General features: G+C 64.0%; 49 protein-coding genes (2 of these 49 running past the window's edge). 16 read left to right on the top strand and 33 right to left on the bottom strand.

What is annotated here, in order from left to right; genetic code table 11:
* A protein-coding gene (gene polA / locus ECTHA_RS0114895; RefSeq protein ID WP_203225290.1) for a DNA polymerase I crosses the window boundary here: on the bottom strand, positions 1–126 show its 5' portion. Its footprint begins 2,646 nt before the window's first position; 126 of the gene's 2,772 nt are visible here — the first part of the coding sequence; its start codon is at positions 124–126; its stop codon lies beyond the left edge, outside the window.
* Positions 127–221: 95 nt separating this feature from the next.
* Between polA and ECTHA_RS0114890 the strand changes: the two genes are divergently transcribed.
* On the top strand, positions 222–947 hold the full coding sequence (locus ECTHA_RS0114890; protein ID WP_025280238.1) for an LOG family protein: 726 nt from the start codon (positions 222–224) through the stop codon (positions 945–947).
* The gene (locus ECTHA_RS0114885) at positions 944–1,285 is read left to right on the top strand and encodes a DUF2782 domain-containing protein (protein ID WP_025280237.1); all 342 of its coding nucleotides are present in this window, start codon (positions 944–946) and stop codon (positions 1,283–1,285) included. The genes ECTHA_RS0114890 and ECTHA_RS0114885 overlap by 4 nt, the downstream gene beginning before the upstream one ends.
* 17 nt (positions 1,286–1,302) lie before the next feature.
* Here the strand turns inward: ECTHA_RS0114885 and ECTHA_RS0114880 are convergent, their stop codons facing one another.
* Together ECTHA_RS0114880 and uvrD are read right to left on the bottom strand one after the other, a co-directional pair.
* Positions 1,303–2,406: a TRAP transporter substrate-binding protein gene (locus ECTHA_RS0114880; RefSeq protein WP_025280236.1), complete on the bottom strand. Its 1,104-nt coding sequence runs from the start codon at positions 2,404–2,406 to the stop codon at positions 1,303–1,305.
* Positions 2,407–2,618: 212 nt separating this feature from the next.
* Complete coding sequence (gene uvrD / locus ECTHA_RS0114875; RefSeq protein WP_025280235.1) at positions 2,619–4,790, bottom strand: DNA helicase II; 2,172 nt, start codon at positions 4,788–4,790, stop codon at positions 2,619–2,621.
* A 163-nt stretch (positions 4,791–4,953) separates the two neighbouring features.
* Here uvrD and ECTHA_RS0114870 point away from each other — a divergent pair, with 163 nt between their 5' ends.
* The 3 genes from ECTHA_RS0114870 to lpdA all read left to right on the top strand — a co-directional run bounded on the left by ECTHA_RS0114870 (position 4,954) and on the right by lpdA (position 10,738).
* Positions 4,954–7,761, top strand: coding sequence for a 2-oxoglutarate dehydrogenase E1 component (locus ECTHA_RS0114870; protein WP_238984836.1), 2,808 nt, complete (start codon positions 4,954–4,956; stop codon positions 7,759–7,761).
* Between the two features lie 100 nt (positions 7,762–7,861).
* Positions 7,862–9,208: a 2-oxoglutarate dehydrogenase complex dihydrolipoyllysine-residue succinyltransferase gene (odhB, locus tag ECTHA_RS0114865; RefSeq protein WP_025280233.1), complete on the top strand. Its 1,347-nt coding sequence runs from the start codon at positions 7,862–7,864 to the stop codon at positions 9,206–9,208.
* Positions 9,209–9,289: 81 nt separating this feature from the next.
* Positions 9,290–10,738, top strand: coding sequence for a dihydrolipoyl dehydrogenase (gene lpdA, locus ECTHA_RS0114860; protein ID WP_025280232.1), 1,449 nt, complete (start codon positions 9,290–9,292; stop codon positions 10,736–10,738).
* A 187-nt stretch (positions 10,739–10,925) separates the two neighbouring features.
* On the opposite strand, the gene ubiB is transcribed toward lpdA, so the two are convergent.
* The 12 genes from ubiB to ECTHA_RS19135 form a co-directional block, all read right to left on the bottom strand.
* Positions 10,926–12,617, bottom strand: coding sequence for a ubiquinone biosynthesis regulatory protein kinase UbiB (ubiB, locus tag ECTHA_RS0114855; RefSeq protein ID WP_025280231.1), 1,692 nt, complete (start codon positions 12,615–12,617; stop codon positions 10,926–10,928).
* An 8-nt stretch (positions 12,618–12,625) separates the two neighbouring features.
* Positions 12,626–13,246, bottom strand: coding sequence for a ubiquinone biosynthesis accessory factor UbiJ (locus ECTHA_RS0114850; protein ID WP_025280230.1), 621 nt, complete (start codon positions 13,244–13,246; stop codon positions 12,626–12,628).
* A gap of 93 nt (positions 13,247–13,339) precedes the next feature.
* Entirely contained in the window at positions 13,340–14,089 is a 750-nt protein-coding gene (gene ubiE, locus ECTHA_RS0114845) for a bifunctional demethylmenaquinone methyltransferase/2-methoxy-6-polyprenyl-1,4-benzoquinol methylase UbiE (protein ID WP_025280229.1), read from the bottom strand.
* 14 nt (positions 14,090–14,103) lie between these two features.
* A complete protein-coding gene (locus tag ECTHA_RS0114840; protein WP_025280228.1) occupies positions 14,104–14,466 on the bottom strand; it encodes a gamma-butyrobetaine hydroxylase family protein in 363 nt (120 codons plus the stop codon).
* Between the two features lie 52 nt (positions 14,467–14,518).
* On the bottom strand, positions 14,519–15,862 hold the full coding sequence (gene hslU / locus ECTHA_RS0114835; RefSeq protein ID WP_025280227.1) for an ATP-dependent protease ATPase subunit HslU: 1,344 nt from the start codon (positions 15,860–15,862) through the stop codon (positions 14,519–14,521).
* A gap of 57 nt (positions 15,863–15,919) precedes the next feature.
* Positions 15,920–16,453, bottom strand: a complete 534-nt coding sequence (gene hslV, locus ECTHA_RS0114830) for an ATP-dependent protease subunit HslV (protein WP_025280226.1) — start codon at positions 16,451–16,453, stop codon at positions 15,920–15,922.
* 416 nt (positions 16,454–16,869) lie between these two features.
* Positions 16,870–17,787: a tyrosine recombinase XerC gene (xerC, locus tag ECTHA_RS0114825; RefSeq protein ID WP_025280225.1), complete on the bottom strand. Its 918-nt coding sequence runs from the start codon at positions 17,785–17,787 to the stop codon at positions 16,870–16,872.
* The gene (locus ECTHA_RS0114820) at positions 17,784–18,482 is read right to left on the bottom strand and encodes a DUF484 family protein (protein ID WP_025280224.1); all 699 of its coding nucleotides are present in this window, start codon (positions 18,480–18,482) and stop codon (positions 17,784–17,786) included. The genes xerC and ECTHA_RS0114820 overlap by 4 nt, the downstream gene beginning before the upstream one ends.
* Positions 18,479–19,315, bottom strand: a complete 837-nt coding sequence (dapF, locus tag ECTHA_RS0114815) for a diaminopimelate epimerase (RefSeq protein WP_025280223.1) — start codon at positions 19,313–19,315, stop codon at positions 18,479–18,481. Before dapF ends, ECTHA_RS0114820 begins: the two co-directional genes overlap by 4 nt.
* 273 nt (positions 19,316–19,588) lie before the next feature.
* Positions 19,589–19,891 carry a CopG family antitoxin gene (locus tag ECTHA_RS0114810; RefSeq protein ID WP_025280222.1) on the bottom strand — a complete coding sequence of 101 codons (303 nt, stop codon included), beginning with the start codon at positions 19,889–19,891 and terminating at the stop codon, positions 19,589–19,591.
* Between the two features lies 1 nt (position 19,892).
* Positions 19,893–20,165, bottom strand: coding sequence for a DUF4258 domain-containing protein (locus ECTHA_RS0114805; RefSeq protein ID WP_025280221.1), 273 nt, complete (start codon positions 20,163–20,165; stop codon positions 19,893–19,895).
* Between the two features lie 728 nt (positions 20,166–20,893).
* Positions 20,894–22,570, bottom strand: a complete 1,677-nt coding sequence (locus tag ECTHA_RS19135) for a diguanylate cyclase domain-containing protein (RefSeq protein WP_025280220.1) — start codon at positions 22,568–22,570, stop codon at positions 20,894–20,896.
* Positions 22,571–22,755: 185 nt separating this feature from the next.
* Between ECTHA_RS19135 and ECTHA_RS18555 the strand changes: the two genes are divergently transcribed.
* From ECTHA_RS18555 to ECTHA_RS0114765, 7 genes are all read left to right on the top strand, one after another.
* A complete protein-coding gene (locus ECTHA_RS18555; RefSeq protein ID WP_025280219.1) occupies positions 22,756–28,458 on the top strand; it encodes a PAS domain S-box protein in 5,703 nt (1,900 codons plus the stop codon).
* Between the two features lie 8 nt (positions 28,459–28,466).
* Positions 28,467–29,378, top strand: coding sequence for a diguanylate cyclase domain-containing protein (locus tag ECTHA_RS0114790; RefSeq protein ID WP_026623844.1), 912 nt, complete (start codon positions 28,467–28,469; stop codon positions 29,376–29,378).
* On the top strand, positions 29,375–30,373 hold the full coding sequence (locus ECTHA_RS18550; RefSeq protein ID WP_025280217.1) for an amidoligase family protein: 999 nt from the start codon (positions 29,375–29,377) through the stop codon (positions 30,371–30,373). The genes ECTHA_RS0114790 and ECTHA_RS18550 overlap by 4 nt, the downstream gene beginning before the upstream one ends.
* 3 nt (positions 30,374–30,376) lie before the next feature.
* Positions 30,377–31,171, top strand: a complete 795-nt coding sequence (locus ECTHA_RS0114780) for a gamma-glutamyl-gamma-aminobutyrate hydrolase family protein (RefSeq protein WP_026623843.1) — start codon at positions 30,377–30,379, stop codon at positions 31,169–31,171.
* A 75-nt stretch (positions 31,172–31,246) separates the two neighbouring features.
* The gene (locus ECTHA_RS0114775; protein WP_025280215.1) at positions 31,247–31,693 is read left to right on the top strand and encodes a hypothetical protein; all 447 of its coding nucleotides are present in this window, start codon (positions 31,247–31,249) and stop codon (positions 31,691–31,693) included.
* A gap of 15 nt (positions 31,694–31,708) precedes the next feature.
* Entirely contained in the window at positions 31,709–32,878 is a 1,170-nt protein-coding gene (locus tag ECTHA_RS0114770; protein WP_025280214.1) for a hypothetical protein, read from the top strand.
* Between the two features lie 117 nt (positions 32,879–32,995).
* Positions 32,996–34,096 carry a hypothetical protein gene (locus tag ECTHA_RS0114765; RefSeq protein ID WP_025280213.1) on the top strand — a complete coding sequence of 367 codons (1,101 nt, stop codon included), beginning with the start codon at positions 32,996–32,998 and terminating at the stop codon, positions 34,094–34,096.
* Here the strand turns inward: ECTHA_RS0114765 and msrA are convergent.
* The 6 genes from msrA to ECTHA_RS0114735 form a co-directional block, all read right to left on the bottom strand.
* The gene (msrA, locus tag ECTHA_RS0114760; protein WP_025280212.1) at positions 34,084–34,725 is read right to left on the bottom strand and encodes a peptide-methionine (S)-S-oxide reductase MsrA; all 642 of its coding nucleotides are present in this window, start codon (positions 34,723–34,725) and stop codon (positions 34,084–34,086) included. The genes ECTHA_RS0114765 and msrA overlap by 13 nt on opposite strands.
* A gap of 171 nt (positions 34,726–34,896) precedes the next feature.
* On the bottom strand, positions 34,897–35,475 hold the full coding sequence (locus ECTHA_RS18545; RefSeq protein WP_025280211.1) for a hypothetical protein: 579 nt from the start codon (positions 35,473–35,475) through the stop codon (positions 34,897–34,899).
* Between the two features lie 101 nt (positions 35,476–35,576).
* Complete coding sequence (locus tag ECTHA_RS0114750) at positions 35,577–37,760, bottom strand: TRAP transporter permease (RefSeq protein WP_025280210.1); 2,184 nt, start codon at positions 37,758–37,760, stop codon at positions 35,577–35,579.
* Between the two features lie 146 nt (positions 37,761–37,906).
* Positions 37,907–38,905 (bottom strand): TAXI family TRAP transporter solute-binding subunit, encoded by a 999-nt coding sequence (locus ECTHA_RS0114745; protein WP_025280209.1) that lies wholly within the window; start codon positions 38,903–38,905, stop codon positions 37,907–37,909.
* 234 nt (positions 38,906–39,139) lie between these two features.
* Entirely contained in the window at positions 39,140–40,129 is a 990-nt protein-coding gene (locus ECTHA_RS18540; RefSeq protein ID WP_025280208.1) for a CHAD domain-containing protein, read from the bottom strand.
* 156 nt (positions 40,130–40,285) lie between these two features.
* Entirely contained in the window at positions 40,286–40,738 is a 453-nt protein-coding gene (locus ECTHA_RS0114735; protein WP_025280207.1) for a DoxX family protein, read from the bottom strand.
* Positions 40,739–40,968: 230 nt separating this feature from the next.
* On the opposite strand from ECTHA_RS0114735, the gene ECTHA_RS0114730 reads away from it, so the two are divergent.
* A complete protein-coding gene (locus ECTHA_RS0114730; protein WP_026623841.1) occupies positions 40,969–41,634 on the top strand; it encodes a hypothetical protein in 666 nt (221 codons plus the stop codon).
* Positions 41,635–41,671: 37 nt separating this feature from the next.
* Here the strand turns inward: ECTHA_RS0114730 and recG are convergent, their stop codons facing one another.
* From recG to cobA, 7 genes are all read right to left on the bottom strand, one after another.
* Positions 41,672–43,732 carry an ATP-dependent DNA helicase RecG gene (recG, locus tag ECTHA_RS0114725; protein WP_025280205.1) on the bottom strand — a complete coding sequence of 687 codons (2,061 nt, stop codon included), beginning with the start codon at positions 43,730–43,732 and terminating at the stop codon, positions 41,672–41,674.
* 30 nt (positions 43,733–43,762) lie between these two features.
* Positions 43,763–44,146 carry a RidA family protein gene (locus ECTHA_RS0114720; RefSeq protein WP_025280204.1) on the bottom strand — a complete coding sequence of 128 codons (384 nt, stop codon included), beginning with the start codon at positions 44,144–44,146 and terminating at the stop codon, positions 43,763–43,765.
* Between the two features lie 43 nt (positions 44,147–44,189).
* On the bottom strand, positions 44,190–45,437 hold the full coding sequence (lysA, locus tag ECTHA_RS0114715) for a diaminopimelate decarboxylase (RefSeq protein WP_025280203.1): 1,248 nt from the start codon (positions 45,435–45,437) through the stop codon (positions 44,190–44,192).
* A gap of 66 nt (positions 45,438–45,503) precedes the next feature.
* On the bottom strand, positions 45,504–45,638 hold the full coding sequence (lptM, locus tag ECTHA_RS19655; protein WP_084307047.1) for an LPS translocon maturation chaperone LptM: 135 nt from the start codon (positions 45,636–45,638) through the stop codon (positions 45,504–45,506).
* Positions 45,639–45,648: 10 nt separating this feature from the next.
* Positions 45,649–46,167 carry a transcription elongation factor GreB gene (greB, locus tag ECTHA_RS0114705; RefSeq protein WP_025280202.1) on the bottom strand — a complete coding sequence of 173 codons (519 nt, stop codon included), beginning with the start codon at positions 46,165–46,167 and terminating at the stop codon, positions 45,649–45,651.
* A 46-nt stretch (positions 46,168–46,213) separates the two neighbouring features.
* Complete coding sequence (locus tag ECTHA_RS18535; RefSeq protein ID WP_128571822.1) at positions 46,214–46,555, bottom strand: hypothetical protein; 342 nt, start codon at positions 46,553–46,555, stop codon at positions 46,214–46,216.
* Between the two features lie 66 nt (positions 46,556–46,621).
* Positions 46,622–47,485, bottom strand: coding sequence for a uroporphyrinogen-III C-methyltransferase (gene cobA / locus ECTHA_RS18530; RefSeq protein ID WP_029762149.1), 864 nt, complete (start codon positions 47,483–47,485; stop codon positions 46,622–46,624).
* Between the two features lie 20 nt (positions 47,486–47,505).
* Here cobA and ECTHA_RS0114690 point away from each other — a divergent pair, with 20 nt between their 5' ends.
* On the top strand, positions 47,506–48,618 hold the full coding sequence (locus ECTHA_RS0114690) for a cobalt-precorrin-5B (C(1))-methyltransferase (protein WP_025280192.1): 1,113 nt from the start codon (positions 47,506–47,508) through the stop codon (positions 48,616–48,618).
* A gap of 29 nt (positions 48,619–48,647) precedes the next feature.
* Here ECTHA_RS0114690 and cobM read toward each other — a convergent pair whose 3' ends face one another.
* Positions 48,648–49,412, bottom strand: coding sequence for a precorrin-4 C(11)-methyltransferase (gene cobM, locus ECTHA_RS0114685; protein WP_025280193.1), 765 nt, complete (start codon positions 49,410–49,412; stop codon positions 48,648–48,650).
* A gap of 272 nt (positions 49,413–49,684) precedes the next feature.
* The gene (locus ECTHA_RS18525; protein WP_025280194.1) at positions 49,685–50,971 is read right to left on the bottom strand and encodes a bifunctional cobalt-precorrin-7 (C(5))-methyltransferase/cobalt-precorrin-6B (C(15))-methyltransferase; all 1,287 of its coding nucleotides are present in this window, start codon (positions 50,969–50,971) and stop codon (positions 49,685–49,687) included.
* A 163-nt stretch (positions 50,972–51,134) separates the two neighbouring features.
* On the opposite strand from ECTHA_RS18525, the gene ECTHA_RS0114675 reads away from it, so the two are divergent.
* On the top strand, positions 51,135–51,902 hold the full coding sequence (locus tag ECTHA_RS0114675; RefSeq protein ID WP_025280195.1) for a cobalt-precorrin-6A reductase: 768 nt from the start codon (positions 51,135–51,137) through the stop codon (positions 51,900–51,902).
* Positions 51,903–52,243: 341 nt separating this feature from the next.
* Here the strand turns inward: ECTHA_RS0114675 and cobJ are convergent, their stop codons facing one another.
* The 3 genes from cobJ to ECTHA_RS0114660 are packed head-to-tail and all read right to left on the bottom strand — an operon-like array spanning position 52,244 to position 54,362.
* Positions 52,244–53,002, bottom strand: coding sequence for a precorrin-3B C(17)-methyltransferase (gene cobJ, locus ECTHA_RS0114670; RefSeq protein ID WP_025280196.1), 759 nt, complete (start codon positions 53,000–53,002; stop codon positions 52,244–52,246).
* Entirely contained in the window at positions 52,999–53,733 is a 735-nt protein-coding gene (locus ECTHA_RS0114665) for a precorrin-2 C(20)-methyltransferase (protein ID WP_025280197.1), read from the bottom strand. Before ECTHA_RS0114665 ends, cobJ begins: the two co-directional genes overlap by 4 nt.
* Positions 53,730–54,362, bottom strand: coding sequence for a precorrin-8X methylmutase (locus ECTHA_RS0114660; RefSeq protein WP_025280198.1), 633 nt, complete (start codon positions 54,360–54,362; stop codon positions 53,730–53,732). The genes ECTHA_RS0114665 and ECTHA_RS0114660 overlap by 4 nt, the downstream gene beginning before the upstream one ends.
* A gap of 220 nt (positions 54,363–54,582) precedes the next feature.
* On the opposite strand from ECTHA_RS0114660, the gene ECTHA_RS20605 reads away from it, so the two are divergent.
* Positions 54,583–57,671 carry the 5' portion of a response regulator gene (locus tag ECTHA_RS20605; RefSeq protein WP_025280199.1) on the top strand. 166 nt of this gene lie beyond the right edge of the window, so the window shows 3,089 of its 3,255 coding nt (coding positions 1–3,089); it begins with the start codon at positions 54,583–54,585; its stop codon lies off the right edge, out of view.

Below are 57,671 nucleotides of genomic sequence, written 5' to 3'. Positions count from 1 at the left end.
GGCGTGAAAGGCGCGGTACAGATAGGATGAACCGTCCACCAGGACCAGGGGCTTGCTGTCAGTCACGGATTGATCTCTTGCTTTGGGTACGGGGTCGATGGCGCCGTTGCCGCCGGAGAGCTCCATTGTGGCCCGATGCGAAAAAATGACCAAACAATGCGGTTTGCCAGCGAGGGGGAACGCGATATGCTTCGGTGAAACAACGAAACATCGAGCACATCATGAAGCGTGACCAGCGAGCCTCCCATCCAGGCCTGCAACCCATGGATGACACCATGCTCACCCGGGAGAGCTGGAAGATATTCCAGATCATGGGCGAGTTCGTGGAGGGCTTCGAGCGTCTGGCCCGAATCAAGCCTTCGGTGAGCATCTTCGGCTCCGCCCGCATCCCGCCCGAGAGCCCTACATACCAGCTGGCCGAAAAGATCGCCCGGGAACTGTCCGATGCAGGTTTTGCCGTGGTCAGCGGTGGCGGCCCCGGCATCATGGAGGCGGCCAACAAGGGGGCGTTTGGTGGGAAATCTCCCAGTATCGGGCTGAACATCAATCTGCCCCATGAGCAGACCGCCAACGCCTACCAGGACGTCTCCCTGTACTTCCGCCACTTCTTCTCCCGCAAGGTGATGTTCGTCAAATACGCCTCGGCCTATGTGGTCCTGCCAGGCGGCTTCGGCACCCTGGACGAACTGGCGGAGATCCTCACCCTGGTACAAACCAACAAGACTCGCCGCATCCCCATCATCCTGGTGGGCTCGGCGTTCTGGAAGGGACTGCTGGAGTGGTTCGAGAACACCCTGGTCACGGATGGCACCATCAGCCCGGAAGACCTGGAACTTTACACCGTGGTGGATGATTCCAAATCCGTCGTCGACGCCATCTTCAACTTTTACGAATACGGCGGCCTGGAGCCCACCAGCGAAGAACGCGAGAGGCTCATGGACCTATGACCACACGCCGCGCACTCATCCCCCTGATGCTCACCGCCTGCCTGGCCACCCCCGTGTCGGCCCAGGATCAGGCCGCGCCACCACCCCCGCCCCTGCTGGACGACTCGGCCCAGGTCACCCGGGAGTTGATGGAGCCGCAAGTCACCATCATCGAGCGCGAAGGGGAACGCATTGAGGAATTCCGCCTCCAGGGCGAGCTGTACATGATCCGCGTGCAACCGGAAAACGCCCCGGCCTACTATCTGGTGGACATGGACGGCGACGGTCGCCTGGAAACCCGGATGCACGAACTGGACCCCAAGATCCTCATCCCGTCCTGGGTGATCTTCAGATTTTAGGAGACTGCACGCCGCCTTCAGCCTGACATGGGATCCAGGTCGGTGAACTCACGCCAGCGCACCATCCGCGACTGGAAGTCCTGATAGGAGCGGATCACCCGCCGGGCCGTGCTGTCCTCCTCGGCCATCTCCTCCAGCACCTCATCGGTCAACCGTCGCAGCGACGCCAGCACCGGTTCCGGGAAACGTTTTAACGGCACGCCATAATCCTGGATGAGCGAATCCAGTGCCTGCTGATTGCGAGCCGTGAACTCCATCAGCATATGGTCACTTGCCAACCGGCAGGCATGGGTCACCGCCTGTCGCAACGTGACGGGCAAGGCCTCATAGGCATCACGGTTGATCAGCGCCTCCACCAGCGCACTGGGCTGCTGCCAGCCCGGATAATGGTAATGCCATCCCCAGCGGTGCAACCCCAGCTCCTTGTCCCCATAGGGCCCCACCCACTCGGCCGCATCAACCCGTCCCGCCCGGATGGCATCGAGAATGTCATCACCAGCCAGGGACAGCACCCGGGCCCCGGACCGGCGCATCACCTCCCCACCCAGCCCGGACATGCGAATCGACAACCCTTCCAGATCCGCAGGCTCGTTGATCTCGCGCCTGAACCAGCCGCCCATCTGGGCACCTGTATTACCGCAAGGAAACGGAATCACATCGAAATGCCGATACAGATCCCGCCACAACTCCAGCCCACCGCCCTTGTAAAGCCAGGCATGTGTCTCCTGAGCATTCATGCCAAACGGTACCGACGTGAACAACTGCGCCGCGGGACCCACATCATCCCAATAATGGGCTGCCCCATGACCGATCTCCGCCGAACCGCGGGCCACCGCTTCAAAAACCTCCAGCGCAGGCACCAGATCATCCGCCCCGAACACCCGCACCGAGATCCGCCCGCTGGAAAGCTCATTGATGGCCCGGGCCAGAAAATCCGCCCCCGCCCCCAATCCCGGCGAACCATGAGGCCAGGCGGTCACCATGCGCCAGTGGAACCTGAGACCCGTATCCCGCATCCCGTCACTGGCGTTGCCCTCCGGCGAACCACAGCCGGCCAATGCCCCCGCCGAAGCCAGGGCCGCCAGACCACCCGCCTTACCCAGAAACTCCCTTCGCCGCATGAAAGACCTCACTGGATGTCTTCTCGATCAAACCTCTGAAGCCAAAACCACCGAAATGCAGGTCTCGGCAGGGGGGCATCCCTGAGAGCGGGCGTTCGCCGCATGGATGCGGCGGTCGAGCCTACACGGATGTATTCACGGCGTCCCGCGGCCAGGGATACCGCCCACCAGCGGCCGGCGCAGCACCTTGATGCCCGATGAACACCCCAACCTCACCCTACAGGCTCCAGCTTCGCATACCCCACCACCAACCACTTGACGCCCTCACCATCAAACCGCACCTGCACCCGCGCCGAAGAAGCCTGACCCTCACAATCCAGGATCACCCCCTCACCGAACTTCTTGTGCCGCACCCGCGCCCCCAGGGTCAAGCCCTCCGCCGGCGGTTCCTTGACCCGCCTGGTCCGCACCGGCTCCGCCACCGGTCGCCGCAGCGTCGCCCGCGGGCGCACATCCTCCAGCAGATCCTCCGGCAACTCCGCAATGAACCGCGAAGGCGCGTTATAACTCTCCCGACCATGCAGACGCCGACTCTCCGCATACGTCAGCACCAGCCGACGGCAGGCCCGCGTGATCCCCACATAGGCCAGACGCCGCTCCTCCTCCAGCCGACCCGGCTCCTCCAGCGACATCCGGTGCGGAAACAACCCCTCCTCCATGCCCACCAGAAACACCAGAGGAAACTCCAGACCCTTGGCCGAATGCAGCGTCATCAACTGCACACAATCCTCCCAGGCGTCCGCCTCACCCTCGCCCGCCTCCAGGGCCGCATGGGACAAGAACGCCGTCAGCGGACTCATGTCCTCATGCCGCTCCGGATCATGGACAAAACCGCGGGCAGCACTCACCAGCTCCTCCAGGTTATCCACCCGCGCCTGAGCCTTCTCCCCCTTCTCCGCCTCGTAATGATCCTTGAGACCCGAATGCGCGATCACATGCTCCACCTGCTCATGCAGATCCAGATTGGCACAGGCAGTGGCCATATCATCCAACAGCACCCTGAACCCCCGCAGCGCATTACCGGCCCGGGCCGCCAGGGCGCCCTGCTCCAGCAGCCTGCCAGCGGCATCCCACAGCGACACGCCCTGCGCCCGGGCCTGTTCACGGATCAACGCCACGGTGCGCTCCCCCAGGCCCCGCGTGGGTTGATTGATCACCCGTTCCAGGGCCGTGTCATCGTCACGCGACGCCACCAGGCGCATATAGCACAAGGCATCCTTGATCTCGGCCCGCTCGAAGAAGCGCAGGCCCCCGTAAACCCGGTAGGGGATGCCCGCCTGGATCAGGGTTTCCTCCAGCACCCGCGACTGGGCGTTGGAGCGATAGAGAATGGCCACGTCACGACAGGCTCCGCCCCCCTCCCGCCAGCCGCGGAGCTGATCAGCCACGAACCGGGCCTCATCGTATTCATTGAAGGCACCGTAGAGCGTGATCGGCTCCCCCTGCAACCCATCCGTCCACAACTCCTTGCCCAGGCGCGAGCCGTTCTGACGGATCAGGGTGTTGGCCGCCCCCAGGATGGTGGCGGTGGAGCGGTAATTCTGCTCCAGACGCACCGTCAGGGCGCCGGGGAAGTCCCGCGTGAACTTCTGGATGTGCTCGATGCGGGCACCACGCCAGCCGTAGATGGATTGGTCATCATCACCCACGGCGAATACCGGCGTCTTGTCCCCGGCCAGCAGACGCAGCCAGGCATACTGGATGTCGTTGGTATCCTGGAACTCATCCACCAGCAGGTGACGGAAGCGACTGCGGTAATGCTCCAGCAGCGTCGGGGTGTCGCGCAGCAACTCCAGGCTGCGCAGCATGAGCTCGGCAAAATCCACCACACCGGCACGCTGACAGGCCTGCTCATAGGCCGTGTAGAAGCGGATCATCTGCCGGTTCACCGGGTCGCCGGTATCCTGCATGTGCGCCGGGCGCACCCCCTCATCCTTGCGACCATTGACGAACCACTGCATCTTGCGCGGTGGCCAATGGGCCTCGTCCAGCTCCAGGGCCTTGAGCACGCGCTTCACCAAGCGGTACTGATCGTCCGAATCCAGGATCTGGAAGTTCTCCGGCAGCCTGGCTTCGCGCCAATGGGCCCGCAGCAGTCGGTGAGACAGGCCGTGGAAGGTGCCCACCCAAAGCCCCCGGGGCGGCATGCCCAGCAGACCCTCCAGCCGCCCACGCATCTCGCTGGCCGCCTTGTTGGTGAACGTGACCGCCAGAATGCTGTGGGGAGACAGGCCCTCCGCCTGAATCAACCAGGCGATGCGATGCACCAGCACGCGGGTCTTGCCACTGCCGGCGCCCGCCAGCACCAGAATCGGACCAGAGGGGCTGCCCACCGCCTGGCGCTGGGCCTCGTTCAGGGAATCAAACAAAGGGGAAACATCCATGGTCGAATCTTACCAAAACCCCGACCTCCCGGAACGCACCACTTGCCAGTTTGGCGTTTAGGGTCGAGACTTGATCCTGAGCAAAACGCAAGACAGGCATCCCACACTCCCACAGCGCCCAAAGACAGACACGCCCATGACCAAGCCCAGCCAAGCCCGCGACATGCAGTCCCATTGGGACTCCTCCTTCCTGGACGCGGGCAATGCCGCCTATCTGGAACAACTCTTCGAGGCCTACCAGCAGGACCCGGACCAGGTACCGGAGATCTGGCGACAGCACTTCGACGACATCACCCACGGCGGAAGGGACGACACCTCCGTGCTGCACAGCCAGGTGCGGGAAGAGTTTCGCGAGCTGGCCGAGGCGGGCCCGGGACGTGGCCTGCCCATGGGCAGTCTGGAACACGAGCGCAAACAGGTGCGGGTGCTGCAGTACATCAACGCCTTCCGTTTCCTGGGGCACCTGCAGGCCGATCTGGACCCCCTGGGTCTGTCCGAACCGGCGTCACTTCCCGAACTCACCCTGGAACATCATGACCTGTCCGAGCAGGATCTGGGCACGGTGTTCAACACCGGTTCGCTGGTGGGCCCCGACGAGGCACAGCTGAGGGAAATCACGCGCATCCTCAAGGGCACCTACTGCAAGACCATGGGCGCCGAATACATGCATATCACCGACACGGGTGAAAAGCGCTGGCTGCAGCAGAAACTGGAGTCGGTGCGCGGGGAGCCCCATTTCAGCGACGAACGCCGGCGCTACATCCTGGACCGCCTGACTGCCGCCGAAGGCCTGGAGCGCTACCTGCACAGTCGCTACGTGGGTCAAAAGCGCTTCTCGCTCGAGGGCGGAGAAAGCCTGATCCCGCTGCTGGACGAGGTCATCCACCGGGCTGGCGAGCGAGGCGTGAAGGAAACCGTCATGGGCCTGGCCCACCGCGGCCGCCTCAACGTGCTGGTGAACATCCTGGGCAAATCCCCGGCGGAACTCTTCCAGGAATTCGAGGGCACCGGACGTCGCCACCCGGGCACCGGCGACGTCAAATACCACATGGGTTTCTCTTCGAATCTGGAAACCCCCGGCGGGCCCATGCACCTGGCCCTGGCCTTCAACCCGTCCCACCTGGAAATCGTCGGCCCCGTGGTGGAAGGCTCGGTGCGGGCACGCCAGAACCGGCGCGGCGACAAGGACGGGGACCAGGTCTTGCCCCTGGTGATCCATGGTGACGCGGCCTTTGCCGGCCAGGGTGTGGTCATGGAAACCCTGAACATGTCCCAGACCCGCGGCTTTGCCACCAAGGGCACGCTGCACGTGGTGATCAACAACCAGATCGGATTCACCACCAGCACCCTCAGGGACGCCCGTTCCACCCCCTATTGCACCGACGTGGCCAAGATGGTGAACGCGCCCATCCTGCATGTGAACGGCGACGACCCGGAAATGGTGATGTTTGCCGCCCAGATCGCCCTGGACTACCGCATGACCTTCAAGAAGGACGTGGTCATCGACCTGATCTGCTACCGGCGACAGGGGCACAACGAGGCCGACGAGCCCGCAGTGACCCAACCAGCCATGTACCGGCGCATCAAGGAGAGCCCCACCACCCGGGCCCGCTATGCCCAGCGCCTGGAAAAGGCAGGGGTGATCGACGATGACGAGGCCCGCTCCATGGAGGCATCGCTGCGCACCCGCCTGGACACCGGCGAGGGCATCATGCCCTACGTGCTGGAGGGCAGCGACCAGGGCTATGACAAGTCCGCCGTGGACTGGAAGCCATTCCTGGATCAGGATTGGCGCCAGAGCGCTCAGACCCGCGTGGGCCTGGATACGCTACGGGACCTGTGGAAGCGCATCTGTGACATCCCCGAGGGGTTCGAGCTCCACCCGCGGGTCGCCAAGCTCATGGACGATCGACGCAAGATGGCCGCCGGCTCCCTGCCTATGGACTGGGGCTTCGCCGAGACCAGCGCCTATGCGGCACTGCTGGCGGATGGCTATCCGGTCAGGCTCACCGGCCAGGACAGTGGCCGGGGCACGTTCTTCCACCGACACGCTGTGCTGTTCAACCAGAAGGACGGAGACCGCTGGATCCCGTTGCGGCATCTCTCCGATCGCCAGGCGGATTTCCTGGTCATCGACTCGCTACTCTCCGAGGAGGCCGTACTGGCCTTCGAATACGGCTATGCCACCGCCACCCCCAACACCCTCACCCTGTGGGAGGCACAATTCGGGGATTTCGCCAATGGTGCCCAGGTGGTCATCGACCAGTTCATCAGTTCCGGCGAACAGAAATGGGGCCGCCTGTGCGGCCTGGTGATGCTGCTGCCCCATGGCTATGAGGGGCAGGGTCCCGAACACTCATCGGCGCGCCTGGAGCGCTACATGCAGCTGTGCGCACAGAACAACATGCAGGTATGCGTGCCCACCACCCCCTCGCAGATCTTCCACCTGCTGCGCCGCCAGATGGTGCGCCCGTACCGCAAGCCCCTGGTGGTGATGACGCCCAAGAGCCTGCTGCGCCACAAGCTGGCGGTCAGCAGCCTGGAAGATCTCACCGAGGGTCGTTTCCACAATGTGATCGGCGAGATCGATGATCTGGATCCGAAGGGCGTGACCCGGGTGGTCATGTGCTCCGGCAAGGTCTATTACGACCTGCTCGAACGCCGCCGCAAGGAGGAGAAGCATAATATCGCCGTGCTACGCATCGAGCAGCTCTATCCGTTCCCGGAGGAAGACCTGTCCCGTGCCCTGGAGGCCTTCCCCAATGCCAGTGAGTTCTACTGGGTGCAGGAAGAACCGCTCAATCAGGGCGCCTGGTATTCCAGCCAGCATCACATGCGTACCCTGCTCGGCCCCGACCGTTATCTGCAGCACGTGACCCGGCCCGCCAGCGCGGCGCCCGCCGTGGGACACCTGGATGTGCACGTGAAGCAGCAGGAAGCCCTGATCGAACGCGCCCTGCGCCAGTCGTAGGCGGCGATGACCCCATCGCGCCAGCGGACGCATTCATTGACACTGTCGGCAAAGCCACCGCCCATGACCCTGTTGCCGAAACCAATAAGGACAAGATGATATGAGTACAGAGGTTAAGATCCCGCAACTTCCCGAATCCGTGTCCGACGCCACCATCGTCTCCTGGCACAAGCGCCCCGGTGACGCCGTGCAGAGGGACGAGATCCTGGTGGACATCGAGACCGACAAGGTGGTCCTCGAAGTCCCCGCGCCGCAAGACGGGGTGATGGGAGACATCATCGAGGATGAGGGATCGGTGGTCACCGCCGGGCAGGTGATCGGACATGTGGAGGCCAGCGAAGGCAAGGAATCGAGTGACAAGGAATCGGGAAAGAAGAAGTCCGGCAAGAAGGACAGCGGCAAGGGCAAGCAGGCCGAGAAGGACAGCAAGTCGGGCAAGACGGCTGAGGGCGAGAGCCATTCATCACAAAAGCAGGCCCAGGACGATCCGGCCCTGAGCCCGGCGGTACGCAAGCTGATCAACGAACACGATCTGGACCCGGGGGAGATCCAGGGCAGCGGCAAGGGTGGGCGCATCCTCAAGGAAGACGTGGTCAAGCACCTGGATGAGGCGGAGGCCGAATCCACCAGGGCGCCCCAACACAAGGCCGAACCCGAAGCCGAGAACACCCGGACTGAACCCGGCGGTGCATCGTCGGAGCAGAAAGCCTCCACGCCACCCACGGCCAGTACCAGCACCACCGGCGGTCGCACGGAGAAGCGTGTCCCCATGACACGTCTTCGGGCCCGGGTGGCGGAACGGCTGGTGGAAGCACAGCAAACGGCGGCCATGCTCACCACCTTCAACGAGGTGAACATGAAGCCGGTAATGGACCTGCGGGCCCAGTACAAGGACCGCTTCGAGAAGCGTCACGGCGTGCGCCTGGGCTTCATGTCCTTTTTCGTCAAGGCCGCCACCGAGGCCCTCAAGCGCTTCCCGGAGGTGAATGCCTCCATCGATGGCAAGGACATCGTCTACCACGGTTATTTCGATATCGGCATCGCCGTCTCGGCCCCCCGGGGCCTGGTGGTGCCCATCCTCAGGGACACGGACAGCCTGACCATGTCGGATGTGGAGCGCAGCATCAATGACTACGGCAAGAAGGCCGAGTCGGGCAATCTGAGCATGGAGGACCTCACCGGCGGTACCTTCACCATCTCCAATGGTGGCGTGTTCGGCTCGCTGCTCTCCACCCCCATCATCAATCCACCGCAGAGCGCCATCCTGGGCATGCACCGCATCCAGGAGCGCCCCATGGCCGAGAATGGTCAGGTGGTGATCCGGCCCATGATGTACCTGGCCCTGTCCTACGACCATCGCCTGGTGGACGGACGCGAGGCCGTGCAGTTCCTGGTCACCATCAAGGACATGCTGGAGGATCCGGCCCGCCTGCTGCTGGAGGTGTGATCGGCCCGCAGCCTGAAACCATGCGCCGGCTCAAGAGCGGGCGAAATCAGACATCGATGAGAATGATCGGGAGCCAGAATCATGGCAGAGCAGGAATATGACGTAGTGGTCATCGGCGGCGGTCCGGCGGGCTATGTGGGCGCCATTCGCTGCGCTCAACTGGGCCTGAAGACGGCCTGTATCGACCGTTGGCAGGACCCGGAGGGCAAGGAGCGTCTGGGCGGTACCTGCCTCAACGTGGGGTGCATCCCCTCCAAGGCGCTCCTGGAGTCCTCGGAGCTGTACGAACACACGCAGAAGCACCTGGGGACCCACGGTGTGCGCTGTGGCGAAGTGGAACTGGATCTGGCCGGGATGATGGCCCGCAAGGACCGTCTGGTGAACAATCTGACCCAGGGTATCCAGGGGCTCTTCAAGGCCAATCAGGTGGAGTGGTTCAAGGGCCACGGGCAGCTTCAGGCGGAGCGCCAGGTGAAGTTCACCGGACATGACGGCAAGGAGCAGACGCTGCAGGCCAAGAATGTAATCCTGGCCCCGGGTTCGTTCCCTGTGGAACTGGGCTGCGGCCCGTTTGATCGGGAGTACATCGTCAGTTCCACCGGTGCCCTGCGCTTCGAGGAGGTGCCCAAGCGCCTGGGCGTGATCGGCGCAGGCGTCATCGGTCTGGAGCTGGGCAGTGTGTGGCGGCGTCTGGGGTCCGAGGTGGTGATGCTGGAGGCCCAGGATCGATTCCTGTCGTTCTGCGACGAGCAGGTGGCCAATGAGTCCCTGAAGATCATGAGCAAGCAGGGTCTGGACATCCGGCTCTCGGCCCGCGTGACCGCCACCAAGGTGGACAAGGACAAGGGGCAGGTGTCCGTGGTCTACGAGGATGAGAATGGCCAGCACGAGGAGCGTTTCGATCGTCTGGTGGTCTGTGTGGGGCGGCGGCCGGCGACCGATGGCCTGGTCAGCGGGCCGGTGGAACTGGCCATGGACGAGCGCGGCACCATCCACGTGAACGAGCATTGCGAGACGACGATGCCGGGGGTGTATGCCATTGGTGATGCAGTCCGTGGCCCGATGCTGGCCCACAAGGGTTCCGAGGAGGGGATCATGGTGGCGGAGCGCATTGCGGGCATGGGCAGCTCGGTGAATTACGACACCATTCCCAATGTGATCTACACGTTGCCGGAGATCGCCTGGGTGGGCCGCAATGAGCAGGATCTGAAGAAGCAGGGTGTGCCATATGCCACGGGGGTGTTTCCCTTCGTGGCGTCGGGCCGGGCCCGGGCCATGGAGGATACGACGGGGTTCGTCAAGCTGCTGGCCCACGCGGAGACGGATCGCATCCTGGGGGCGCATATCATCAGTTCGCGGGCGTCGGAGTTGATCGCGGAGTGTGTGATTGCGCTGGAGTTCGGTGCCTGCAGTGAGGATCTGGCGCGCACGGTGTTTGCGCATCCCACGCTTTCGGAGGCGGTGCATGAGGCGGCGCTGGCGACGCTGGGGCATCCTCTGCATATTCCGCCGAAGGGGAAGCGGGGGTAGTTGCTCGGGCCATTCGGATGCCTAGGGGTGGTCCACGCGGGTGCCCCTGGACCGCCAGCGGAGGGAGGGATGCCTGCAGGCGGGTCGCCGTAAATCCGTCCATGGAGGCTTGGGCGCCGCATCCATGCGGCACACACCCGCCCGCAGGCATCCCTCCCTCCGCTGGCTGCGGCGGTGGTTGGTTACCTCAGCCTGGTGACGTCAGTTCGCTGCGTTTCCAGACGGCGCCCAGCAGGAAGGCCAGGCCCAGGGTGCCCAGGACCCAGGCGGGCCAGGGTACGGTGAGCAGTTCCGGCATCTCCGGGGACTGGGAAGTGAGCAGCACGGCGCCCAGGGCCAGGGCGCTGCCCATCACGGCATAGACCGTGCGCCGATTTGAGGCACGGATCTCTCTCTGCAATTGGTATAACTGGGCCTGCTGGAGGGCGTGGCGCTCGTCGGCGCTGGCCTGCTGGCGCAGGGTTTCGTGGATCAGGCCCGGCAGGTCGGGGGTCTTTTCCAGGATGAAGGGCAGGTTGCGGCGCAATCCCTTGACCAGGGCGCGCACGCCCACCTGCTCGTCCATCCAGCGCTGGATGAAGGGGCGGGCGGTCTGCCACAGATCCAGTTCCGGGTAGAGGTCGCGGCCCATACCCTCGATGTTGAGCAGGGTCTTCTCCAGCAACACCAGCTGGGGCTGTACTTCCATGTTGAAGCGCCGCGCCGTCTGGAAGAGGCGCACCAGGACGTTGCCGAAGGAGATGTCCTTCAGGGGTTTTTCGAAGATGGGTTCGCAAACGGTGCGGATGGCGCCTTCCAGGTCTGCCACACGCACGTCCCGGGGCACCCAGCCGGATTCCACGTGCAGTTCTGCCACACGGGCGTAGTCGCGGTTGAAGAAGGCGTAGAAGTTTTCCGCCAGGTAGCGCTGGTCGGCAGGTGACAGGGTGCCGATGATGCCGAAATCCACCGCCAGGTAGCTGGGATCGGCGGGATCGGTGGCGTCGATGAAGACGTTGCCCGGGTGCATGTCGGCATGGAAGAAGTTGTGCCGGAACACCTGGGTGAAGAAGACTTCCACACCCCGCTCGGCCAGCAGTTTCAGGTCCACGCCACGGGCCTTGAGGGTGGCCACGTCGGACACGGGCACGCCCTGGATGCGTTCCATCACCATGACGTTGCGGCGGCAGTAGTCCCAGTGGACTTCCGGGGTGTAGAGGATGCCCGAGCCTTCGAAGTTGCGCCGCAACTGGGAGGCGTTGGCAGCCTCCCGCAGCAGATCCAGTTCATCAATGATGGTCTGTTCGTACTCGCGCACCACTTCCACCGGGCGCAGGCGGCGTCCCTCGGGCCAGTAGCGCTCCGCCAGCTCGGCGATCACGTACATCAGTTCCACGTCGCGGCGGATGGCCTTCTCGATATTGGGGCGCAGCACCTTGACCACCACGCGGCGGCCGTCGTGGAGCACCGCTCCATGCACCTGGGCAATGGAAGCCGACGCCATGGGGGTGGCCTCGAAGGAGGCGAACAGGGTCTCCACCGGTTGGCCCAGGGATTTCTCGATGATTGCCCGCGCCTCTTCGTTGGGAAACGGGGGCACCCGGTCCTGCAGTCGGGAAAGTTCGTTGGCGATGTCATCCGGTAACAGATCTCGCCGGGTGGAGACCATCTGGCCAAACTTGATGAAGATGGGACCGAGATCTTCCAGGGCACGGCGGATGCGCTCGCCACGGTCATAGGGCACCGTGCGGAACCAGTTCCAGGGTGCCATGTAGAGCAGAAAACGCACGGGCCGGAACAGGCGGATGGCCAGTACCACCTCATCCAGGCCATGACGGATGAGTACGCGGTTGATGGTCAGCAGCCGGAGCAGCTGGGCAGGGTGCAGATGCTGCAGCATTTAGATTCTCATGATCTTGCCCGATCCCGGGCTTGTTCGAGACGCTGGATGCGCGCCTCCAGGCGGTCGGCGTCACTGCGCAGACCATCCACTTCATCCATGAAGGACTCCACCTGCGAACGGGCGGGCAGGGTCTGGGTTTCTTCCTGAAGGTATTCAGCCACATCACCACGGAAGGATTCGCGTGCCCGCTTGAGCCAGGACTCGAATTCCCGAAACGTTTCACCGACCCGATGGGCAAACAGATCACCGGTGAAGCGCGACAGCAGTTCCTCCCAGTCCAGATCCACCCGGCGCAACAGGTCATTGAAATGACGCGCCAGTTCCACGTCCCCCACGAGGGTGACGGATTCGGGCATGCGGGCTGCGGGCTCACTGGCCAGCAGACCGGCCAGGGCCAGGGGGGTGCCGGCGATATGGGCGTCCGGGTCTCCATCGAACTGCCCGGACACCTGCAGGTCTTCCTCGCCGGGAATGAAATACAGGGTCACGCCCACGCCCGTCACATGCAGCGCCACCACGCCCCCTTTGAGGGCCGCCAGCCGTCGCTGGCTGCCGGGGTCCATGGAGAGGTACTGATTGATGGCCGCTTCCAGCAAGGCGGTGACCGGCGTCAGTGCTGAGCTCATGGCGTCTCTCCCAAAGCGAGTGAGGCTTTGACCGTGGGGGGTTGGACAGGCTTCCGGGAGGTTTTGGTCAAACCACCGGGGTACCTATTGTGTCTACAGCTTGTAGCCCTTGTGCAGCGCCACCACGCCCCCGGTGAGGTTGTGGTAGTCGCAGCGCTCGAAACCCGCTGTTTCCATCATCTGCTTGAGGGTTTCCTGGTCCGGGTGCATGCGGATGCTCTCCGCCAGGTAGCGATAGCTGCCGGCATCGTTGGCCACCAGCTTGCCCATCATCGGCAGGGCCTTGAAGCTGTACAGATCATAGATCTGGCTGAAGCCCTTGGACGTGGGTTGGGAGAACTCCAGCACCAGCAGCTTGCCGCCGGGCTTCAGCACCCGCAGCATGGACGACAGGGCCTTGTTCTTGTCGGTCACGTTGCGCAGGCCGAAGGCGATGGTGATCAGGTCGAAATAATCATCCGGATACGGCAGGCATTCGGCATTGCCCTGCACGTAGTTGAGGTTTTCCACCAGGCCTTCATCCACCAGGCGGGCGCGGCCGCATTCCAGCATGGAGGCATTGATGTCGCAGAGCACCACATGCCCCTTGGGCCCGACGATGCGCGAGAACCTGGCGGCCAGGTCACCGGTACCCCCGGCCAGGTCCAGGATCTTCCAGCCCGGGCGAGCCGCAGCCACCTCAATCGTGAAGCGCTTCCATACGCGATGGATGCCCATGGACATCAGGTCGTTCATCACATCGTAGCGCTGAGCCACGGAGTGGAACACCTGCCCTACCCGTTTGGCCTTTTCCGTGGTCGGCACACGTTCGTAGCCGAAATCAGTGGTGTTGTCGTCGGACATGCCTGCTCCCGTTATCAACCCTTGCGCTGGTGGCCTGCGGCCGCCAGTCGTTCCAGGTACTTGTCCCACAACTGGGTCTGGTTGACGCCCAGGTGGTAAAGATAGTTCCAGTCGAAGATGCCGGTGTCGTGTCCATCGGAGAACACCAGCTTGATGCCGTAATGGCCCACCGGCTCGATGCCGGTGATGTTCACGTCTTCCTTGCCCACCTGCAGCACCTCCTGGCCCGGCCCATGGCCGGTGACCTCTGCCGAAGGCGAATGTACCCGCAAGAACTCGCAGCTGAGCCGATGCGTCTCGCCATCCGTGTAGACCAGTTCCAGAACACGCGACTGCTGGTGCAGCCGGATGTCGGTGGGGCGGTTCTTGGTGGTCATCGTGTTGGTACTCCCTCGCCGAGGGGGCTAACCCCCGGACCGGTGACGAACCCTAGAGGATGTAACGGCTCAGATCCTCGTCCTGAACCAGATCATCCAGACGCTGGTTCACGTATTCGGCGTCGATGCGGATGGGGCTGGAGCAGTCGGGGGCCTCGTAGGAGATGACCTCCACCACCCGCTCCATCACGGTATGCAGTCGCCGCGCACCAATATTCTCGGTGCGCTCGTTCACCTGGAAGGCGATCTCCGCCAGACGGTGCACACCATCCTCGGTGAACTCCACGGTCACTCCTTCGGTGGCCATCAGGGCAGCGTATTGCTCGGTGAGGGAGGCCTTGGGTTCGGTGAGGATGCGCACGAAGTCCGCAGCGGTCAGCGCCTCAAGTTCCACCCGGATGGGCAGCCGTCCCTGCAGCTCGGGGATCAGGTCCGAGGGTTTGGAAAGATGAAAGGCGCCGGAGGCAATGAACAGGATGTGGTCAGTGTGCACCGAGCCCACCTTGGTGCTCACGGTGCAGCCTTCCACCAGGGGCAGCAGGTCGCGCTGCACACCCTCGCGGGAGACGTCGCCCCCGCTGTATTCCCCCTTGCGTACCACCTTGTCGATCTCGTCCAGGAAGACGATGCCGTTCTGCTCCACATGGGAGACGGCACGCAGCTTGATGTCCTCATCGTTGAGCAGGCGCGCGGCCTCCTCATCGGTGATGAGCTTGAAGGCTTCCTTGATCTTGAGCTTGCGATTACGGGTGCGTTGGCCACCCAGGTTCTGGAAAAGACCCTGCAGTTGGCTGGCCATGTCCTCCATGCCCGGTGGTGACATGATCTCCACGCCGGAGGGAATGGCCTGCACCTGGATGTCGATCTCCTTGTCGTCCAGCTTGCCTTCCCGCAGGCGTTTGCGGAATTTCTGCCGGGTCTCGTTATCCTGGCGGGTGGGCTGGGGTTCTTCTGCCATGAATCCGGTGCCGCTGCTGCGCGGTGGCGGCAGCAGGGCGTCCAGAATGCGTTCCTCGGCGGCCTCTTCGGCGCGGGGGCGCATCTTTTCCATTTCCTGCTCGCGCACCATCTTCACTGCGGCCTCCACCAGATCGCGGATGATGGATTCCACATCCCGCCCCACATAGCCCACTTCCGTGAACTTGGTGGCCTCCACCTTGATGAACGGGGCATTGGCCAGACGCGCCAGGCGCCGGGCAATCTCCGTCTTGCCCACCCCGGTGGGGCCGATCATGAGGATGTTCTTGGGGGTGACCTCCCGGGCCAGCTCCGGCGGCAGTTGCTGGCGGCGCCAGCGATTGCGCAGGGCGATGGCCACCGAGCGTTTGGCAGGATCCTGACCGATGATGAAGCGGTCCAGCTCCTGAACGATTTCTCTGGGTGTCATCTCAGACATGGGAACATCCCTTCACAAGGCATGGGGACTGGGGTTTGACCGCAACGCAACCGAGCATCACAGTTCTTCCATGCTCAGGTTGCGGTTGGTATAGATGCAGATATCGGCAGCGATGTTCAAGGCCTTTTCGGTGATCTCCCGGGCCTCCAGTTCCGTGTTTTCCATCAGGGCACGGGCCGCCGCCTGGGCGAACGGGCCGCCGGAGCCGATGGCGATCAGGCCTTCCTCGGGCTCGATCACATCGCCATTGCCGGAGATGATCAGCGAGGCCTCCTGATCGGCCACCGCCAGCAGGGCCTCCAGGCGACGCAGGCTGCGCTCGGTGCGCCAGTCCTTGGCCAGTTCCACGGCGGCGCGCACCAGGTTGCCGCTGTATTTTTCCAGCTTGCCCTCGAAGCGCTCGAACAGGGTGAAGGCGTCGGCGGTGCCGCCGGCGAAACCGGCCAGCACCTTGTCATGATGCAGGCGCCGCACCTTGCGGGCGTTCCCCTTCATGATGGTGTTCCCCAGGGAAACCTGTCCGTCGCCGCCCAGGGCGACCCGGCCATTGCGACGGACGCTGACGATGGTGGTGCCGCGAAACTGTTCCAAGGACAAACTCCGATGTGCCGTCATTCAAAAGGGGCATTGTAACGGAAAGAACAGCCATGAGGGATGGGCAACGGCCCCGCTGGAAGAGACCCCCTGCCGCCAATGGCAAAACGCCTCAAGTCTGCCACCCAAACCTGGGATCGGAGTGGCCCTTGGGGCGTCCGGGTTCCTGTCAGCGGGACGCCGTGAATACATCCCTGTAGGCTCTGCAGCCGCTTCCCGCGGCTGAAGCCCGCTGACAGGAACCCGGACACCCCAAGGGCCGGACAGTTCGGCGTTCTTTTCCAAGGCCCATTTTCGGCCACATCGCCCCCGTGGGAGCTGGCCTGCCAGCGATGCGCTGCGCCAGCAGCGCCCGGACCAGGCCCTGTGCCCACTGCCTTCGCGGGCAAGGCCCGCTCCCACCAGGAACAGGATCAGCCCTTGTCCTTGCGCCTTGCCCGAGGATGCGCCGCGTCATACACCCGCGCCAGGTGCTGATAGTCCAGATGGGTGTAGATCTGGGTGGTGCCGATGTCGGCATGCCCCAACAACTCCTGAACGGCACGCAGATCCTGGGAGGACTCCAGCAGATGGCTGGCGAAGGAATGGCGCAGCAGGTGCGGATGAACGCGCCGCTCCAGACCCTGGGTGACGGCATGACCGGCCATGCGCTTTTGCACCGAGCGGGGCGTGAGACGCCCTCCGCGACGGCTCACGAACAGGGCCGACTCGTCCGGTGCCGCCCACTCGCCGCGGTGCTTCAACCAGGCCTCCAGGGCGGCCAGGGCCTTGCGGCCCACCGGCAGGGTGCGCGTCTTGCGGCCCTTGCCGGTCACCCGCACCATGGCATCCGCCACATCCAGGTCGGTGCAGTTCAGGTCGGTGAGTTCGGCCAGGCGCAGACCAGAGGAATAGAACAGCTCCAGCAGGGCTCGGTCCCGCACCAGCAACAGGTCATCCCCAGGCACCTCCACCAGGCGCGCCACCTGCTCGGCATCCAGCACCTCGGGCAGCTTGCGGGCGGTGCGCGGTGCACGGATGCCCTGGGCAGGATTGGCGCTTAGCACGCCCTCACGGATGAGATAATTGAAGAATCCACGCACCGAGGAGAGCAGCCGTTGCAGGCTTCGGCCGGCCTTGCCGGCCCGGTGAAGTGCCGATACCAATGCGCGGATGTCGTGGACCGTGACCGTCGCCCAGTCACGGCCATCCGACGACGCTGACAACGCCACATGCCCCTGCAGGACCAAAAGATCCCGGCGGTAATTGCTGAGGGTATGCGGCGAGCAGCCCCGTTCCCGGTCCAGATGCCCCAGGTAGGCATCGATCCAGGGATCCAGGGGTATCTTCATGCCTGCCCCAGACGGCCCCCAACGGCGTGGGAGATGATCTCGCCCAGGTAACCCAGGAACAGGGTACCCATCCCCGGATGGAACCGCGAGGCTTCCTGGCTACCCAGGGCCACGAAGCCCAGGGGCTGGGTGCCGTTCAGCAGCGGCACGGCCACGGCCGAGGCCACACCGGGAGCATCTTCCGTGGAGAACAGGGCCTGGAGCTGAGTGTCCGACAGGCGCCCGCACACCGGGCGGCGATGCTCGAACAGATGGGCCAGGCTCTGCATGGCCGGGTCGTCCTCCGCCATGAAGTGCATGCCCTGGGCCGGGTCGCCGCAGAGACGCACCACCACCACGTCGGCGCGGAATTCGTTACGCAACTGCTCCTGGGTGATGGCCAGCACGGCATCCAGGCTCTCCGCCTCCATCACCCCCAGGGCCAACTGGTGCATGCGCTGGCTGAGACGCTCGTTCTCGCGGGCAGTGTGCACCAGATCCATGAGCTTGCGCTCCAGGACACGGTTCTTGTCCCGCATCACGGCCATCTGGCGTTCAATGAGGGAGACGGCCGCACCGCTGGGATGAGGCAGGCGCAGCACCTCCAGCAGGGATAGATGACGTTCGAAGAAATCGGGATGCGCGCGCAGATAGGACTCCACCGCCTCCTCGGACAAGGCCTCTTCGGCCAGCGCGCCCTTGCCTTGTGTGCTCATAGCTTGATGTTACCCGTAAAGACCGATGTCGCGGGGCCGGTCATGAAGACCGGAGCGTCTTCGCAGCCCTGCCACTGTATCACAAGCCGCCCGCCAGGCAGATCCACCGCCACCCGCTCGTCCAGCCAGCCGCGCGTACGCCCGGACACCACGGCGGCGCAGGCACCGGTGCCGCAGGCCTGGGTCTCCCCGGCGCCGCGCTCGAAAACCCGCAGGCGAACATGATCCCGCGCCAACACTTCCATGAAGCCCGCGTTCACGCGCCTGGGAAAGCGTGGATGGGACTCGATGATGGGCCCGAGGGATTCCACCGGGGCCTTCAGGACATCCTCCACCCGCACCACGGCATGGGGATTACCCATGGAGACCGCACCGATCTCCACGCTGCCTCCCCCCACTTCCAGTGGGTAGGACGGTGCCACCGCAGGCGCCTCAAACGGTATCTCGGCTGGCTCGAACCGTGGCCGGCCCATGTTCACCGTGACCTGGCCATTGTCCTCCACCTGAAGCCGGATCAGCCCCCCGGCGGTCTCCACCGGGATCAGGGTCTGGTCTGTCAGACCCTGATCCCGCACGAACACGGCAAAGCAGCGGGCGCCGTTGCCGCACTGCTCCACCTCTCCGCCATCGGCGTTGAAGATCCGGTAACGAAAGGCCGCCCTGGCAGGATCCGCGGGCGGCTCCACCAGCAGCACCTGATCACAGCCCACGCCCAGCCGACGATGGGCCAGAAACCGCACCCGCTCCGGCGTGAGTTCAATCGCCTGGCGCACCCCGTCGATCACCACGAAGTCGTTGCCCAAGCCTTGCATTTTGGTAAAGGAGAGTGTCATCGACGAAATCGTAAAGGGTGTATGCCCGGCTGGGAAGAGAACGTGGCGCCATCCCGACCGCCATGAACTCCAAGCGCCAGCGGGGGGGCACTTGGCCCCGATCCCTCGGCACTCAGACCGGGGTCATCCCTGACCCGCAACTGGCTCAGCCTCTCTGCGTCGGTGCTTGACCGTAGGGATGACCGGATCATTGTGGCTTTTGCTCATCATCCTCGAAAACCTGGCTACTGGCGTGACCGTGCTCGCCCGTAACGCCGAAGGCAGCGGCGCGCGTTAGCGTGTCCGCTGGCCTGACTTGTTAGCAGAAATGTCCATGAGCCCGCCGGAAACATACTTGTGCAGAACACTTGATACCAGAGACTGGTAAGGAAGCCCCTCTTCCAGAGCCCGACGTTGAAGTGCTTCCAAGTCGCGACTGGAGATCCGTATATTGATCCGCTTGTCTTTCTTGAATGCTTCTTCCGCTGCCTTCGACAAGTACTCCCGACGATCAGCATCCAGATCTGACTCGAACTCTCCGGACTCGTATGCCTCCAGAAGCTCTTGCTCCTCGGGATCTAATTTGGGCTTGGGCATGCTACCCTCCTAAAAATGTCTTGGTGGCCTTTCGACTGGGGATGACCGTTTTTAGAAAGATCTCTCGATCATTCTCAACGTATGGCACCAGCCAGGCGTAATCGTCGATCCGAACCACAAAAAGGCGCTGATTCGGATATTTGCCCCGGTTGGGGTGAGGTCCGTCATCAAGTAAACCACCAGACTGAAGAGCAAACAGAACATCCTCAAAGGACACGCCGCGCTCGCTCATCAACTGCTGGTTCTTATCAGCATTCCAGTTAATTTGCCTCATGAAACGAGCCTAGCAGAATGTATGCCTATTGGCATCTTGCTAACATATAAGCGTTTATCTGCCGTGCGCAGCATGGCCGATAAAAGTCTGTTGGACGAAGCCGTGTGTGCACATACTCTATAAGCGGGAATTGTATTGGCCGCAGCGGGCCAAGGAGGGTATTTGCAGTCCTGTGATCAGCGCGACAGGCCTTCATCGGCTCCTTCCAGACAATTTCATCCATTTCGGATGGCATCCCTTACAGTCGGTTCGAGCTCAACATAGCCCGATTTCATGCTTGGTTTCAATGTCTCAGCCGCCGTCGAGCCCGACCTATGCCAAGGCCATCTTCAAAGCGGCTTATCGTCAGCGATGTTTCAGTGACTTAGCATCGTCGCTCCAGGAAAGGGAAGGGAGATACAGCCTTCGGGATTTCAGCAACCACATGCAACTGGCCAGCGCGGCATTTGGGACAAGGGTAGTGACGTCTTCTGGTCGCGATTTAGCAAACATCTGATTCAAAAGGGATCAAACCGGAATCGGTGCACCAATATCGGATTGGGGTGGAGCAGGTCATCCGTGGTTTCCCGCATCGACGGCTGGCCGGAGGCGCCATCCAACCCTTGCCGGCATCCCCTCTGGGCACCTGCAACTCCCCAAGCTGGCGAACGCCGGGCTATGCAGGCCCGCCGGGAGTCCTTGTGGAAAGAGCAAGCTTCCTGAGAAACAGGCTGATTCCCTCGCCCCCCTCAGCACCCCTTGCGCCGGGCCTGCTTGATCCGATACATGGCGGCATCGGCGCGATTGAGCACATCCTGGGGCTTGTCTTCGGGGGCGGCGATGGCGACACCGACGCTGCAGCCGACCCGTACCAGGCGGCCCTTGGCCTCGATGGGAAGCGACAACTGTTCCTCGGCGCGCCTGGCCAGGCGGCGGGGGTCCGGGTGCCTGTCGCCATTGTCATCCACGAGCAGCAGGGCAAATTCGTCCCCTCCCAGGCGGGCAGCAGTATCCTTGCCACGCACCAGATGGCGTAAACGCTCGGCCACCACCTGCAGAACGATGTCGCCAGCATCATGCCCCAGCTGATCGTTGATGGGCTTGAATCCATCCAGATCCAGGTAGAGCAGCGTCAGTCTGCCACCCAGCTCAAGACTGTCCTGCATCCGGGATTCGAGGATTTCCATGAACCGGCGGCGATTCACCAATCCGGTGAGGGCGTCCGTGTTGGCAAGCTCGGTGAGCTGGCGCTGTGCGTGACGCCGGGCCTCCAGTTCCCGATTCAGATCATGGGTGCGGCGGGTGATGATGCCCGCCGACTGGTTGAAGGAGCGGGCCAATTCGGTGAACTCACCCCAGAAGGGCTCTCTGACCAGTACATTGCCCCGGTGCTCTCGCAAGGCACGGGTGGCCCGGGCCAGTACCGTCACCGGCCTTGAGATCATGCGGGTGAAGGCAAGGGCCATGAGCACACAAAGCAGCAGCATGAACAGCACCGTCCAAAGCATGAAACGCGTCTGTTCCCTGAGCGCCGCCGTCAATACATCGAGGGAGGCATAGACCAGCACCTCGCCCGGAACATGATCCAGCGGCAGGACCACCATCAGGTAATCACAGACCCTGACCGGTCCACTACCGGAAGCGAGCGGGAATTCGCGGCGTTGTTCGCAGAGGAAAAGGTCCGTCCGCATCGTGGCGCCGACGGGTCTGTAGTCATGCTCGTGCTCCTCCACCAGCAGCAGGGTTTTTCCACCCAGGCCTTCATGGGGGAAGTCTTCCAGCACGGCCTTCAGGTCGTCGAAGCGCATCAGCAGATGCACACTGCCAATATTCTCACCATCCAGCTCCAGCGGACCGCTGACCCAGATCATGGGGGTATCGCCATCGGGCCAGTGGATTTCCAGGCGACCCCGCGAGCCCTCCTGCAAAGGCGGCTGAATATCCGTCTGATCCAGTCCTCCATGATGTTCCACCCCTGCGACCAATTGACCCCCTGCATCACGAATCCAGGCCCCGTCGAGCATGGTGATGGGGTCGATGGCGTCCTGCAGGATGCGCTCGAGCAGTTGCCGGTGCACGTCGTCGCCGGTGCGCGTGTAGGCGCGCAGGCTCAGGCGCATCTGCGTGCGACTGGCCACCAGGTCCATATGATCCAACATGCGACCGAGTTCCACATTCAGCCGACGCTGCTGAACCTGGGCCACCCGTTCCAGGCTGACCTCGGTAAAGGCCAGGTTGAGGCTGCGTGTGTGATGGTACTGGAGCACGAACAGCAGCCCCAGGGGGACCAGTGCCACCAGCAGAAACGCCGTGAAAAGCCGGGGACGCAGACCCAGACGACGCGGGAGATGGCGATTCCTGGCATGGATCATCCCAAATGGCGATTTGCGCTGACGGGTATCGTGATCCTTGCCGGGGGGGTCCATGGAATACTCCTTCAGGAGGAACTCGCGTTCATCGTGGGTTAACGATACCGCCCTCGGGCACCCTTGAATACATTCAGGCAAAAGGCCGTACGAACGGACGCGACTCAGGTCGTCGAGGGCATCACGGCCAGGCCCCGTCTTGGTACTATCGGTCATGGCTGCCCACGAACCATGACGAGGTAAGGATGTTCTTCCCCAAACTTCGCAGCATCGCCACCGCCGGGGTGATCACCCTGCCGATGACCGCCACACTGGTGGATGCGGTGCACAGCATGCGGCAGCACAATATCCGCAATGTGGTGGTCACCCTGGGCTCTGACTACCGCCTGCTGCTCTCCAGCCTGCTGCTGAAGCTGCAGATCCGTGGGATGCCACTGTCCACCCCACTGGGCGACCTGCAACTGCCCGAGCCGGCCATCCTGGATCCGGATGAGACCGTCCTGGAGGGACTGAACGCCATCCGCAATGAGGCGGAGCACATCTGCCTGGTGGATCAGGAGGGCACGCTCCAGGGGATTGTCAGCTACAGCGACCTGGCCGCCAGCCTGGACCCGGAGGTACTGGCCGAGAGCCAGAGCATCGGGCAGTTGATCCACGCCCTGCAGCCGCTCACCGTGGAGGAAGATCACTCCATACGGGCTGTGATGGAACGCATGGACGAGGGGCACTTCAGCGCCGCCATCGTGATCCACGAGGGCATTCCCGTGGGCATCCTCACCCAACGGGACGTGATACACCTGATCGATGGCGACGCCGACCTGGATCAGCCCATCCAGCCGTACATGACCACCCCGCTGCGCACACTGAGCAAGGACACCACCGTCGCCGAGGCATTGCGCTTCTGCCGCCAGCATCGCATCAAGCGTGTGGTGGTGGTGGATGACAGCGGCCGATTCACGGGCCTGATGGGGCACAAGGATCTGGTCGGCCTGTATTACAACCGTTGGTTCAACCTTCTCAAGGACCATCAGCAGCAGCTGGACGCACTCAATCGGGAACTGCGTGAGACCAACCAGGCGCTGTCCAGCCTGACCGACGAGATACCGGCCGGCCTCATGGTCATCGACCGGGAGGGCATCGTCACCCGGGTCAACCAGGCCACCACCGAACTGCTGGGTTATCCCGCCGATGCACTGGTGGGCCAGCGGGCGCTCGACTTCTTTCGCTGCGCGCAGCAGGGGCATGGGGAGTCCCGCTGGCTGCACTGCGACCGCATGCACGACTGGATCCCTGCCGAGCGCTGCCGGGTGTTCGAAGCGATGCTGCAGGGGCGGCCCTTCGAGGGGCGGGAGGTGATGATCAGGCGGGAGGGAAACCCGGTGGTGGTGGAACTCAAGGCCAAGCCGATGACCCAGGGGCATGGCTTTCTGTTATTCCTGCAGGATATTAGTGCCGAAACCCGCAAGGCCCATCAACTGGAGCAGGAACTGGATCTCTTCTCCCGGGGGCCGGTGATGGCCTGTCTGTGGTCGGCCGAGCCCGGTTGGCCATTCGAGTACATCTCGCCCAACGTGACCGACATCCTGGGTTATGAACGGGAGGCCTTCATCGGCAGCCGACTGGGTTTTACGGAACTGCTCCACCCCGACGACCTGGACCGCATCAACAAAGAGATCGAATCCCACCTGGCTCGGCATGCCACGTCCATCGAGACCCAATATCGCCTCAGGCGACAGGACGGTGAATACCGGCGTTTCATTGACTACACCTTTCCGGAATACGATGCCGATGGACAGGTGCTGTCCGTGCGCGGCTATCTCATTGATCAGACCGAGGCGCTGGAGACTCGCGACGCCCTGGAGGCGCAAGAGCAACGGTTTCGCACCCTGTTCGAACTTTACCCCGATGCAACGCTGCTGATCGACGCGAGTGACGGCCGCACCCTGCAGTTCAACACTCGGGCCCATGAGCAACTGGGTTACACCGCCGAGGAATTCGCGCAGTTGCGCATACCGGACTACGAGGCCCTGGAAACACCCGAGGAAGTGGCCCTTCATATCCAGAAGGTCATGGCTCATGGCCATGATGATTTCGAGACGCGACACCGTTGCAAGGATGGCGGCCTCATTGACGTCCATGTGACCGTGAGTGTGCTGAAGCTGGGTCGGCAGGACTGCCTGCTAGGGGTCTTCCGGGACATCACCCGGCAAAAGCAGACTGAACAGCGGGTGCGTGACAGCGAGCATCGCCTGAAACTGGCCACCGAGGCGGCCCAACTGGGCATCTGGGACTACGACATCCAGAACGACCGGCTGATATGGGACGATCTGATGCACGCCCTTTATGGTGTGCATCAGCACGACTTTGGTGGTCGATTCGCGGACTGGGCGCAAACGCTCCTGCCCGAGTCCCTGCCCCCGGTGCAAGCCGCCTTCGAGGCCCTGGTACGCGACGACACCCCCTTCGATGTGCTGCTCCAGGTTCAGCGCCCCAGCAATGGCCAGGTCCGCACCTTGCGCGGAATCGCCCGGGCCATCCGTGATGACCAGGGCAAGGCCACCCGCGTGGTGGGGGTCAACGAGGACGTCACGGAGCGCATCCTCGCTGAACGGAAACTGGAGTCCGAAGAGGCCAGGTTCCGTGCCTTGTTCGAGCTCTCACCGGTGGGTATTGCCATGAACGACTTCCACACGGGAGAGTTCATCCAGTTCAACCGGGCCATCAATGAGCCGGCCGGCTACACGCCCGAGGAATTCCGGCAACTCACCTATTGGCAATTGACACCGCCGGAATACATGCCGGCGGAACAGCGCATGCTGGACTCCATGAACCAAAACGGGAGCTACGGGCCCTTCGAGAAGGAATATATCCACAAGGATGGCAGCCGCTATCCGGTGCTGCTCCATGGTTTCAAGACCACCACACCGGAAGGACGGGAGGTGATCTGGTCCATCATCCAGGACATCTCGGCCCAGAAGAGAGCGCAACAGGAGATCCAGGATCGCGAAGAGCGACTTCAGCAATTGGCCACCCAGAGCCGCAATGTCACCTGGGAGGTGGATACCCGAGGCTGCTATGCCTATGTGAGCCCGGTGGCCGAGACCGTGTGGGGCTATTCACCCGATGAACTGGTGGGCAAGAAGTACTTCTTCGAACTGCATCCGGAAAACGGCCGGGAACGATTCAAGAGCGAGGTGTTTCAGGGGTTTGCCCGCCGCGAGACCTTTCAGGGACATATCAATCCCATTGCCCACAAGCAGGGGAATATCCTCTGGATGTCCACGCACGCCTTTCCTGTGACCGACCCGGATGGGAATTTTCTTGGATACCGGGGCAGCGACCTGGACGTCACCGAGTCCACCCGTGCCAAGCAGGCCCTGGAGGCGGAGAAGGAGCGTTTTCAGGGCATCTTCGAGAAGACCGGCAGCGGGGTGGCGGTCTATCGGCCCGTGGATGACGGTCAGGACTTCGTCTTCCTCGACTACAACACCGCCGCTGAGCGAATGGACCATATGCGGCGCGAGGACGTCATCGGTCGGCGAGTGACGGAGTGCTTTCCCGCCGTCCATGAGATGGGGCTGATGGATGCCTTGCGCCGGGTGGCTCGTACCGGGCAGGGCGAATTCCTGCCCCTCTCCCAGTATGACGATGGGCACCTCAAGGGCTGGCGCGAAAACACGCTGTTCAGGCTCTCTTCCGGCGAAGTGGTGGCCGTCTACAACGACCTCACCGAGATCAAGCAGGCACAGGAAACAGCCGAACGGGCCAATCTTGCCAAGAGCCAGTTCCTGGCCAACATGAGCCATGAAATCCGCACGCCCATGAACGCCGTGATCGGCCTGAGTGATCTGCTGCTGAGCACATCACTCAACGCCAAACAGCGGGATTACCTGGGCAAGATCCGCGACTCATCCCGCATGCTGCTGGGCATCATCAACGACATCCTGGATTATTCCAAGATCGAAGCCGGTAGACTGGAACTGGAGGACCATAGTTTCCGCATCGATGATCTGCTCGATCAAATGCGCACCCTGTTTGCCTCGGCAGCCGACGCGAAGGGCATTGAACTGGTGTTCGAGCTGGATACCCAGGGTTCGATCAGCGTCGAAGGCGATGCCCTGCGCCTGGGGCAGGTGCTCACCAACCTGCTCAGCAATGCCATCAAATTCACCGATCAGGGTCAGGTGGTGTTGTCCATTCGTCGGCTGGGCCGTGACGCGCAGGGCGCGCGCCTGCATTTCGAGGTGCGCGACACGGGTATCGGCATCAATCCGGACCAGCAGACCCGGCTGTTCCAGGCCTTCTCACAGGCCGACACATCCACCACCCGAAAATATGGCGGCACCGGGCTCGGTCTGGTGATCAGTCGCAAACTCCTGGAAAGGATGGGAGGTGTGCTGCAACTGGATTCCACCCCGGGGGCAGGCAGCCGCTTCCATTTCGAGCTCAACCTGCCGTTGTCATCGGACCAAGGCCCGGCATCGACGCATGAATCCATAAGACCCGGTGCCCGTGTCCTGGTGGTGGACGACCATGCCACCGCGCGGATCGTGCTCAACAACATGCTGCAAAGCTACGGTTTCCGGACGGAGGAAGCCGACAGCGGTGAGGCGGCCATCAAGGCCGTCCAGGCGGCGGAGCGGGCCGGCATGCCCTTCGAGTTCATCCTCATGGACTGGAAGATGCCCGGCGAGATGGATGGGTTACAGGCCCTGGATCGATTGCACACGCTGCGCCAGCGGGGTGATTTGCAGCAGACGACCATTCCCGCACTGATCATCAGCGCCTACAACCAGGAAGATCTGGTGCCCCATTCGGATCGCTTCAGCGCCTTTTTGAGCAAACCTGTCACACCGCGGTCCCTGGTGGAGGCCATGAACCAGGCGGTGGCGGAACAAGAGACCGAGGCATCCGGTAGGGATTTGACGCCATGCCCATGTTTTCAGGGTCGCACCATCCTGCTGGTGGAGGACAACGCCCTGAACCAGGAGGTCGCCCGGGAGATGCTCAAGAAGACACAGGTACGGGTCATCCTGGCCAATGATGGTCGCGAGGCGGTGGATCAGGCGGCACAATACCCCATCGACCTGGTGCTGATGGATCTTCAGATGCCCGTCATGGACGGCTTCGAGGCCACCCGTCATATCCGTGAACGATTTCCCGACCTGCCCATCATTGCCCTGTCGGCGGCCGTGATGGAGGATGATCGCGAGCGGGCGCGGGCCGCCGGCATGAACGACCACCTGGCCAAGCCCATCGACAGTGAGGCGCTGCTGCACACCCTGGAGAAGTGGCTGCAAAGCAGCGGCATCTGCGTCGAACTCCAGGACGCAGACACCCCGGACGCGGAGCTGCCTGATACACTGAAGGCCTTCGACCTGGCGGTGGGGCTCAAGCGTTTCGACGGCGACAAAGACCTGTACCTGCGCACCCTGCAACGCTTTGCAGCGCAGATGGAAGCGGAGTTCGACGATCTACGCGGGTGCCTGGAGCAGCCCGAGAATCCACGCACGGGACGGATGATCCACACCCTCAAGGGTCTGGCGGGCACCATCGGTGCCCTTGACCTGGCCCACAGGGCCGATCGCCTGGATACCGCATTGAAGCGGGGGAAAGCCATTCCCGACGACGACCGAAGTGCCTTCCTGGAGGCCCTGGACACCGTTTTGACTCAACTGGCCACCCTCCCGGAAACGCAAGGCTCCGAAGGCATTACGGGCACAAACCCACAGCCCCCGGTAGAAGCGATGGGGCACATCCTGCAATGCCTTGCCTCGGGGGAACTGGTGGACCAGCAGGAGCTGGATCAGGTCACCTCCTACCTGGCCCGGCAGTTGGATACACACTCCGCCCAGGAGCTGGCAAAACGGGTGGATCAATTCGATCATGATGGAGCGGCCGCGCTGCTCAAACAGCTGGCAAGGCAGGCCGGCGTCAAACTTTCCTGAGGTCTGATGTGCCCCATACAAGAGCGACGGTACTGATCGTTGACGATCAACCGACAAACATCCATGCATTGGCCTCTCTGCTCAAGGAGGATTACCGGATCCTGACCGCCACGCGGGGCGAAAAGGCACTGGAACTGGCCCAGGCCGAGCAGGGTCCGGACCTGATCCTGATGGATATCGTCATGCCGGACATGGACGGCTACGAGATCTGCCGCCGGCTCAAGGACAACGAGGCCACCCGGGCCATCCCGGTGATTTTTGTAACGGCCCTGGACCACGAGAAGGACGAGGAAGAGGGCCTGAACCTGGGTGCCGCCGACTATATCTCCAAGCCTTTCAGCCCGGCCGTCGTGCGCGCACGGGTACGCAACCAGGTGAACCTCAAGCTCAAGACAGACTTGCTGGAGAAGATATCCCTGCAGGACGGCCTGACTGAAATACATAACCGGCGTTACTTCGACCAGAAACTGGCCGAAGAATGGTCCCGGTTGAGCCGAAATGATCAATGCCTTTCCCTGCTCATGATCGACATTGATCAGTTCAAGCCCTATAACGACCATTACGGCCATGGGGCCGGGGATGACTGCCTCAGACGGGTGGCGCAAGCCCTGGAGCGCGTACCCGTACGTGCCATGGATCTGGTGGCCCGTTATGGGGGCGAAGAGTTCGTGGTGTTACTGCCGGAGACCGACGCGCAAGGCGCCCGGCATGTGGCCAAGGGAATGATCGAGGCGATAAACTCCCTTGGCATCGCTCATGAGTACTCGGATGTGGCGCCCCATATCACCATCAGCGCAGGCGGTGCCACCCATTCCACGCAGCACCCCAAGGCTTCGGCAGAAGACCTTAAAGAAGCCGCTGACACGGCCCTTTATCAGGCCAAGAAGAACGGGCGTAACCAATACCGGGCCGATACATGACGGAATTCAAAAACCTGCCTCACAGTCAGAACCCGCACGGCGAGTTGCGCCGGGTGGGCATCGAGATGGAAATGGCGGATATCTCGCTGGATGTCATCGCCGGCTCCATCGTGGATCTCTTTGGGGGTGTGCATCAGCAGGACTCTCCCTTCGAACACCACGTAACCGGTACACGGTTCGGCGATTTTGGCCTGGAACTGGACAGCGACCTGCTCAAGCGCCGGGAATATCTGGATTACCTGGAGAACATGGGCGTCGAGATCGACCGGGACACGGAGCCCCATGCCCTGGAGAGCGCCCTGTCCCAGGTGGCCGGACTGGTGGTGCCCCATGAGGTGGTGGCGCCGCCCATCCCCCACGATGCCCTGCCGGAACTGGACAGGCTGCGCCAGCGCCTGCAACAGGAGGGGGCCAAGGGGACCCATGGCTCCCTGTTTTACGCCTTCGGCCTGCAGATCAACCTGGAACTGGCACGCCTGGATGCCGATTACATCCTGCACCATCTTCAGGCCTTCATGCTCCTCTATGACTGGCTGCTCAGCCATTCCCAGGCGGATCTGTCCCGGCGCCTCACGCCCTTCGTGGACCCATTCCCCGAGGACTACCCCCGCCTGATCCTGGACTCCGGGTATCGCCCGGACCTGTCGGGCCTGATCGATGATTATCTCGCCCACAACCCCACCCGGAATCGGCCATTGGACATGCTGCCGCTGTTCGCTCATCTATCGCAGGAACAGATCGATGCGGCGCCCGTGGAACATCATCTGATTCGGCCTCGGCCCACCTTCCACTATCGCCTGCCGGACTGTCGCATCGACGAACCGGACTGGGATCTGAGCGTGCCCTGGAATGCCTGGGTGGCGGTGGAACGCCTGGCTTCGGACCCTCAACGCCTGGGTGCCATGGCCCGTGAATACCTGACTGCAGAACCCGAAACCCTGGCCAGCAAGGGTCAGCGCTGGGTGGAAAAAGTCACCGACTGGCTAAGGAACTGAACCATGGCAAGACCCCGCATCGGCGTCACGGGGCCGGACCGGGGCGGCGTGGCTGCCTGGATCATGACCTGGTGGGCCATCCGGTGGGCCGGCGGAAAGGCCGTTCACATCACGCCTGGGCGGCCCCGCAGCTTGCAGGAACTGGACGGGCTGGTGGTGGGTGGGGGCGCGGATGTGGATCCTGGCCTCTACGGCCAGGACCCCCTGAGCCTGATCCGGGAGATCGATGCCACCGAGACCGGCTGGCGACAGCGCATTCTCGGGTTCGTGCTCTACCCCCTGCTGTGGCTGCTGCGCCGGGTGCTGTACACCAAATTGCATGGTGGCGATGCTGACCGGGATCGTCTCGAACAGGCCCTGATCCGGGAGGCCCTGGACCGCGGGCTGCCCATCCTGGGCATCTGCCGGGGCATGCAGTTGCTGAACGTGGTGTGTGGCGGCACCCTGCACCAGAATCTGGAAGGCTTTTACCGGGAACACCCCCAGGTGCGCAGCATCCTGCCGCGCAAGGTGGTCACTCTCACCGAAGGCTCACGTATCGCCGCCCTGACCGGCACGAACCCTCTGCCTGTCAACGCCCTGCATAACCAGGCCGTGGCGGAGCTGGGCCAGGACCTGGTGGTGGCGGCCCGGGAGGCCAGCGGCGTGGTCCAGGCCATAGAGAGTCGGAACGCCCCGCTGATTCTTGGGGTGCAGTGGCATCCGGAGTATCTGCCACAAAAGGCGCGCCATCGGCGGCTGTTCCAGGGACTGGTGGACTCCAGCAGGGACTTGTCGGTCAGGGCCCGATCCCAGTAGGATTCCATCAGCGGGCAAGGGAAATCGCCCAATCACCACCAGGGGCCTCGCCCCGCTCACAGGGAGAGTGCATCCATGCAGGCCAAGGACATCGTGCCGCTGAACCCCACCCATCATCCAGCCCCCGGGACAGGCCGTGTCACGCTGGCGCGCGTGCTCCAGGCTCAGGCCGGCGAAGCCCTTTGGGTGGATTGCGATGGCACCACCCTGCCCCCCATGGGCCATGCCCAATCAACCCCCGCCCTGCGCCCCGGCGACCGTGTGCTGGTCCTGCTGCAGCCCGCCACGGGCCCGGTGATCCTGGACCGACTTCGCCGACATGGCGAAGCGCCCCCCTCCCAGGCAGTGACCGAGCGGGACGGGCATGTACATCTGAGGGCGGAGCGCGGTCTGTACCTGCGTTGCGGTGAATCCTCCATGACCCTGGAACCCGAAGGCCGCATGGAGATGCGCGGCCGGGAACTGCACGGCATCATGGCGCGGCTGATGCACTTTCTGGCCGCCCGCATCCACTTCAACTGACCCGGGAGCGTCGCCATGGAATGGCCTCTCTGGAAACAACATGAAGACCTGGCCCGAGCCCTGTGGGATCAACACGGCCGGCGCCAGGCGCTGCCACTGGACGATGCCGCCAGCCTGGAGCGCCTGGAGCGACGACTGCTCACGCAATGGCTGTTACTGGGCCGCAACGCCGGGGCCGTGCTGCCAGAAGACGCCTCGGCCTGTGCACACTTCCTGCGCTGTGCCGCCGCCTGGGTGAGTCAGCAGCGGCCCACGGTGGAGGACGTGGTCAGCGCCTTGATCGAGGACGGACAACACCCCTGGCGCTGGCTGCTGATTCACCTGCCTCCCGAACCGCTGGGCCCATGGCTCAGAACCCTGGGATCGGTGCCGGCACTGCGTCCGCTTTGCTGGGAAATCGCCCGCTGCCAGGACACGGTGCCGGCGGATCTGCCAGAACCCTCGCCCACCGAAGACCCGGACACCGTGCTGGCGCGGCTGCGCTGGATGGCCGATCACCCCCACGCTCCGGCCATCGATCCGGACCCGCCGGGATGTCATGCCGGCACCGCAGCGCGTTATTGGTGGGTACGCGGCGCCTGTGCCCGTGGCCGGATCTCCGCCCGGGAAGGCCTGGAGCACTTGCAGGACATGGAAGGCAGCGATGCCGTACTGCGACTCATGGGCGTGCTGGGCCTGCCCGAGGCCCTGGACACCCTCGTCGACGCCCTCCCCCGGCATGCGGGTGCGGCTTGGGGGCTGGCGCTGAACGGCACGCCGGCAGCGGTGGATGCCCTGATCGCGGGCCTCTCCCAGCCCCGTCACCTGAGTGACATTCGTGCTGCGCTGGAAGCAGTGTCCGGGCTGCGCCTGCCACGGGGGCCGCGTGGACCCCGACCACTGCACACCGGCGCTGGGCCCAACCCTCAGATGATGGCCCAGTCCTGGTGGCGAAAGACGCGCCCTCGTCTTCACGCTTCCCAGCGTCTCTGGCAGGGGGCACCACAAACACCGGTGAGCCTGGCCCGCCACGTGATGGCCACGGCGGGGCGTGAGGCCGATGGGCTGCAGTTGCGGCTTGCCCTGGCCCTGGAGGCGCCTCCAGCGGCGCCACGGGAACACTGGCAGCACCAGCGGCGACGCCAACTGGCCGCGCACATCCAGGTGCTGCAGGCGATATCCCCTCAGGAGGCGGTGCATGCATGAACTCATTGACCGCACCGCCCGGATTGCCCGGCCGCCTCCGACCCTTCGTCCACGTGGGTGCATGGGTGTCACTCAAGTCGTCATGCGCGACAACAGCGAAGTCCAGGAGGGGCGTTCATGACGCTGGCGTTCAACCCGGACCACATTCGCCTGTGCACCGCGACCGGCAGCGATCCCATGGCGCTCTGGGCGGCAGCCTCCACACCCCTGGGCATGGAGCAACGCCTCACCCACCCGGCCGCGCTGGCCTCCCCAGGCGGCCGCCATCAGGTGCTGCGCGGAGTGCCGGCGATCGGCGGTCAGCAAGACACCCTCGGCCGGGTGCAGGCGCTGCTCATAGGGGCACTGGGTCAACAGCCCCTGCCCGCCCAGGCCCTGGTCCTGTGGCCGTATCGAGCCGCCCTGGTTGAACACTCACGGCTGCACCCGCAAGTGCTCTGGAACTGGATGGGCAAGGAGGGACTGCGCCATCCAGAGGCCCGGTTGCAGCCTGTCTGCCTGGATGAGTCGGCCGTCACGCTCCTGGACCATGCAGAGGAGGCATTCTCTCATCATCCGGATCGGGCCCTGTTTCTGGGCGGCGCGGATAGCCTGCTGGACCCGGACACCCTGCTGGCCCTGGTGGATCAGCAAATGCCGCTGGCCTGGGACGGCGAGGATGGCATCGTCCCGGGCGAGGCGGCGGCCTTCATTCCGTTGCGGGATGGAGGCGATGGCGTGCGGATTCTGGGTTGGGACAGTTGCCCCGCCCCAGCAGCCAGACCCGACTCCACGGGGTCGCATTCCGGCCTGGCCCAGGCGCTGAGCAGCGCCCTGACGCAAGCAGGCCTGGAGGCATCCAGCCTGGATGGTATCCTGCTGCCGCCAGGGAACGGGGCCGAAGGGGATCGGGAATGGTGGAGCTGCCAGGTGCATCTATGGCCGTTGCGTGCCGACATCCCGGAAGGCGTGTCACTGCCACGGGAGCCCGACGAGGATCCCCTGCCCCCGGAACCCATCACGCCCCCCTCCCTGGATAGCGGCGCCGCCACCGGTCATGCCGGGGCCATACAGTGGCTGCTGCAACTGGCCCTGGCTGGCATCTGGATGCGGGATACCGGAGCCATCGCCCGCTCGGGTGCCTGGCCCCGAGTGGCCGCCACCGCAGTGCTCGACCGCCCCATGGTCGACGAGCGCGGTGCCGTCATCCTGAGTGCCGGGACGGGTCAGGAGGCCTGAGGCCAGGGGATGCCCGTGCCCCCCAGACCGCAATAACCTCCCGGCACCTTGGCCAGATACTGTTGATGATCGTCTTCGGCAAAATAGAAGGTGGGTGCCGGCACGATCTCGGTGGTAATGGCGCCCCGTCCGCTGGCGGTCAGGGCCTGCTGATACACATCCCGCGACTCGGCAGCCTGTCGGGCCTGGTCGTCATCATGGGTGTAGATCCCCGAACGATACTGGGTGCCCACGTCGTTGCCCTGGCGCATGCCCTGAGTGGGGTCATGGGACTGCCAGAAGACCTTGAGCAGGTCCTGATAACTGACCCTTTGCGGATTGAACACCACCTGCACCACCTCGTTGTGGCCGGTCATCCCGCTGCACACTTCCTTGTAGGTGGGATGGGGCGTATAGCCGCCCGCATAGCCCACGGCGGTCACATGCACCCCGGGCAACTGCCAGAAGGCCCGCTCGGCCCCCCAGAAACAGCCCATGCCAAACAGGGCGGTCTCCATGCCTTCGGGATACGGGGGTTTCATGGGGGTGTTGAGCACCACGTGGTGCTCGCTCACGGGCATGGGTTTGTCGCGGCCGGGCAGGGCCTGATCGGGACGGGGCATGGCGGTCTTGCGCATGAAAGAGAACATGGTGGGGCTACCTCCCGGTGTGGATGGTGGGCTTGCCTCCATTGGAAAGCGCCGGGCCGGGAAAGTTTGGTGATGGGGAGCCGGCCTGCCGGCGAAACAGGACAGGATCACCTGGGGAGTCTTTCCTGGCATGGGCTTCGCGGGCAGGGCCCGCTCCCACGGGTGCTGGGGTTACGGACGGGGGTTGTCCGGCTCCTCCGTGGATGCCCTATCTTCTTCATCGGGGGGCTGTGCCAGGGTGAGGTCACTGGTATCCACCTTCAGGGGTGGATGATCCCGGGGGGTGCCCAGGGTGACACCGGGTTCGGCCAGGGTCAGTTCCGAGAGGTCCACCTCAAGGGGTGGGGGGGCCTCGCGGTCGCTCAGATCGGTGCCCACGGGGGCCAGGGTCCAGTCGGGCCCGGCAGGCTCCGCCTGTGCAACCGGTGAGTTGGGTGACTCACTCGGGTCACCACTGGACGCGGGGGGCGTCGACTCCGGTTCGGCGCCGGCAACGGGCGAGTCACCCGACTCCGGGGCACAGGCCATCAGCCGGGCCAGAACGCCGGCCTCCCTGAGGGAGGCCTGATAGCGACGGGCCGTGGCCTCGTCCACACCCTTCTTGATGACCACGGGCTTGCCCGAGAGCATTGCCGCCGCCCGCGCCTCGGGGATGCGGAACAGGCGGGCCAGGTTGGCCTGGGCGGTGGCCGGGTCGACCCCTTCCACCAACTGCCCGGTCACCGCCACCAGGTAGGCTTTGTCTCCCACTTTGCCTCCTCCTTATCGCGCAGGCAGCTTACCGATCACGACTGCCGGGACCCCGCTCTCCCCCAACGACGGGAGAGGGAGCTGTCCCGTGGATCAGGCCGTCATGAGGCCTCGGCCACGGGAGGCTTGGGTTTGCCCCCGGACACCTTCAACTGCCAGAGCAACAGCACCACGCCCATGCCAAGACCCACGGCGTCACTGAGCAGATCGCCGGAGATGGCCATCAGGGCACCGATGAACAGCAGCCCCCGGACCACGCTGCTGGCCAGACCGAAGAACCAGCCCTGGGCCGCGGCCGCCAGCATGAACACGCCCAGCAGGGCGGTCAGGAAGCTCTGGGTGATCTTCCACCATTCACCCTCCATGAGCAGGGCCGGGTGATAGAAGAAGATGAACGGCACGATGAAGGCCGCCAGACCGATCTTGAAGGCCGTCACCGAGGTACGCATGGGCTCCGAGCCGGCGATGGCTGCACCCGCATAGGCCGCCAGGGCCACCGGCGGGGTGATGGCCGAGATCACCGCGTAGTAAAAGACGAAGAAGTGGGCCACCAGCGGCTCCACCCCCATCTGGATCAGGCCGGGTGCCACCACCGAGGCCGCCACCGCATAGGCCGCCGTGGTGGGCATGCCCATGCCCAGGATCACGGAGATGCCCATGGCGAAGAACAGGGCCAGCAGCTGGCTGTTGTCGGCCACGGCCAGCAGCATGGAGGAGAAGCGCAACCCCACGCCTGTGAGACCGATCACCCCCACGATGATGCCGGCACAGGCGCAGACGGCGATCAACTGGATGGCCATGCGCGCCGCCAGCTCCAGTGCCTTGGCAGAGCCGATGATGCCCAGCCGGAAGGGTGTGAGCCAGCTCACCACCACGGCACTCATCAGGGCCACGGTCCCGGCACGGATCACGGAATAGCCCATGAACAGGGCACCGATCAGGATGATGATGGGCGCGAACAGGTAGAGCTGACGCAGCAGCTTGCCGACCTTGGGCAGTTCTTTCGAGGGCAGCCCCTTCATCCCTGTCTTGGCGGCTTCCAGATCCACCATGAAGTATACGGAGGCAAAATACAGCACCGCCGGTATCAGGGCGGCGATGATGAGCTCGGTGTAGGGGATGCCGGTGATCTCCGCCATGATGAAGGCGCCCGCCCCCATCACCGGCGGCATGATCTGCCCGCCGGTGGAGGCGGCCGCCTCGATGGCGCCGGAACTGCGCGGGTTGTAGCCCACGCGCTTCATCAGCGGAATGGTGAGGGAACCGGTGGCCACCACGTTACCGGCGGAGGTGCCGTTGATCATGCCCATCAGGCCACTGGCGAAGATGGCCACCTTGGCCGGACCGCCCCGGGCCCGCCCGGCGGCGGCAAAGGCGAAGTTCACGAAGTAATCACCCACCTTGGAGGCCTGCAGGAAGGCGGCAAAGGCGATGAACAGGATGATGTAGGTGGAGGACACCGCCGTGGTGGGGCCCAGGATGCCGTTGTCGGTGTACAGGTAGGTGAAGAAGCGATCGGCATTGTAACCGCCATGCTCCAGCACTCCGGGTAGCCAGGGACCGATGAAACCATAGAGGATGAAGACCGCGGCGATCACCACCAGGGCCATGCCGGCCACGCGCCGGGTGAGTTCAAGAATCAGCAGGATACCCGCCACCGATACCCAGAAGTCGGGCTGGGTGGGCATCACGCCGGCCCGGAACTGCAGGTCTTCCAGATGGAAGACCAGATAGGCACCTACCGAGACACTGGCGGCCATCAATGACCAGTCATACCAGCCGATGCGATCCGAGCGGGGCTTGAAGACCCAGGCAAACAGGATACCCAACACGGTGGTGGCCAGCAGGGTCCAACCGAAACTCTGGAAGAGCCAGTCCGGCATGGACCATGAGTCATAACCCCACACATGGCGCATGAGATAGGCGGCGATGACGGCACCCACGGCGTAGAGCGCCGCGCCCACGGTGATCACCATGGGCAGCAATTCCAGTAGCCATCGTCGACCGGGGGATTGTTCGGAGGGCGGCACGCAAGCGGCCACAATGGCGAAGCCGATCACCAGGGCACCGGCCACGTGAAGAATACGGAAGGTCCAGGTCTCCATGGGGAAGACGTTGAGGACCAACAGGTGGAAACTGGTATAGGTCAGACCCAGCGCAAACAGCAGCCAGTATTGCCAGCGGGTGAGATTGCGCTGTGACGATGTCCCTTCCTCGGCGTCAGCAGCCGCGGCGGCAGCAATGTCTTTGTCTTCAGCGGGGCCCGATTTTTCGGAGCTCGTCATGGGAGAGTTCTTCTGAGCATACTGTTAGATTGACATGACACGCCGGGCGCGGATGGCACGCAATCGGGGCGTCAGTAAGATTCAGCGGCAAAAGGCTCGGGCCGCGTCACGCGGCCCGAGCCCTTGCATGCCATCCTGATGGCTGATCAGCCCTCGTACTCGGGCGGAATCAGATCCTCGGGCACCTCGATGCCCCTTTCCTGGTAGTAACGCACTGCACCGGGATGGAACCACATGAAGGTGTTGTGTTCCATGTTCTCGGGCAAGGTTTCAGCCGCGGAGCGATGAATGCTCATCATGCGGTCGTTGTTGTCCAACACGGTCTTCATGATCTCGTAGACAAAGCTCTCCGGCATGTCCTTGCTGGCAATGGCGAAGTTCCACAGGGCCACGGTAGGCTGATCTTCCTCCACGGTGCGGTAGGTGCCACCGGGGATGACGATGCGGCTCACCGGATGGTTTTCCACCATCTGGGCGATCTCTTCCTCGTTGAGGGAGAAGATGTTCACCGGCTGCTGGGCCTCGATCTGACTGAAGGCGGAGATGGGCACGCCAGCGGCAAAGGCAAAGGCATCCAGGATGCCGTCCTGCACCTGACCCACCTGGTCGGCGGCACCGCCAAAGCGCACACGCACGTTCAGGCCCAGATCCTCAAAGAAACGTGGCCAGAACATGCTGGCGGTGCCTCCACGGGGGCCTACACCCACACGCTTGCCGTCCAGGTCAGAGATGCTCTCGATACCCGAACGCTGCAAGGCCACCACCTGCAGAGGAGTCTGATACATGGGGAACATGGCACGCACATTACGCGTCTCAAGGCCCCTGGCCACCTGCAGCTGGCCGTGCCAACCTTCAAAGGCCGGTCCCATGGTGGTCATTCCGAAATGCAGTTCGCCCTGGTGTACCAGCACCATGTTCTGGGCGGGGCCACCGGTGACCTCGGCGGACATGTTGACGCCGGTTGCTTCGTCAACCAGACCTGCCCAGCCGGCACCGTAGATGAAGTAGGTTCCGCCCTGAGAGGCCGTGCCCAGCTTGGCTGAACGCGGCCAATCGGAGCGGTCGTCCGCGGACGCGACGCCGCCCAGGACCATCGCACAGCTCAGGGCGGCCACTCCCGCCCAACGCATACAACTTTTCAGCATGGCAAAACTCCTCCTGGGAGTCTGGGGACCGTTCGGGTCTCCCGTTCTTCTGGATGGTTTGAAACGTGGGCCATCCGGACAGACTGCCATGTCCCCGCCGGCCAAGCCCGACTCGGAAGATAGCATAGACCGGGTGCGGATTATTACGGATTGATGGATTCGGTTGAAGTGAGTGGGCAAAAATTGCAGGCGAAACGTGGTGGGCTACCTGCCGTCAGGTGCCAGCGGCCGGAATCAGCCCTCGGGGTAAGCCAGCACGTCAAGCTGCTCTGCTGCCTGCGCCAGATGCGCCAGAAAGCGCTCTGCCTCGCCATCCTCCAGTTTGGCGGTCAGCCGTGACATGAGGTGTTCCTGGCGGTCATGAAGCTGCCGGGCCAGGCTCATCAGGCCCGCCCGTTCGTCGGTGCGCCGGGCTGCCTGCAGATCCGGATCGTCCTGACCGCGCGCCAGAGAGAGTTCCACCATCCGCCGCATTCGCTCGGCTCCAGCCTCCTCGGAGGCCTGGGCCAGTTCCTCCGCGAACACCTGGATATCGTGGATCTCGCCCATGAGGTCCTGCATCTCCTTGAGTTCCTTGATGAGGTCCTTGCCGCCCTCCAGTTCCTTGGCCACGGGTTCCAGCAAATAGCGCAGACGCTTGCCGGCAATGCGCGCCTGATGCACCTCCTCCTGGGCGGCTCCCATCTTCACCTGGTCCAGATGAGCACGGAAATCCTCGGCGGCCTCCGTCAGGCGCAGAGCCGTGACCCGACCGAACGGCGGTGCGTCATCGTCCTTGTCCAGATCCAGGCGCTCGTTCATGCGCTTGCGGAAACGCTTGAAGGCAGACGGTGTTGCCTGCCGGATATCCGCGTATTCGTCACCAAGGCGATCCTGCAGGCGCTCCTTCATCCACAGGAAACCCGGTCGTTGATGGGACTTGATGCGCTCCTGCTGCGTCATGAGCCAGGCCAGCTGAACCTCGGTATCCCTTGCCAGCCCGGTACTGGATGCCAGGTCCTTGGCGCGCTGGCGAAGTTTTTTGGACAACCACTGTTTTGCATAGCCCTTGTGGGCCTTGAGCAGGCTACGCAGGCGCCGCAGCGCCACTCGAAAATCGTGCAATGCTTCGGTGTCTGCGGGGTCATCCAGCCGGTCGCAGGCCGCCTGGGCCTGGTCCAGATAGGTCCTGGCCAGGTGACGGACAGCGCGGGAGGCGGGTTGGGCTGCCAGGGGTTGTTTCATGGGGCTCCGGATCGATGGATATCAGGGGCAACATTAAGACCGAGCAAGATGACAGTATGATGAAAGTATGACAGCTGCGGGGAAAGGTGGTGAGAGGAACGGGCAGCCCCGGACGTCATGCTCGTACGGGGCCGCACGGTGTCGGATCCCTGCCGATCAGACTTCCTGACGGCGGAACATGGCGTCCACCCCATAGCGACCGGAGCCGGCAAACAGGAAGGGCACCATCACGGCGGCGTACAGCAGGGCCAGCTCCTTGCTCGGGCCACCGGTGGCAAACAGCGGATCACCCCCATGGGCCACGAAGGCTGCCACCAGCATGGCGCCCAGGATGGCGGCCGCCGAGGCGCGCGTCAGCAAACCGGCCGCCAGGAGCAACCCGCCAATCCCCTCGGCCAGCCCGGCCATCCAGGCAAACAACTCGGGCGAGTGAAACCCCAGCCCTTCCACCATGCCCACGAATCCTGCAGACGGAGGCAATTTGTCGAACCCGTGCCCGAAGGCCATCATCAGTCCGGCGGCCACCCGCAGCACGGTCATGCCGGCATCCGTCGCCACGGCGCCCGGCGTCTGACCGCTGAAGAGTAGTTCGTTGAGGTTCAGTTGCATTTAGCGTCTCCTTTTCGATCATTGAGGGAGCATGGTGTGATTCCCGCGCCAACCGCCCCAGGTTGCCCGGACCGAGGGGCGCGTTCATCTCACCGACGAACGGGGCGCCCCGGAGTCATCCGGACCTTACACTGAAAGGGCTTCCCGGTGGCCGTTGTGCCTATTGGTCCACTGGCAGCAGGGTTTTGTTCAATTTGATCTTTGAATCCTTGTATTCGGGGGAATACAGCATGAACAGGAAGTCAATCAAACTCATCGCCGTCCTGATGTCCGTGGGTCTGCTGACCGCCGGGGGGGCGGCACAGGCGGACTCTTTCGCCCTGGGGGCCAAGGTGGGCACCACCGGCCTGGGCGTGGAGGGCACATACGGCCTGCGGGAGAACGTCAATCTGCGCGGCGGACTGTATGGCTTCACCTACAGTACCGACGTGGAAGAGACCGATGTGGACTACGACGCCGATCTCAAGCTGCGCAGTGCCGCGCTGCTGGCCGACTGGCATCCCTTCAGCGGCGGCTTCCGCCTGACCGCCGGGGCGTATTACAACGGCAATGAGCTGACCGGTAAGGCCCGGGGTGAGTTGGATATTGGCGACGGCGCCGAACCTTATCAAGGCACGCTGGATGCCACCATCGACTGGCGCAGTTTCGCCCCATACCTGGGAATTGGCTATGGCAATGCGATCCAGGGCGGGCGCTGGTCCTTTGCCTTCGACGCGGGTGTGATGTTCACGGGGTCACCGGATGTCAGCTTGAGGGGCGAATTGGATAACGGCAACGCTCAACTGGAAAACGAATTCCGCGAGGATTTGCGCAGGGAGCAGGAAGAACTCCAGGACGACCTGGACGACTTCAAGTACTACCCGGTCCTGAGCCTGGGCGTGGCCTACCGCTTCTGACCCCTCAGCGCCGCGAGGCCAACGGGTCTCGTGGCGCTCAGCCTACCCGGCCATATTCCTGCGATCCGCTCAGCCAGCGGTCGATCAGCGGGTCCACGTGGTCCGGGTGCTCGGCCGCCAGGCGGCCGGCGGCGGCCTTCACGTCCTCCAGCAGGTCCTGATCCCTTACTACATCGGCGATGCGAAACTGCATCATTCCGGTCTGACGCGTGCCCAGCACCTCGCCGGGGCCGCGCAGGTCCAGGTCGATACGGGCGATCTCGAAGCCATCGGTGCTGTTGCGCAAGGCCTCCAGACGACGGTGGGCCGTCTGGGACAGCGGCGGGTGATACATGAGCACGCAGGCACTGGCTGCCTCGCCCCGCCCCACACGCCCGCGCAACTGATGCAGCTGAGCCAGTCCCAGGCGCTCGGCATTCTCGATGATCATCAGTGACGCATTGGGCACATCCACGCCCACCTCGATCACCGTGGTGGCCACCAGCAACTGCACCTCCCCGGCCTTGAAGCGGGCCATCACCGCCTCCTTGTCCCGGGGTTTCATGCGCCCGTGCACCAGCCCCACGCGGATACCCTCCAGGGCCTCCTCCAGCTGGGCATGGGTATCCTCCGCTGCCTGGGCCTGCAGCACATCGGATTCCTCCACCAGGGTGCACACCCAGTAGGCCTGGCGCCCCTCACCAATGGCGTGGTGAATGCGCTGCACCACTTCATCGCGCCGGTCATCGCTCAGGGCCACGGTCTTGATGGGCGTGCGCCCCGGCGGAAGTTCATCGATGACTGAATAGTCCAGGTCCGCGTAGGCGGTCATGGCCAGGGTGCGGGGGATGGGGGTGGCGGTCATGATCAACTGATGGGGCAGACGCCCGTCCCGGGCACCCTTCTCCCTAAGGGCCATGCGCTGATGCACCCCGAAGCGATGCTGCTCATCCACCACCACCAGGGCCAGGTCATGGAAGGTCACATCCCCCTGGAACAAGGCATGGGTGCCCACCGCCACCTGGGCCTGCCCGGAGGCCAGGGCCTCACTGGCCTCACGGCGGGATCGGACTCCCTGCTTGCCGGAGAACCAGGCCACTTCAATACCCAGAGGCTCCAGCAGGGCCTTGAAGTTGCGATGGTGCTGCTCGGCCAGGATCTCCGTGGGCGCCATCACCGCCGCCTGATAACCCGCCTCCACCGCATGCAGACAGGCGGCCACGGCCACCAGGGTCTTGCCTGCCCCCACGTCCCCCTGCACCAGACGCAGCATGGGATGGGGCCGGGCCATGTCGGTGACCAGTTCCTGAATCACCCGCTGCTGGGCCCCGGTCAGCGAAAACGGGAGGTTATCCCGCAACCGGCGCACGAGTTCGCCGGGCACCTGCACCGGCGGTGCCGGCTGATCCGTGGTCCGCGCCCTCACTCGGCCCAGGCTCAGGTGGTGGGCCACCAGTTCCTCGAAGGCCAGTCGACGCTGGGCCGGATGGCGGCCCTCCAGCAGGCTGGACACGGGGGCATCGGGCGGCGGGCGGTGCACGGTGCGCAGGGCCGTGACCAGATCCGGCAACCCCGACGAATCCAGGATATGCGCGGGCAGCCACTCGGGGATCCGGTCCAGGCGAGCCAGGGCCTCGTCGGTGAGCCGGCGCAGGCTCATCTGGTGCAGCCCCTCGGTGGTGGGATAGATGGGCGTGAGGGACTCTTCCACCGCCGCCTCCCCCTCACGCAGGATGCGGTACTCGGGATGCACCAGCTCCATGCCCGCCTTGCCCATGCGAGCCTCACCGAAACAGCGTAGGCGGGAGCCCCGGGCCATGGCCTGCTGCTGAGCGCCGGAGAAATGGAAGAACCTCAGGGTGATCCCACCAGTACCGTCACTCAGATGCACCAGCAGCATGCGCCGGGAACGGGCCACTACCTCGGTGTGATCCACCTCCCCTTCCACCACCCCCTCGTCGCCGGGCCGCAGGCTGCCGATGGCCACGAGGCGGGTGCGATCCTGGTAGCGGGCCGGCAGATGAAACAGCAGGTCGGTGACGGTGGCGATGCCCAGGCGCTCCAGCCGGGCCGCCATCTTCGGACCCACGCCCTTGAGGGCGGTGATGGGTTCAGTCATGGGTGCATCCGTTGCGTGGGGGAGTCAGGCCTACTCCAGTACCATGATGGCATCCATCTCCACCTGCGCGCCCTTGGGCAGGCTGGCCACGCCGATGGCGGCGCGGGCCGGATAGGGCTCGGCAAAGTACTGGCTCATGATCTCGTTGACGGTGACGAAATTCCCCAGGTCGATGAGAAAGATATTGAGCTTGGCGATGTCGTTGAGATCCCCTCCAGCGGCCTCGGCCACCGCCGACAGATTATCGAAGACGCGGCGCACCTGGTCCTCGATGGGCCCATCCACCAGTTCCATGGTTTCGGGAATGAGCGGGATCTGGCCCGACAGGTACACGGTGCTGCCCACCTTCACCGCCTGTGAATAGGGGCCGATGGCCTGAGGGGCCTTGGGGGTGGCGATGATCTCGCGTGCCATGGGGACTCCTTATGCGTCATGGTGGGTTGTCTATTGTCTCATGCTACTCGGGCAATACCGTTTCCCGCGCCAGCAGGTCCTCCAGGGTCTCGCGCCGGGTGATCACATGGGCCTTCTCACCCTCCACCATCACCTCGGCGGCCCGGGCACGGGTATTGTAGTTGGAACTCATCACATAACCGTAGGCGCCGGCGGACCGTACCGCCAGCAGATCGCCCTGCTCCAGCACCAGCGAGCGTCCCTTGCCCAGGAAATCGCCGGTCTCGCACACAGGACCCACCACATCATATTCACGGCTTTCAGCGCTGCGGGGGCGCACCGGCAGGATATCCATCCAGGCGTCGTACAGGGCCGGGCGGATGAGATCGTTCATGGCCGCATCGACGATGGCAAAATCCTTGTGGCGGGTGGGTTTGAGGTACTCCACGCGGGTGACCAGCACCCCCGCATTGCCGGCAATGGCCCGACCGGGCTCCAGCAGGATTTCGTAGCCGGTGTCCTTGAGCTCGGCCAGCATCGCCTGAGCATAGTCGCGCGGCGAGGGCGGCGTCTCGTTCTGGTAACGGATGCCCAGGCCGCCACCCAGGTCCAGGTGCTCCAGTTGAATACCCTCTGCCTGCAGGGCCCGGGTGAGCAGGATCACCCGGCGCAGGGCATCCACGAACGGCTCCAGGGATGTGAGTTGGGAACCGATGTGACAATCCAGTCCCGCGACCTTCAGGTGGGGCAGAGCGGCCGCCTGGCGGTAGAGATCCAGGGCATCCTCCACATCCACACCGAACTTGTTCTCCTTCAGGCCGGTGGAAATATAGGGGTGAGTACCGGCGTCCACATCGGGATTCACGCGGATGGAGACCGGCGCGATCATGCCCAGCGCCCCCGCCTCCCGGTTCAGGCGCTCCAGTTCCGCCACCGATTCCACATTGAAGCAGCGGATACCCACCTCCAGCGCCCGGCGCATCTCCCCCACCTGCTTGCCGACGCCCGAGAACACCACGCGCCCGGGGTCGCCCCCGGCCCGCAGCACCCGCTCCAGCTCGCCACCGGAGACGATATCGAAGCCCGCCCCAAGACGTGCCAGCACGTTCAGCACTGCCAGGCTGGAATTGGCCTTCACTGCATAGCACACCAGATGGGGATGATTCCCCAGGGCATCGTCAAAGGCCTTCCAGTGCCGCTCCAGGGTCGCGCGGGAATACACGTACAATGGCGTGCCGTGGGCCTGGGCAAGGGATTCAAGGCTCACGTCCTCGGCACAGAGAACGCCATCCTGATAATTGAAATGATCCATCCGTCGATATCCGGTTCGGAGGCGGGCCGGTGGCCCGGTGGGTTGTTTGATGGAGAACTGAAGGGCCTAGGGGTCGGCCCGTTGATCTTCATCATCGGGCAGGTACAGATCGCCGCGCTGACCGCAACTGGACAGCATGCTGGCCGTCCCCAGAATCACGACCACGACGATGAGCAACAGATTGGACCAGCAAAAACGCATGGCATGCACCTCATGAATCAGGGGAAGCCTCGGCATCCCGGTAAGCCACGTCCACCACCTCGTAGCGGACGACCCCGCCTGGCGTTTCCACCTCCACCTCGTCATCCAGGTGTTTACCCAGCAAGGCCCGGGCCACGGGAGAATCCAGGCTGATCCAGCCCCGCTCCGGGTCAAACTCATCGGCACCGACGATACGGTAGACCACCTCCCGACCCGAGGTATCGGCCAGGGTGACCCAGGCGCCGAAAAAGACACGGGCCTGATCCGTCGGGGGATCACGTACCACCTGCAGGGACGGTATTCGCTTCTGCAGGTAGCGGATGCGCCGGTCGATCTCCCGCAATTCCTTCTTGCGGTAGATATATTCGGCGTTCTCCGAACGATCGCCCTCGGCCGCTGCGGCGGACAGGTGGCGGGTCACATCGGCGCGGCGCGTCCAAAGACCCTGCAACTCCGCCTCAAGGGCCGCGTGACCCTCGGCGGTGATATGGGGGGATGAACGGGGTTGCGGTGGGCGCCAGCGTGCCATCAGAACAAAACCTTATCAATCCGATACTTCACCATGGCCTCGGGCCTCAGACAGGACGCCATGTATCGTAGCCACAGCTCCAGCAGTGGAACAGGGCCTCCTGGCTGCCGTCACGATCCTGACTGTCCCGCACCTCTCCCGGCACCGCATACAGGGAACGCAGGGTGCAGCAGGGACACTTCTCCGCATCGCCATCCGGTTCCCGGGTGACCGCATGGCCCGGCGAGGACTCGGACTGACGCGGGTCCAGCGCCTGCTCAAGGCCAGCCAACTCGTCGCTCAACTGCGCAATCAGATCCCGTACATTGGCATCCGCCTCGCCGGCGGTGGACTGCAGGGCATCCAGATGCCTGCGCATGGAGGCCAACCTTTGACGAACATTGCTCATGACAGGGTGCTCCCGGGACAAACGGACCTGGAATACATGGCCGGAAACGGCCAACCAGTGAAACGCTCAGCTGCCTGACATCTCCTGAGCCGTGTGGGTCACCACCCGGTTGAGGGTGGTGCGGCATTGGACAATCTCCCCCAGCACAATGATGGCCGGCGCTTCCAGGCGCTCCCGGGTGATGGTCTCCAGCAGGGTCGCCCGCGTGGCGATCACCACCCGTTCCTGGGGCGTGGTGGCCGAGGTCACCACGGCCGCCGGCGTGTCCGCCACCATGCCCCCATCGGTGAGACCCTGAAGGATATGGGGCAGGTTCTTGATGGCCATGTACAGCACCACGGGCTGCCCCAGGCGGGCCACCAGGGACCAGTCAATGCCCTCCGGCGTGGGCTTGCGCCCGGCCCCATGGCCAGTGGCCAGGAACACCGCCTGATTCACACCCCTGCAGGTGGCCGGAATGCCCACCGCACTCAATCCCGCCAGACCCGAAGTGAGGCCGGGAATCACGCGATTGGGAATCCCCTCCTCCAGCAGCGCAGCCACTTCCTCCCCACCCCGACCGAACATGAAGGGGTCGCCTCCCTTGAGGCGCACCACGCGAAAACCGCGCCCAGCCTGATCCACCAGGGTGGCCGTGATGTCGTCCTGATGAGTGGAGGGTTTGCCGCCACGCTTGCCGGCAAAGATGCGTACCGCGTCGGGGCGCACCATGGCCAGGGTTCTGGGGTCGATCAGGGCATCGTGCACCAGCACATCCGCCTGCAACAGGGCCGAGAGCGCATGCAGGGTCAGCAGCCCCGGGTCGCCCGGCCCGGCACCCACGATCCACACCTCGCCCGGGCGCATGCGCGGCAGCCCCGGGATCAGGGCGTCCAGTGTATCCAGCGCCGTACCCATGACGGGATGGCTTGTCCGGGACAGTGAATTCATCGATCAGTATACTCCGTGCTATGTCCGAGCAGACCCCTACGCCCCCTGAACAGGGTACAGCCCTCCGACGCGGCTGGACCACGGGGGCCTGTGCCACCGCGGCCACCAAGGCGGCCTTCACGGCCCTGATGAGCGGCCATTTCCCGGACCCCGTCCAGGTGACCCTGCCCAAGAACCGCACCCCGGCATTCTCCCTGGCGGTGCAGGAACAGGGGGATGGCACCGCCATGGCGGGCATCATCAAGGACGCCGGGGATGACCCGGATGTCACCCATGGCGCCCTGATCCGGGCCAAGGTACGCCTGGGCGCACCGGGAAGCGGCGTCACATTTGCCGCCGGCGAAGGGGTGGGCATGGTCACCCGTGCGGGCCTGCCCATCCCGGCGGGCGAACCCGCCATCAATCCATCGCCCCGGGCCATGATTCAGCAGGCCGTGGGCGAGATAGCCGCACAGTTTAACGTGCCCGGCGACGTTGAAGTGGAAATATCTGTCCCGCGGGGGGCAGAAATTGCCATCGAGACCCTCAATCCCCGCCTCGGCATCGTCGGCGGGCTGTCCATCCTGGGTACCACGGGCGTGGTGATCCCCTTCTCCTGTTCGGCCTGGATCCATTCCATCCAGCGGGGCATCGACGTGGCCCGGGCCGCTGGGCTGCCCCACGTGGCTGGTTCCACCGGGCGCACCTCCGAGAAGGCCGTGCAGGCCCATCACGGACTGCCCGAAGAGGCACTCATCGACATGGGGGACTTCATCGGCGGCATGCTCAAATACCTGCGCACTCATCCCGTACCACGCATCACGGTGGCCGGCGGCATGGCCAAGATCACGAAGCTGTCCCAGGGTTTCATGGATGTACACTCCCGACGTGGCCAGGCGGACCTGGGGCAATTGGCGGATCTGGCGGCCACCGCAGGGGCGGACGAAACCTGTCAGGAGAGGATTCGTCAGTCCAACACCGTGGCTGAAGCGTTCGACCATGCCCGGGCCGCCGACGTTCCCATCGGCGACGCCGTAGCCCGGGCAGCGCTGCATTTTGCGCTACATCTGATCGACCCCCAGCAGAGCCAGTTGGAGATCCTGGTGTTTGACCGCTCCGGTCATCTGGTGGGCGAGGCCACCTCAGCCCCGTAGGCCCTCACCCCAACCCCTCTCCCGCCAGCCTACGCCCCACCCCCGGACCGATAGCGGCGTCGATAGCCCGGATCATAAAGGGCGCTCTCCCGAAAATCCCGACTCCCCAGGGCATGCCCCACCAGGATCAACCCCGTGCGCTCCACCGGCGAGGCCCGCATCATCTCCACCAGATCCCCCAGGGTGCCACGCACCACCACCTGGTCCGGCCAGGTGGCGCGCGCCACCACCGCTGCCGGACAATCCGCCCCATAAAACGGTTCCAGGCGCTCCACCACCTCCTCCAGACGATGAATCGCCAGATGAATCGCCAGCGTGGCCTTGGTGCGGGCAAAGTTCTCCAGGGTCTCATCCGGCGGCATCTTCGAGGCCCGCCCCGACACCCGGGTGATCACCAGGCTCTGGCTCACCTCCGGCACCGTCAACTCCCGACCCAGCACGGCAGCCGCCGCACCAAAGGCCGGCACACCGGGGGTGAGGGTGTACGGAATGCCCAGACGCTCGAGACGCCGCATCTGCTCCGCCACGGCGCTATACACCGAGAGATCACCGGAATGCAGCCGCGCCACATCCTCCCCCGCCTCGAAGGCACGCACATACTCCGCCTCGATGGCATCCAGATCCAGCGGCGCGGTATCCACCAGACGCGCCCCCGCCGGACAATGCTCCAGCACCTCCCGGGGGACGATGGACCCCGCATACAGACACACCGGGCACTCGCCCAGCAAACGCGCCGCACGCAAGGTGATCAGGTCGGCGGCACCGGGCCCGGCGCCGATGAAATGAACAGTCATGTGTTAATCCTGTGAAGGTCCGGAAAGAACGAAAAACAGTCGGCCGAACAGCACACGATACAAGATCAGCGCCACAACAGCCGAATCCCCTCAGCGGGGCCGGGTTCCTGGAGGCGGGTGTTCACCGCAAGGAGGCGGCGATCAAGCCTACAGGGCCGTATTCACGGCGTCCCGCCGCAAGGAATGCGGCCCCCGGTGAGGGGATCCACCACCAAGACAGATCCCGGGCACACCTTTCGCGGGCGAGGCCCGCTCCCACAAAGACACCCGGATCAAGGTGACGAGGCATACTCTTCGCGGCCGGGGGCGGCACGCGAAACCGGCTTGTCCACCACCCATTGCACCACCGACATGGCCGGCCGGAAGGCATGCAGCCCACCCACCTTGTCCAGACGCTCCACGGAGAGTCGCGTGAGACTACCACCCAGTCGCTGCCACGCGGCCTGAATCACCTGCTCCGTCTCCAGCACCACCACATTGGCCACCAAGCGTCCACCAGGCCGCAATGCCTCCCAGCAACGCTCGATCACCTCCGGGTCCCGCGCCCCTCCACCCAGAAAGACGGCATCCGGCGGCGGCAAACCCTCCAGCACGGCCGGAGCCCGCCCCACCTTCAACTCCAGGCGAGGCACCCCCAGCGATGCCGCATTGCGGGCAGCACGGGCCGCACGATCCTCATGACTCTCCAGCGCAATGGCCTGGGTGGAGGGATGCGCCAAAAGCCATTCAATGGACACCGACCCCGAGCCACACCCCACATCCCAGAGCATCTCACCCACCCTGGGCCGCAGGCTGGAAAGGGTCACGGCCCGCACCTCACGCTTGGTGATCTGACCATCGTGCTCAAACCAGTCATCGGGCAAACCCGGTGACCGCGGCAACACCCGGGCCTCCGGCCCCGCCACCACCTGAATGGCCAGAAGGTTCAACGGATTGACGTCACCCAGATCGAAGCAATGGGCCACCGACGATCGCCGACGTTCTCGAGGACCATCCAGGGCCTCCAGCACGGTCACGATGCTTTCCCCGAAGCCCCAATCCACCAGCGCCCGGGCCACCTGGGATGGCGTGTTTGCATCGGCACTGAGCACGAACACCTGGCCACCCGGCTGCAATGCCGGACGCAGGCTCTCCAGGGGCCGCCCCGTCAGGGAGATCACCGCACAGTCCTGCTGCGACCAACCCAGGCGGGACGCTGCCAGCGCCACACTGGAAGGATGCGGCAGACACCGCCACTCGCTCGGCTCCAGATGCGGACGCAAGGTGCTGCCCACACCAAAGAAAAAGGGATCTCCCGAGGCCAGCACCACCACCAGGCGCCCTCGATGGGCCATGAGCTCAGGCAGCGTATCCGACAGGGGCGATGCCCAGGGCAGCGCCCGGCCCTGAATCAACGAAGAAGCCAACTCCAGATGGCGCCGGCCACCCACCACAAGCTCGGCGGAACGCACCAGGACCTGGGCGGCAGGGGTCAAACCATCAATGCCCTCCTCTCCCAGGCCGATCAAGTGCAGCCATGGGCGGGATGAGAAAGGTTGGGTCAGAGGGGAATCCGTCATGTGCGATGCAGTGGGGGAAGTGATTCCTGTAAGTGTGCCATAAATTGGGATCCCTGCCGGCCCCTCCCACCCTCACCCCAACCCCACTGATCATGGAACACCAAGGCCATGTCCAGTAAGGTGATGAGCCATCATCGGCCGTCCCCTGAAACCTCCCCCTCCCATGCCTGAAGACACCCGACACCCCCTCAAACTCCTCATCCTCGGTGGCACCGGCGAAGCCATGGAACTGGCCAGGGCCCTGGAAGACGACGCGCGCTACGACCCGGTCTACTCCGTCGCAGGCCGCACGAGCAACCCCCGCCTGCCCGACCTGCGCTGTCGCACCGGCGGCTTCGGAGGCGTACCCGGCCTGGTGGAATGGATTCGCGCCGAAGGCACCCACATCATTATCGACGCCACCCACCCCTTCGCAGCCCGGATCTCCGCCAACGCAGCCGCCGCAGCGGATCAAGCCGGTTGCAAACTCCTGGCCCTGCGCCGCCCTGCATGGACTCCCGAGCCCGAAGATCACTGGCGCAGCGTGCCCCACATGGCCGCCGCCGCCCAGGCCCTGGGCGACACCCCCAAACGGGTACTGCTCACCATCGGCCAACTGGAACTGGCCGCCTTCTGCCAGGCCCCCCAGCACCACTACATCACCCGCAGCGTCGAACTCCCCGAAACCCGCCCGCCCCACTGCCTGTGCCTCACCCAACGCGGCCCCTTCCAGTTGGAAGATGAGCTGACACTGCTGAGGGAACACCACATCGACACCCTGGTCACCAAGAACTCCGGCGGGGAAGCCACCCAGGCCAAACTGCAGGCCGCCCGCCAATGTGGCGTGGAAGTGATCATGGTGGAACGTCCCCTCCTGCCCAGGGCCAACCACGAGACAGCGACTCCGCAGGCAGCACTGGCATTGCTGCATCAGTTCAGCGCAGGGCGCTAAGGCACGGGCGCCTCAATCGCGGGCAAGGCCCGCTCCCACAAACATACTCCCACAGGAACAGGAGGCTTGCAGCCAAAGGTGGAACCCTCGTGGGAGCGGCCCCCGGCCGCGAAGAACGACCCCACGGACTTCCGGAAAGTATCACGCAGGAAGACCAGGCACCCCGAACGAAGCCACAATAGCCGAATCCCCTCAGCGGGGGCGGGTTCCTGGAGGCGGGTGTTCACCGCAGGGATGCGGTGGCCAAGCCTACAGGGATGTATTCACGGCGTCCCGCCGCAAGGAATGCGGCCCCGATGAGGGGAACCACCACCGAAGCAAAAACCAGGCAGAGGACCAAGTCAGCCCCCACCCACACTCCGCGGCGTATACACCCAGGGATCACGCCCGGCACGCTCGATCACCCGCGTCTCCGCATTGCCCACGATCACCAGGGTGCGCATATCCGCCTGCTCCGGGCGAGCATCACCCAAAGTGGTGAACGCCACATGCTCCTCCGGACGACTCACCGCACGGGCAAACATCACCGGCACCGACCCCGGCAAATGCACCCGCAACCGATCCAGCGCCTCCCCCAACTGCCAGGGTCGGGACTTCGAAATCGGATTGTAAAAGGCCATCGCAAACCCCACCTGAGCCGCCGCCTCCACACGGTTCAGGATCACCCCCCACGGCTTCAGATTATCCGAGAGAGAAATCACACAAAAATCATTCCCGAACGGCGCACCCAGACGCGCCGCCGCCGCCAGCACCGCAGAAACCCCCGGGTACACCTGCACATCCAGATCCCGCCACTGCGGCTCCCCATGATCCATGGCCTCGAACACCGCCGCCGCCATACCGAAGACACCACCATCGCCGGAAGACACCACCGCCACCCGACGACCCTGCTCCGCCAACTCCAGCGCCAGACGCGCCCGCATGATCTCCTCACGATTGTCCGAACCATGGACCCGCTGCCCCGTGGCCGCGGCCACGCGCTCCACATAAGGCACATAACCCACCAGATCCGTGGCCTGCTCCAGAGCCCGGGCAGCCCGAGGACAGCGCAGATCCTCGGCACCTGGCCCCAGACCAATGATATCCACACAACCGCTCATCGTACCCCCTGTCTGCCGGGAACCAGCACAATGGTGAAATAAGGCGCCGGCTCATCCTCGGCGCGCTCCGCCAGCCGCTGCACCCGCTCCCCCTCCATGGAACCCCGCTCCACCAGCAAGGCCCGCTCCAGCATCCCCGCACGAGCCAGAGCCGAACGAACCCGCGGCAGATTACGGCCCACCTTCATGAACACGGCGGCATCCGTATGGGCCAGACGCTCCACCAGAGTGTCTTCAGGGAGCGTACCCGGCAACACCGTCAGCACATCATCCCCATGAGTGATCGGCGTATTGGCCTGCGTCCAGCAGGCACTCATGCCTGTGATGCCCGGGACCACCTGCACCGGGAAACGCTCCACCAGACGATCATGGAGGTACATGTACGAGCCATAAAAGAAAGGATCCCCCTCGCAGATTACCGCCACATCCCGGCCCGCCTCCAGGTGCTCCGCCAATCGCGCCGCGCACGCCTCGTAAAACACCCCCATCTCCCGGTGATAACGGGGATCGGTCACCGATACTTCCAGGGTGAAGGGATACTCCAGGCGCAGACGGGTCTGATCTTCCCGCAGATGGGGGGCGGCGATGGTCCAGGCATTGCCGGTGCGCCCGGCCTTGGAGAAGGCCGCCACCACCGGTGACGCCTGAAGCAGACGCAGGGCCTTGAGGGTGATCAGCTCCGGGTCACCGGGGCCCAGACCGATGCCGTACAGGGTGCCGGTCGGCATCATTCCTTCTCACTGGCCAGGGCATTCACCGCAGCCACGGCCATGGCGCTGCCCCCCAGACGGCCCCGTACGATCACGGACTCCAGCCCCGGATAGGCCGCCAGGGCGTCCTTGGACTCTGCCGCCCCCACAAACCCCACTGCCATGCCGATCACCAGGGCCGGGCGCGGCGCACCCGCGTCGATCAGCTCCAGCAAGTGAAACAGCGCCGTCGGGGCATTGCCGATGGCCACCACGGCCCCGTCCATGTGCTCACCCCAAAGATCCAGGGCGGCGGCAGAACGCGTGTTGCCAATCTGCCTGGCCAGCTCGGGCACCTTGGGATCGTTCAGGGTGCACAGGATCGGATTATCCGCCGGCAGCCGCGCCCGGGTAATCCCATGCGCCACCATCTGGCTGTCACACAGAATGGGCTTGCCTGCCAGCAGGGCCTCGCGTCCGGCGTGGGCGGCGTGGGACGAGAAGATCACCTCCTCAGCCACGTCCACCATCCCGCAGGCATGGATGACACGCACCACCACCCGGGCCTCCTCGGTATTGAACCGATCGAGGCGTGCCTCGGAACGGATGGTGGCAAAGGACTTGGCGTAGATGGCCTGGCCATCCTTGATATAGTCGTAGGTATGGGGCATGGAGTCGTATGCGGACGGCGCCGCAGTGGGCGAAAGCGGGGCAACAAGCTTAGCGAGTCCAACCGCCAGGGGCAATCATCCGACGCCCGGCCTGCCACTGATCCCGCCCCTTGCACCCTGCGTCGTCTTGATCAAACGCAACTGATACCGTGAGACTAGTCTCGTACATGAACGCTGCGGTGACTCCGCAGCTGGAAAAAGAAAAAGGTGCAAGGATTCAGTGAAACTCCATCAGGCACTCATTCCAGCCCTGTTCGAGCACAGCGCCAATGGCATGTTGCTGATCGCCAATGACCTGATCGTGGATTGCAATCAGGCGGCCGTGCAGATGCTGGGCTACGACGACCGCTCGGATTTGCTGAACCTGAGTCCCGGCCTGTTTTCCCCTCCCACCCAGCCGGACGGACGTCAATCCCTGGAAAAGGCCCTCGAGATGAATGCCACCGCCATGGCGCGTGGCTCACACCGTTTCGAATGGGTGCATCGGACCCGTGCGGGTCGTGACATCTGGATGGAGGTGCTGCTCACGCGGATTCAGCACGACGGTGAGAATCTGCTCCATGCGGTCTGGAACCGGATCGATGATCGCAAGCAGGCCGAGGCCAGCCTGCGACGACAGTTGCGATTCGAGGCGATGGTCTCGGACATCTCTGCCCGATTCGTGAACGCCACAGACGACGGCGTGGATGGGGCCGTGGATGAGGCCCTGGCCAGCATGGGCCGGTTTTTCCAGGCCAGTCGTGCTTATGTGTTCCGGTTCAAGAAGGACGGCGCGCTGGTTTGCAATACCCACGAGTGGTGTGCCGAGGGCGTGACCCCTCAGATGGAGCGCCTCACCGACATACCGGCCTCGGAATCGCCCTGGTTCATGGCCAAGTTGCGCGATTCACGATGCGTGCATGTGCCCGACGTCAGTGCCCTCACTGAAGAGGCAGCCGCCGAACGGGCCCTGCTCGAATCCCAGGAGATCCGCTCCCTGCTGGCCCTCCCCCTGTTCAGCAACGACGCCCTGACCGGATTCTGCGGACTGGATATCGTGGATCGCTCCTACACATGGAATGAGAACGAGATTGGCCTGCTCAAGACAATCGCGCAGATCTTCGCCGGTGCCTTCGCCCGCCGGGAGGCAGATCGCACCCTTCGTGAGGCCAAGGAGGCTGCCGAGGCGGCCACCCTGGCCAAGAGTCGTTTCCTGGCCAACATGAGCCACGAGATCCGCACCCCCATGAATGCCATCACGGGCATGGGTCACCTGCTTGCCCAGACGAGCCTCTCCGAACAACAAAGGGATTACCTGAGCAAGTTGCAAAAGTCTGCCGACAATCTGCTGGGCCTGCTCAATGACATCCTTGACTTATCCAAGGTAGAAGCCAATCGGGTGGAACTGGAGAGAACCCGGTTTGATCTGTCCACGGTGCTGGACAACGTGGTCTCCGGCTTTGCCGCACAGGCCGAGAACCAGGGCCTGCAACTCTCGGTCGTGTGCCCGGCGAACGTGCCTCGCCTGCTGATCGGTGACCCTCTGCGCCTGGGCCAGATCCTGTCCAACCTGGTGGCCAACGCGATCAAGTTCACTCCCGAGGGGTACGTACGCCTCTGCGTGGACCTGCTGGAGGATGACCAGGACTCCGTCCGCCTGCGCTTCGGAGTCCATGATTCGGGGATCGGGGTACCGCTGGATCAGCAGGCGCGGCTGTTCAAGCCGTTCTCCCAGGCCGATGCCTCCACCACCCGCCGCTTTGGCGGTACCGGCCTGGGACTGTCCATATCCCAGCACCTGACCCGGCTCATGGGCGGGCAGATCCAGCTACAAAGCCAGCAGGGCAAGGGCAGTGAATTCTGGTTCGAGCTGACACTTCCCAAGGCCGCTTGTCCCGCAGCCCGTTCAACCCAGCCCCCCCGTGTCCGGGAGCGCCTTGTCGGTCGGGTGTTGGTGGTGGAAGACACCCTGCTCAACCAGGAAGTGGCTCAGGCGCTGTTGACGCGCATGGGCCTGACGGTGAGCCTGGCAGACAATGGCGAACAGGCACTGAAACAACTGTCGCAATCGGTTTTCGACCTGATACTGATGGACATACAGATGCCGGTGCTGGATGGTTACGAGACCACCCGCTGGATCCGTAGTCAAAAGGCCCTGGATAATCTGCCCATCATCGCCATGACCGCCCATAGCATGGCCGAGGACCGGGAACGGTGCCTGGCCAGCGGCATGAATGATTTCATTGCCAAGCCCATCGATCCGGCACAGATGCACCAGGTGTTGTCGCAGTGGCTTCCCAGGGCCGTTGATGAACAGGGCTTGAAGCACACCCCACGTGACCCAGAAGCCCCGGGGCGATCCCTCGTGGAACGTCTGCGCACCCTGGCCACGCAGCTGGCGGCCTGCAGCCCGGAGGCATCGGACCTTTTGGCGCAATTGCAGGATGCGGCGTTGCTTGAGGGGTCCGCCGTGCTGAAACAGCTGGCCGAGCTTCTGGAGGACTTTGAATTCGAGCAGGCCTCACGGGCCCTGGCACCCTTGCTCGATCAGGTGGCGGGTGACAACCAGAATAACGAACCAGGCCTGGATGAAAGACCCAGGGTTCTGGTGGTGGATGACAGCCGCATCAACCTTCAACTGCTGCATAACATCCTCGACCGGCGTTATCAGGTCAGCGTCGCCATCGATGGCGAGCAGGCACTGAGGCGGGCGGAGTCGCTTCGACCCGGCCTGATTCTGCTGGATATCAAGATGCAGGGCATGGATGGTTATGAGGTCTGTCGGCGCCTGAACGCGCTGGAAGCCACCCAGGACATCCCGGTCATCTTTGTCACGGCCAAGGATCAGCAGGAGGAAGAACGCAAAGGCCTGGAACTGGGCGCCGTGGACTACATCACCAAGCCTTTTCACCCCGCCATTGTCGAGGCACGTGTACGCAACCACATCGAACTCAAGCGCCAGCGGGACACGCTGGCGCGCTTGTCCCGCATCGACGGTCTCACCGGCATCGCCAACCGACGCCAGTTCGATGATGTCCTGACGCAGGAATGGAATCACGCCAGTCGCACCGGTGGGTGCATCGGGCTCATCCTGCTGGATATCGATCACTTCAAGCCCTTCAACGATCACTATGGCCATGTGGCGGGCGATGATGCCCTGCAGGCGGTGGCCCGTGCGCTGAGCGATACCCTGCCGCGCACCACGGATCTGGTGGCCCGCTACGGCGGAGAGGAATTTGTGTGTGTTCTGCCCGGAACCAACAGGGAGGGTGTGTTGACCGTGGCCCAGAGGATTCAGGCAGCCATTCTGGCGCTTGGTATTCCACATGC

It is taken from the genome of Ectothiorhodospira haloalkaliphila ATCC 51935, assembly GCF_000633935.1.
Lineage (GTDB): Bacteria > Pseudomonadota > Gammaproteobacteria > Ectothiorhodospirales > Ectothiorhodospiraceae > Ectothiorhodospira > Ectothiorhodospira haloalkaliphila.
The sequence above is the reverse complement of the archived record's forward strand: the minus strand, read 5'-3'. Positions and strand labels throughout refer to the sequence as shown.

Coding starts and splice junctions, on each gene's coding strand:
- ECTHA_RS0114665 (WP_025280197.1), bottom strand. CDS start 53,733: ATGATGCCGACCGGCACCCTGTACGGCATCGGTCTGGGCCCCGGTGAC.
- ubiB (WP_025280231.1), bottom strand. CDS start 12,617: ATGCTGCAGCATCTGCACCCTGCCCAGCTGCTCCGGCTGCTGACCATC.
- ECTHA_RS18540 (WP_025280208.1), bottom strand. CDS start 40,129: ATGAAACAACCCCTGGCAGCCCAACCCGCCTCCCGCGCTGTCCGTCAC.
- msrA (WP_025280212.1), bottom strand. CDS start 34,725: ATGTTCTCTTTCATGCGCAAGACCGCCATGCCCCGTCCCGATCAGGCC.
- recG (WP_025280205.1), bottom strand. CDS start 43,732: ATGACTGAACCCATCACCGCCCTCAAGGGCGTGGGTCCGAAGATGGCG.
- ECTHA_RS18535 (WP_128571822.1), bottom strand. CDS start 46,555: ATGAGCAATGTTCGTCAAAGGTTGGCCTCCATGCGCAGGCATCTGGAT.
- ECTHA_RS0114690 (WP_025280192.1), top strand. CDS start 47,506: ATGTCCGAGCAGACCCCTACGCCCCCTGAACAGGGTACAGCCCTCCGA.
- ECTHA_RS18550 (WP_025280217.1), top strand. CDS start 29,375: ATGACGGAATTCAAAAACCTGCCTCACAGTCAGAACCCGCACGGCGAG.
- ECTHA_RS0114770 (WP_025280214.1), top strand. CDS start 31,709: ATGGAATGGCCTCTCTGGAAACAACATGAAGACCTGGCCCGAGCCCTG.
- ECTHA_RS0114840 (WP_025280228.1), bottom strand. CDS start 14,466: ATGACCACCAAGAACCGCCCCACCGACATCCGGCTGCACCAGCAGTCG.
- ECTHA_RS0114775 (WP_025280215.1), top strand. CDS start 31,247: ATGCAGGCCAAGGACATCGTGCCGCTGAACCCCACCCATCATCCAGCC.
- ECTHA_RS0114810 (WP_025280222.1), bottom strand. CDS start 19,891: ATGCCCAAGCCCAAATTAGATCCCGAGGAGCAAGAGCTTCTGGAGGCA.
- ECTHA_RS0114850 (WP_025280230.1), bottom strand. CDS start 13,246: ATGAGCTCAGCACTGACGCCGGTCACCGCCTTGCTGGAAGCGGCCATC.
- ECTHA_RS0114745 (WP_025280209.1), bottom strand. CDS start 38,905: ATGCTGAAAAGTTGTATGCGTTGGGCGGGAGTGGCCGCCCTGAGCTGT.
- odhB (WP_025280233.1), top strand. CDS start 7,862: ATGAGTACAGAGGTTAAGATCCCGCAACTTCCCGAATCCGTGTCCGAC.
- ECTHA_RS18555 (WP_025280219.1), top strand. CDS start 22,756: ATGTTCTTCCCCAAACTTCGCAGCATCGCCACCGCCGGGGTGATCACC.
- ECTHA_RS0114780 (WP_026623843.1), top strand. CDS start 30,377: ATGGCAAGACCCCGCATCGGCGTCACGGGGCCGGACCGGGGCGGCGTG.
- ECTHA_RS0114750 (WP_025280210.1), bottom strand. CDS start 37,760: ATGACGAGCTCCGAAAAATCGGGCCCCGCTGAAGACAAAGACATTGCT.
- xerC (WP_025280225.1), bottom strand. CDS start 17,787: ATGAAGATACCCCTGGATCCCTGGATCGATGCCTACCTGGGGCATCTG.
- cobA (WP_029762149.1), bottom strand. CDS start 47,485: ATGAATTCACTGTCCCGGACAAGCCATCCCGTCATGGGTACGGCGCTG.
- dapF (WP_025280223.1), bottom strand. CDS start 19,315: ATGACACTCTCCTTTACCAAAATGCAAGGCTTGGGCAACGACTTCGTG.
- ECTHA_RS0114870 (WP_238984836.1), top strand. CDS start 4,954: ATGCAGTCCCATTGGGACTCCTCCTTCCTGGACGCGGGCAATGCCGCC.
- cobM (WP_025280193.1), bottom strand. CDS start 49,412: ATGACTGTTCATTTCATCGGCGCCGGGCCCGGTGCCGCCGACCTGATC.
- ECTHA_RS0114765 (WP_025280213.1), top strand. CDS start 32,996: ATGACGCTGGCGTTCAACCCGGACCACATTCGCCTGTGCACCGCGACC.
- cobJ (WP_025280196.1), bottom strand. CDS start 53,002: ATGAGCGGTTGTGTGGATATCATTGGTCTGGGGCCAGGTGCCGAGGAT.
- greB (WP_025280202.1), bottom strand. CDS start 46,167: ATGGCACGCTGGCGCCCACCGCAACCCCGTTCATCCCCCCATATCACC.
- ECTHA_RS0114660 (WP_025280198.1), bottom strand. CDS start 54,362: ATGCCCCATACCTACGACTATATCAAGGATGGCCAGGCCATCTACGCC.
- lpdA (WP_025280232.1), top strand. CDS start 9,290: ATGGCAGAGCAGGAATATGACGTAGTGGTCATCGGCGGCGGTCCGGCG.
- ECTHA_RS0114885 (WP_025280237.1), top strand. CDS start 944: ATGACCACACGCCGCGCACTCATCCCCCTGATGCTCACCGCCTGCCTG.
- uvrD (WP_025280235.1), bottom strand. CDS start 4,790: ATGGATGTTTCCCCTTTGTTTGATTCCCTGAACGAGGCCCAGCGCCAG.
- ECTHA_RS0114720 (WP_025280204.1), bottom strand. CDS start 44,146: ATGGCACGCGAGATCATCGCCACCCCCAAGGCCCCTCAGGCCATCGGC.
- ECTHA_RS18525 (WP_025280194.1), bottom strand. CDS start 50,971: ATGACGGATTCCCCTCTGACCCAACCTTTCTCATCCCGCCCATGGCTG.
- hslU (WP_025280227.1), bottom strand. CDS start 15,862: ATGTCTGAGATGACACCCAGAGAAATCGTTCAGGAGCTGGACCGCTTC.
- ECTHA_RS0114675 (WP_025280195.1), top strand. CDS start 51,135: ATGCCTGAAGACACCCGACACCCCCTCAAACTCCTCATCCTCGGTGGC.
- ECTHA_RS0114805 (WP_025280221.1), bottom strand. CDS start 20,165: ATGAGGCAAATTAACTGGAATGCTGATAAGAACCAGCAGTTGATGAGC.
- ECTHA_RS0114890 (WP_025280238.1), top strand. CDS start 222: ATGAAGCGTGACCAGCGAGCCTCCCATCCAGGCCTGCAACCCATGGAT.
- lysA (WP_025280203.1), bottom strand. CDS start 45,437: ATGGATCATTTCAATTATCAGGATGGCGTTCTCTGTGCCGAGGACGTG.
- ECTHA_RS0114880 (WP_025280236.1), bottom strand. CDS start 2,406: ATGCGGCGAAGGGAGTTTCTGGGTAAGGCGGGTGGTCTGGCGGCCCTG.
- ECTHA_RS0114730 (WP_026623841.1), top strand. CDS start 40,969: ATGAACAGGAAGTCAATCAAACTCATCGCCGTCCTGATGTCCGTGGGT.
- ubiE (WP_025280229.1), bottom strand. CDS start 14,089: ATGTCCGACGACAACACCACTGATTTCGGCTACGAACGTGTGCCGACC.
- ECTHA_RS19135 (WP_025280220.1), bottom strand. CDS start 22,570: ATGGACCCCCCCGGCAAGGATCACGATACCCGTCAGCGCAAATCGCCA.
- lptM (WP_084307047.1), bottom strand. CDS start 45,638: ATGCGTTTTTGCTGGTCCAATCTGTTGCTCATCGTCGTGGTCGTGATT.
- ECTHA_RS0114820 (WP_025280224.1), bottom strand. CDS start 18,482: ATGAGCACACAAGGCAAGGGCGCGCTGGCCGAAGAGGCCTTGTCCGAG.
- ECTHA_RS0114735 (WP_025280207.1), bottom strand. CDS start 40,738: ATGCAACTGAACCTCAACGAACTACTCTTCAGCGGTCAGACGCCGGGC.